The 57,671-nt window shown below is 66.9% G+C and carries 40 protein-coding genes and 1 tRNA gene (2 of these 41 cut by a window edge); 23 read left to right on the top strand and 18 right to left on the bottom strand.

The genetic code is table 11. The annotated features are described in order from the left end of the window. From CH42_RS11850 to CH42_RS11840, 3 genes are all read right to left on the bottom strand, one after another. Positions 1–406, bottom strand: partial view of an ABC transporter ATP-binding protein gene (locus CH42_RS11850; RefSeq protein WP_053353330.1) — the start only. It extends 1,382 nt beyond the left edge of the window; only the first 406 of its 1,788 coding nucleotides appear in the window; its start codon is at positions 404–406; its stop codon lies off the left edge, out of view. Continuing rightward, the gene (locus CH42_RS11845) at positions 403–2,064 is read right to left on the bottom strand and encodes an ABC transporter transmembrane domain-containing protein (RefSeq protein WP_053353329.1); all 1,662 of its coding nucleotides are present in this window, start codon (positions 2,062–2,064) and stop codon (positions 403–405) included. Before CH42_RS11845 ends, CH42_RS11850 begins: the two co-directional genes overlap by 4 nt. Before the next feature lie 136 nt (positions 2,065–2,200). Continuing rightward, positions 2,201–3,802 carry a DEAD/DEAH box helicase gene (locus CH42_RS11840; protein ID WP_053353328.1) on the bottom strand — a complete coding sequence of 534 codons (1,602 nt, stop codon included), beginning with the start codon at positions 3,800–3,802 and terminating at the stop codon, positions 2,201–2,203. Positions 3,803–3,943: 141 nt separating this feature from the next. On the opposite strand from CH42_RS11840, the gene CH42_RS11835 reads away from it, so the two are divergent. From CH42_RS11835 to CH42_RS11825, 3 genes are read left to right on the top strand one after another with little or no spacing between them, the layout of a single operon-like run. After that, positions 3,944–4,663, top strand: coding sequence for a ferritin-like fold-containing protein (locus CH42_RS11835; protein WP_053353327.1), 720 nt, complete (start codon positions 3,944–3,946; stop codon positions 4,661–4,663). Positions 4,664–4,670: 7 nt separating this feature from the next. Next, entirely contained in the window at positions 4,671–5,849 is a 1,179-nt protein-coding gene (locus tag CH42_RS11830; protein ID WP_053353326.1) for a methyltransferase domain-containing protein, read from the top strand. A gap of 50 nt (positions 5,850–5,899) precedes the next feature. Continuing rightward, complete coding sequence (locus CH42_RS11825; protein WP_053353325.1) at positions 5,900–7,288, top strand: bifunctional phosphopantothenoylcysteine decarboxylase/phosphopantothenate synthase; 1,389 nt, start codon at positions 5,900–5,902, stop codon at positions 7,286–7,288. 100 nt (positions 7,289–7,388) lie between these two features. Here the strand turns inward: CH42_RS11825 and CH42_RS11820 are convergent, their stop codons facing one another. After that, a complete protein-coding gene (locus CH42_RS11820; protein WP_053353324.1) occupies positions 7,389–7,613 on the bottom strand; it encodes a DUF3107 domain-containing protein in 225 nt (74 codons plus the stop codon). 205 nt (positions 7,614–7,818) lie between these two features. Between CH42_RS11820 and CH42_RS11815 the strand changes: the two genes are divergently transcribed. Beyond that, positions 7,819–11,079, top strand: a complete 3,261-nt coding sequence (locus CH42_RS11815; protein ID WP_053353323.1) for a PD-(D/E)XK nuclease family protein — start codon at positions 7,819–7,821, stop codon at positions 11,077–11,079. Next, positions 11,076–14,591 (top strand): ATP-dependent DNA helicase, encoded by a 3,516-nt coding sequence (locus CH42_RS11810; RefSeq protein WP_053353322.1) that lies wholly within the window; start codon positions 11,076–11,078, stop codon positions 14,589–14,591. The genes CH42_RS11815 and CH42_RS11810 overlap by 4 nt, the downstream gene beginning before the upstream one ends. Positions 14,592–14,600: 9 nt before the next feature. Here CH42_RS11810 and CH42_RS11805 read toward each other — a convergent pair whose 3' ends face one another. Then, positions 14,601–15,920, bottom strand: coding sequence for a phosphotransferase (locus CH42_RS11805; RefSeq protein WP_053353619.1), 1,320 nt, complete (start codon positions 15,918–15,920; stop codon positions 14,601–14,603). A 126-nt stretch (positions 15,921–16,046) separates the two neighbouring features. Here CH42_RS11805 and nudC point away from each other — a divergent pair, with 126 nt between their 5' ends. Both nudC and CH42_RS11795 read left to right on the top strand, forming a co-directional pair. Next, entirely contained in the window at positions 16,047–17,054 is a 1,008-nt protein-coding gene (gene nudC, locus CH42_RS11800; RefSeq protein ID WP_053353321.1) for an NAD(+) diphosphatase, read from the top strand. Continuing rightward, the gene (locus CH42_RS11795) at positions 17,044–18,744 is read left to right on the top strand and encodes an ATP-dependent helicase (protein ID WP_053353320.1); all 1,701 of its coding nucleotides are present in this window, start codon (positions 17,044–17,046) and stop codon (positions 18,742–18,744) included. Before nudC ends, CH42_RS11795 begins: the two co-directional genes overlap by 11 nt. Positions 18,745–18,747: 3 nt before the next feature. Here the strand turns inward: CH42_RS11795 and CH42_RS11790 are convergent, their stop codons facing one another. Together CH42_RS11790 and CH42_RS11785 are read right to left on the bottom strand one after the other, a co-directional pair. Beyond that, a complete protein-coding gene (locus tag CH42_RS11790; protein WP_053353319.1) occupies positions 18,748–19,770 on the bottom strand; it encodes a hypothetical protein in 1,023 nt (340 codons plus the stop codon). 126 nt (positions 19,771–19,896) lie between these two features. Continuing rightward, on the bottom strand, positions 19,897–21,321 hold the full coding sequence (locus tag CH42_RS11785) for a zinc-dependent metalloprotease (protein WP_053353318.1): 1,425 nt from the start codon (positions 21,319–21,321) through the stop codon (positions 19,897–19,899). Positions 21,322–21,450: 129 nt separating this feature from the next. Between CH42_RS11785 and CH42_RS11780 the strand changes: the two genes are divergently transcribed. After that, positions 21,451–22,584, top strand: coding sequence for a YlbL family protein (locus tag CH42_RS11780; RefSeq protein WP_239684031.1), 1,134 nt, complete (start codon positions 21,451–21,453; stop codon positions 22,582–22,584). A gap of 105 nt (positions 22,585–22,689) precedes the next feature. Next, positions 22,690–25,719 carry a UPF0182 family membrane protein gene (locus CH42_RS11775; protein WP_156322544.1) on the top strand — a complete coding sequence of 1,010 codons (3,030 nt, stop codon included), beginning with the start codon at positions 22,690–22,692 and terminating at the stop codon, positions 25,717–25,719. Between the two features lie 207 nt (positions 25,720–25,926). Here the strand turns inward: CH42_RS11775 and CH42_RS11770 are convergent. Further along, positions 25,927–26,000, bottom strand: a tRNA-Met gene (locus CH42_RS11770). 253 nt (positions 26,001–26,253) lie between these two features. Here CH42_RS11770 and CH42_RS11765 point away from each other — a divergent pair. The 3 genes from CH42_RS11765 (at position 26,254) to CH42_RS11755 (ending at position 34,021) form a co-directional block, all read left to right on the top strand. Continuing rightward, a complete protein-coding gene (locus tag CH42_RS11765; protein ID WP_193392087.1) occupies positions 26,254–29,556 on the top strand; it encodes a hypothetical protein in 3,303 nt (1,100 codons plus the stop codon). Between the two features lie 190 nt (positions 29,557–29,746). Continuing rightward, the gene (locus CH42_RS11760) at positions 29,747–31,507 is read left to right on the top strand and encodes a S1C family serine protease (protein ID WP_075205357.1); all 1,761 of its coding nucleotides are present in this window, start codon (positions 29,747–29,749) and stop codon (positions 31,505–31,507) included. A 126-nt stretch (positions 31,508–31,633) separates the two neighbouring features. Continuing rightward, positions 31,634–34,021: a CDP-glycerol glycerophosphotransferase family protein gene (locus CH42_RS11755; protein ID WP_053353316.1), complete on the top strand. Its 2,388-nt coding sequence runs from the start codon at positions 31,634–31,636 to the stop codon at positions 34,019–34,021. On the opposite strand, the gene CH42_RS11750 is transcribed toward CH42_RS11755, so the two are convergent. After that, positions 34,018–35,073: a glycosyltransferase family 2 protein gene (locus CH42_RS11750; RefSeq protein WP_275575616.1), complete on the bottom strand. Its 1,056-nt coding sequence runs from the start codon at positions 35,071–35,073 to the stop codon at positions 34,018–34,020. The two genes, CH42_RS11755 and CH42_RS11750, sit on opposite strands and share 4 nt — an antisense overlap. Positions 35,074–35,168: 95 nt before the next feature. Here CH42_RS11750 and CH42_RS11745 point away from each other — a divergent pair, with 95 nt between their 5' ends. Beyond that, a complete protein-coding gene (locus tag CH42_RS11745) occupies positions 35,169–36,401 on the top strand; it encodes a CDP-glycerol glycerophosphotransferase family protein (protein ID WP_053353315.1) in 1,233 nt (410 codons plus the stop codon). Here the strand turns inward: CH42_RS11745 and CH42_RS11740 are convergent. Next, positions 36,398–37,168: an ABC transporter ATP-binding protein gene (locus tag CH42_RS11740; protein WP_193392086.1), complete on the bottom strand. Its 771-nt coding sequence runs from the start codon at positions 37,166–37,168 to the stop codon at positions 36,398–36,400. The two genes, CH42_RS11745 and CH42_RS11740, sit on opposite strands and share 4 nt — an antisense overlap. Before the next feature lies 1 nt (position 37,169). After that, entirely contained in the window at positions 37,170–37,997 is an 828-nt protein-coding gene (locus CH42_RS11735; RefSeq protein WP_053353314.1) for an ABC transporter permease, read from the bottom strand. 90 nt (positions 37,998–38,087) lie between these two features. Between CH42_RS11735 and CH42_RS11730 the strand changes: the two genes are divergently transcribed. The 3 genes from CH42_RS11730 to CH42_RS11720 all read left to right on the top strand — a co-directional run bounded on the left by CH42_RS11730 (position 38,088) and on the right by CH42_RS11720 (position 41,073). Continuing rightward, the gene (locus CH42_RS11730; protein ID WP_053353313.1) at positions 38,088–39,197 is read left to right on the top strand and encodes an ABC transporter ATP-binding protein; all 1,110 of its coding nucleotides are present in this window, start codon (positions 38,088–38,090) and stop codon (positions 39,195–39,197) included. After that, positions 39,167–40,738, top strand: coding sequence for a hypothetical protein (locus CH42_RS11725; protein ID WP_053353312.1), 1,572 nt, complete (start codon positions 39,167–39,169; stop codon positions 40,736–40,738). Before CH42_RS11730 ends, CH42_RS11725 begins: the two co-directional genes overlap by 31 nt. Before the next feature lie 62 nt (positions 40,739–40,800). Further along, the gene (locus CH42_RS11720; protein ID WP_053353311.1) at positions 40,801–41,073 is read left to right on the top strand and encodes a DUF3039 domain-containing protein; all 273 of its coding nucleotides are present in this window, start codon (positions 40,801–40,803) and stop codon (positions 41,071–41,073) included. Between the two features lie 75 nt (positions 41,074–41,148). Here the strand turns inward: CH42_RS11720 and CH42_RS11715 are convergent, their stop codons facing one another. Genes CH42_RS11715 through CH42_RS11700 form a run of 4 tightly spaced genes read right to left on the bottom strand, consistent with a single transcriptional unit; the run spans position 41,149 to position 48,334 of the window. Continuing rightward, positions 41,149–42,465, bottom strand: a complete 1,317-nt coding sequence (locus CH42_RS11715; RefSeq protein WP_075205379.1) for a nicotinate phosphoribosyltransferase — start codon at positions 42,463–42,465, stop codon at positions 41,149–41,151. 42 nt (positions 42,466–42,507) lie between these two features. Then, entirely contained in the window at positions 42,508–46,047 is a 3,540-nt protein-coding gene (locus CH42_RS11710) for an error-prone DNA polymerase (RefSeq protein ID WP_053353309.1), read from the bottom strand. 47 nt (positions 46,048–46,094) lie between these two features. Continuing rightward, positions 46,095–47,687, bottom strand: coding sequence for a DNA polymerase Y family protein (locus CH42_RS11705; RefSeq protein WP_053353308.1), 1,593 nt, complete (start codon positions 47,685–47,687; stop codon positions 46,095–46,097). Next, a complete protein-coding gene (locus CH42_RS11700; RefSeq protein ID WP_053353614.1) occupies positions 47,684–48,334 on the bottom strand; it encodes a hypothetical protein in 651 nt (216 codons plus the stop codon). Before CH42_RS11700 ends, CH42_RS11705 begins: the two co-directional genes overlap by 4 nt. A 111-nt stretch (positions 48,335–48,445) precedes the next feature. Between CH42_RS11700 and CH42_RS11695 the strand changes: the two genes are divergently transcribed. The 4 genes from CH42_RS11695 to dprA all read left to right on the top strand — a co-directional run bounded on the left by CH42_RS11695 (position 48,446) and on the right by dprA (position 52,145). Then, positions 48,446–48,769: a DUF2469 domain-containing protein gene (locus CH42_RS11695; protein ID WP_053353613.1), complete on the top strand. Its 324-nt coding sequence runs from the start codon at positions 48,446–48,448 to the stop codon at positions 48,767–48,769. A gap of 132 nt (positions 48,770–48,901) precedes the next feature. Next, entirely contained in the window at positions 48,902–49,318 is a 417-nt protein-coding gene (locus tag CH42_RS11690) for a YraN family protein (protein WP_075205356.1), read from the top strand. Then, positions 49,315–50,862, top strand: coding sequence for a YifB family Mg chelatase-like AAA ATPase (locus CH42_RS11685; RefSeq protein WP_075205355.1), 1,548 nt, complete (start codon positions 49,315–49,317; stop codon positions 50,860–50,862). Before CH42_RS11690 ends, CH42_RS11685 begins: the two co-directional genes overlap by 4 nt. Next, positions 50,859–52,145: a DNA-processing protein DprA gene (dprA, locus tag CH42_RS11680; RefSeq protein WP_053353307.1), complete on the top strand. Its 1,287-nt coding sequence runs from the start codon at positions 50,859–50,861 to the stop codon at positions 52,143–52,145. Before CH42_RS11685 ends, dprA begins: the two co-directional genes overlap by 4 nt. 16 nt (positions 52,146–52,161) lie before the next feature. Here the strand turns inward: dprA and CH42_RS11675 are convergent, their stop codons facing one another. Next, positions 52,162–52,494: a DUF7882 family protein gene (locus CH42_RS11675; protein ID WP_053353306.1), complete on the bottom strand. Its 333-nt coding sequence runs from the start codon at positions 52,492–52,494 to the stop codon at positions 52,162–52,164. Positions 52,495–52,695: 201 nt separating this feature from the next. On the opposite strand from CH42_RS11675, the gene CH42_RS11670 reads away from it, so the two are divergent. Beyond that, positions 52,696–54,498: a putative bifunctional diguanylate cyclase/phosphodiesterase gene (locus CH42_RS11670; RefSeq protein WP_053353305.1), complete on the top strand. Its 1,803-nt coding sequence runs from the start codon at positions 52,696–52,698 to the stop codon at positions 54,496–54,498. Here CH42_RS11670 and CH42_RS11665 read toward each other — a convergent pair. After that, positions 54,492–55,244 carry an SDR family NAD(P)-dependent oxidoreductase gene (locus tag CH42_RS11665; RefSeq protein WP_053353304.1) on the bottom strand — a complete coding sequence of 251 codons (753 nt, stop codon included), beginning with the start codon at positions 55,242–55,244 and terminating at the stop codon, positions 54,492–54,494. The two genes, CH42_RS11670 and CH42_RS11665, sit on opposite strands and share 7 nt — an antisense overlap. Positions 55,245–55,426: 182 nt before the next feature. Between CH42_RS11665 and CH42_RS11660 the strand changes: the two genes are divergently transcribed. After that, positions 55,427–56,380 carry a tyrosine recombinase XerC gene (locus tag CH42_RS11660; protein WP_053353303.1) on the top strand — a complete coding sequence of 318 codons (954 nt, stop codon included), beginning with the start codon at positions 55,427–55,429 and terminating at the stop codon, positions 56,378–56,380. A gap of 8 nt (positions 56,381–56,388) precedes the next feature. On the opposite strand, the gene CH42_RS11655 is transcribed toward CH42_RS11660, so the two are convergent. After that, positions 56,389–56,925: a murein hydrolase activator EnvC family protein gene (locus tag CH42_RS11655; RefSeq protein WP_075205354.1), complete on the bottom strand. Its 537-nt coding sequence runs from the start codon at positions 56,923–56,925 to the stop codon at positions 56,389–56,391. Between the two features lie 305 nt (positions 56,926–57,230). On the opposite strand from CH42_RS11655, the gene rpsB reads away from it, so the two are divergent. Beyond that, a protein-coding gene (gene rpsB / locus CH42_RS11650; RefSeq protein ID WP_053353301.1) for a 30S ribosomal protein S2 crosses the window boundary here: on the top strand, positions 57,231–57,671 show its 5' portion. 429 nt of this gene lie beyond the right edge of the window; only the first 441 of its 870 coding nucleotides appear in the window; it begins with the start codon at positions 57,231–57,233; the stop codon falls past the right edge of the window.

Raw genomic sequence — 57,671 nt, 5'->3', positions numbered from 1 at the left:
CATCGGTGGAGAGGCGAGAGATGAGGTCGCCGGTGCCGGCGGCCTCGATGCGCGCGGCAGGCTGAGCGAACGCCGAAGCGAACGCGGATTCGCGCACGACACGGATCGTGCGTTGCGCCAGACGCGCGAGGAGCACGCGGCCCAACCAGGTGAGTGCGGCGCCGACGGCGAAGGCGACGACGAGCGCGATGACGACGGGCACGAGCACGGACTCGTCGCCGGCGACGACGCCGTCGACCAGACGACCGACGAGCCACGGAGCGACGAGTGCGGCACCGGTGCCCGCGCCAATCGCCAGGAGCGCGGCGATCGGGAGCAGGGGCGTGCGGCCGACGGTGCGTGCTAAGAATCGTGCCGTGTCGCGACCGCTCGCCACCGGCAGCTTGGTCGTCTGGGGATCGCTCATCGGGTCGCCTCCCGGAGGTCGTGCACCCGGTCGCAGGCGGCGAGCAAGCTGGGACGATCGGTGATCAGCAGCATGGTGCGGCCTGCCGCGCCGAGCGCTGCGGCGATGCGCGCTTCGGTCACCGGGTCCATCGCGGTTGTCGGCTCGTGGAGCACGATCACCTCGTGCGGCTGGTGCAGGGCGCGGGCGAGCAGCAGCCGCTGACGCTGGCCGCCCGAAAGTCGCAGCCCCCGCTCGCCGAGCGGCTCGTCGAGCCCGAGCGGCAAGCGCTCGACGACCTCATCGAATCCTGCCGTCGCGAGGTGCGTTTCGTCGGCGGGTGCGCCGAGGTTCTCTGCCGCCGAACCGCTGAAGACGGCGGCGGCGTGCGGGGGCGCGAAGATGGCGGTGCGCAGCGCCCGCGAGTCGAGCGTGCTGGCATCGATGCCACCGATCGAGATCTCACCGGGAAGCGCTCCGCGTCGCGCGCCCAGCAGATCGGCGAGGTCGTTCGCGTGCGCCGGGTCGCACCGCACGCCGACCACCGCGCCCGGGGGCACGACGACGAAGCCCCGCGCAGTGGCGATGGTGAGCGGGGCGGGCGCGCTGCTCGCGGTCGATGCCGTGATCCGCTCGGCCGATTCAGTGCGGGGTGCCGGATCCTCCAGCCCTGCATCGCGTGCCGCGTCGCCCGAGAGGTACTCCGACAGTCTCCGCGCCGAGCCGTGCTTCGCGGCGATCTGTGCCGGCACCGAGCCGAGCGTCTGCAGCGGTTCCTTAATGATCTGCGCCAGCCCCATGGCGGTGACGAAACCGCCGATCGATACGTCTCCGTGCAGCGCGAGCCAGCCGCCGAGGGCGGCGATGCCGGCGAAGACGCAGCCGCTCACCAGCGTTGCGAGTGACGCGAGACCCGCTGATGAGCGCTCGGCGCTGAGGGCGGCCTCGGCGGCGCTGGCGCTTTCCGCGCGGTAGCGTTCACTGGCCCGTTCGGCGCCGCCCAACGAGCTGAGCACGCGGAAGCCGGTCGCGAAGTCGGTTCCCACCGTGTCGAGGCGCGCCGCGCGGTTCTGCGCGGCGAAACCGCGACGACGCAGGGGGCCGCTCACGATGTGCACGAGGGCACCCTGCACCAGGGCGCCGACGATCGCGGCCACCGCCAGCTGCCAGGCGATGCCGAGTAGCACGAACACCGAGAGGCCGACCGCGGCAACGGACGCCGCGATCTCGGCCGCGACCCAGAAGATGCCCGCCGACTGGAACGTGTCTGAAGCTGACAGGGCCAGCACGTCGCCCGTCGGGCGGCGGCGACGCGAACCGTCGAACAGGGCCATCCCGATCACGCGTTGACGCAGGGTGTGCTCGCCACGGGTGTACACCCGAGTGCCGACGCGCACGCCCGTCTGCCAGGCCACGATGAGCAGCAGGAACGCCGTAGCGAGCAACCCGAGCGACCAGACGAGGGCGAGCGGATCCCGAGGTCCGATCGCATGATCGATGACGACGCCGACCGCGACCGGCACGAGCACCTCGCCGAACTGGTGCGCCGCGAACCCCGACAGCGCGAGCGCCGTGCGCCCGGGGCGCCGACCGCCCGAAAGTGCCTCGCCGAAGACCGCTCCCGGCGTCACCCCGGTGCGCTGTGCACGATGTCGGTGTCGACGGGCGAAACGGGACATCAGGGACCTCGGCGAAAAGTAAACGGTGATAATGCCGCAACGGCAGCACCACCAGCCTAAGCCGGGGAGATGTCGCGATACGGACAAACGCAGTCGCGCAGGAGACGGAACGCGCGTCTCCTGCGCGGGCGATCGACTAGCTCTCCGAACTCGGTTCGTGCGACGGGGCAGCGGTCACGGAGGATTCTGAATTCGCAGCGTTTGCCGTGCTCGACCCATTTGCGCCGCCACTGCGACGGCGGCGGCGGCGACGCTTCGGGGCCGCGGTCTCGCCCGAGGCAGCGAGTGCGTCGGCCGGTGTCAACGGGGCACCGGGCTCGCCGCCGCCCTCGGTATCGTGCCCGTGCTGCTCATGGCTGTGGCCCTCGTGACGGCCACGGCCCTGCGGATTCGCGCTGCGGGTGCGGCGGCGCGTGCGAGTGCTCGTGCTGACCCCGTCGCCGTCGGCCGGCAGGCCGTCGGTCGATCCCGAGCCGCCGGTGCGTGCACCGCGCTCACCGCGTCCGCCGCGCCCTCCGGTGCGCTCGCGCGGAGCGCGCTCCTTGACCGGGGTGGCCTTGAGACGGCCCTTCGACCCCTCGGGAATCTTGAGGTCGGCGAAGAGGTGGGGTGACGACGAGTAGGTCTCAACCGGGTCGGGCACGCCGAACTCGAGCGCCTTGTTGATGAGTGCCCACTTGTGCAGGTCGTCCCAGTCCACGAAGGTAACCGCGATGCCGGTGCGGCCCGCGCGGCCGGTGCGGCCAACACGGTGCAGGTAGGTCTTCTCGTCATCGGGCACGGTGTGATTGATCACGTGGGTGACGTCGTCGACGTCGATGCCGCGGGCGGCGACATCGGTGGCGATCAAGATATCTTTCTTGCCCGCCTTGAAGGAGGCCATCGCGCGCTCGCGCTGCTCCTGATTCAGATCTCCGTGCACCGAAGCCGCGGAGAAGCCGCGATCGACAAGCTCCTCCTGAAGCTTCGCCGCCGCGCGCTTCGTGCGCATGAAGATTACGGTCTTACCGCGGCCCTCGGCCTGCAGAATACGGCCGATCACCTCGTCTTTGTCGAGCGAGTGGGCGCGGTAGATGATGTGCTCGATGTTGGCCTGCGCTGCGCCCTCGTCCGGGTCAGAAGCGCGGATGTGAATCGGCTTCGACATGAAACGACGCGCCAGCGTCACGATCGTGCCGGGCATCGTCGCGGAGAAGAGCATCGTGTGACGCGTCGGGGGCGTCAGCGAGAACAGCTTCTCGATGTCGGCGAGGAAACCGAGGTCGAGCATCTTGTCGGCCTCGTCGAGCACCATCTCGCGCACCTTGCCGAGATCGAGCAGGCGCTGGTTCGCGAGATCGAGCAGACGACCTGGGGTACCGACGACGATCTGCGCCCCCGCCTTCAGCTGCTCGATCTGCCCCTCGTAGGCCTTGCCGCCGTAGATCGGCACCACGGTCGCTGCGCGATTCTTCGCGGCGAGCTCGAGATCTTCATAGACCTGCACCGCGAGCTCGCGGGTCGGCACGACGACGAGAGCCTGCACGCCCGGTGCCGGGTCGGTGCCGATGCGCTGCAGCACAGGCAACCCGAAGCCGAAGGTCTTGCCGGTGCCCGTCTTGGCCTGGCCGATGATGTCTTGCCCCGTGATGGCGAGCGGGACCGTCTGCTCCTGGATGGGGAAGGCATCGACGATGCCTTCCGCCGAGAGCGCATCGACAAGATCCTGATCGACGCCGAGTTCGAGGAATGTGGTCATAGTGCGTCCTGTTCGATCGGTGCGGTGCTGCGCGCGCGATTCGATAGAGCGCAGCGGCCGGGGCTCCGGTGGCCCTGGCGTTATGGTCGTTCCCGGTCAGTCTATTCCAGGGCATCCCCATGGCGACGGTAAGCTGACAGGGTGTTCGAGTGGATCAAAGGACTGCGCCGAAAGAGCGCCCCGCAGCGTAAACTGCGCTCGCGCGGTGACGACAGCGACACCGAGCGCGTCGAGCTCGCCGAGTTCGCTCCCGCGATCCTGCCGTTTCTCGGGCTGACCGCCTATCTGCAGCTCGAGCTCTACGAGGCCGCCACGCGTGCGGTTGCAGGAGCACCCTCGCTCAAAGCGAAGGATGTGCTGGCGCGCGTCGCCGGGCAGACACTCGCGAAGCATCAGCAGCTCACGAACGAGATTCGTGAGCGCGGGCACGAGCCTCACATCGTCATGGAACCGTTCTCGACGGTGATCGACTCGTACGTCGAGCGCATCGATGCCGACGACTGGCACCAGCACGTGCTGTCGCTCTACCTCGTCGGCGGGCTGTTCGACGACTTCTTCGCGAGCCTCGCGGGCGGGCTGAGCGACGGGTACCGCACGGAGGCCATCGCGATCCTGAGCAACGACACCGGTCGACCCGAGCTGAAGTCGCTGCTCGAAGAGGCCCTCGCCGCCGATGCAGAGCTCGCGAGCTGGCTCGCGCTCTGGGGGCGCCGCCTGGTGGGCGACACCCTGCTCGTGTCGCGTGCGGTGCTGTCGCTCAGCGACCACCGCCCGTTCGTCGCAAGCGAGGTCGAGCCGGTCTTCACCGAGCTCATCGCCGACCACATCCGCCGCATGGACGGCCTGGGGCTGACCGCCTGAGGCGACGATGCTGACCGTTCCGCACTGCGCCTACTTCGAGGCGGGGCGCTGCCGATCGTGCGCGCTCATCGAAACGCCGTACCTGAAACAGCTCACCGATAAGGAGCGTCGGTGCCGCGAGCTGCTGCCGCGGGTTGCCGAAGCGCAGTGGTTGCCGAGCGTTGCCGGGGGAGTCGCCGACTTCCGCAACAAGGCGAAGCTCGTCGTCGGAGGAAGCGCCGGGCGCGTGACGCTCGGCATCCTCGGGCCAGACGGACGAGGCGTCGACCTGCGCGACTGCCTGATCCAGGAGCCCGGCATCCGCGAGGCGATCCCGCCGCTCGGGGCGTTTCTCGAAGCGACCCGACTCGCGCCCTACGACGTTCCGACGAAGCGCGGCGAACTGAAGTTCGTGCATCTCACGCTGGCGCCCTCGGGCGCGCTGATGCTGCGCTTCGTTGTGCGCACGCAGCAGGCGCTGCAGACGCTACGCAAGGCGCTCCCGGACCTGCTGCGCCGGGTGCCGCGTGCCGCCGTGGTCAGCGTGAATCTGCTGCCCGAGCACAAGGCGGTGCTCGAGGGCGAGCGCGAGGAGCTGCTGCTCGGATCATCGCTCGAGATGGAGCTCGGCGATATCTCGCTGCACCTGCGACCGCAGAGCTTCTTCCAGACGAATACGTCGGTGGCACGCGCACTCTACGCTCAGGCGGCCGAGTGGGTGGTCGCCGAGCGCCCCGTATCGATCTGGGACCTCTACTGCGGCGTCGGCGGGTTCGCGCTCCACTGCGCCATCGCCGCCCGAGACGCGCTCCGATCGTCGCGCACCGAAGCCGCAGCGCCTCGCGTGCAGGGTGTCGAAATCAGTGCGTCGGCGATCGAATCGGCCCGACGCAGCGCTGCAGACGCCGGGATCGCAGCCGACTTCGTCGTCGCCGACGCCACCGCCTACGCGCTCGCCGCACCGGCTGAGCAGATCCCACACACCGTCATCGTGAACCCGCCGCGCCGCGGCATCGGTGCGCAGCTCGCGGAGTGGCTCGAGGCAGCGCCCGTGCAGCGTGTCATCTATTCGAGCTGCAACCCCGAGAGCCTCGCGCGCGATCTCGCGGCCATGCCGTCATGGTCGGTGGGCAGTGCGCGCGTCTTCGACATGTTTCCGCACACGAACCACCTCGAAGTGATGGTGCTGCTCGAGCGGCGAGTCTGATCTCGGTCGCGCCGTATCCCGATTCGGTGCGGGGATGGGAGGATGGCCCCATGAACATCGTGCTCGGAGTCACCGGCGGCATCGCCGCGTACAAGGTTGTGCTGCTCGCCCGGACCCTGGTCGAGGAGGGGCACGAGGTACACGTCGTGCCGACCGAAGACGCCCTGAAGTTCGTCGGAAAGCCAACGTGGGAGGCGATCAGCCGCAATCCGGTCACGACGTCGGTGCACGAGGATGTGCCCGAGGTGCGCCATGTGGCGCTCGGTCAGCACGCCGATCTGATCGTCGTGGCGCCCGCGACCGCGAACACCCTCGCGCGCATGACCGCGGGCCTCGCCGATGACCTGCTCGGCACCACGCTGCTCGCGACGCGTGCACCGGTGCTGGTGGCGCCCGCGATGCACACGGAGATGTGGCAGCACCCGGCGACGCAAGACAACGTGGCGATTCTGCGATCGCGCGGCGTGCACTTCGTGGGGCCGGAGTCGGGGCGGCTGACCGGCGCCGATACCGGGCCGGGGCGCATGAGCGAGCCCGACACCATTGCCGCTCGCGTGCGCGAACTCTTGTCGGGTGCGATCGAGGTCGAAGATGCGGCTGAGGCGACCGATGCGCCGGATCACCCGGACCTCGTCGACGCGCCGCCGACGGTTGCCGCACCGACGATCGCGACGGAAGCGCCCCTCGAGACCACCGCTGCCGAGGCGTTCGACTCGGCGCGCATCGATACGTCGGGCGCGGTCCATACTCCAGACCTGGCGGGGCTGCGCATTCTCGTGACCGCCGGCGGAACCCGTGAGCCCATCGACCCGGTGCGCTACCTGGGCAACCGTTCGAGCGGCCGGCAGGGGGTCGCCGTTGCCGCTGCCGCAGCGGATCGCGGAGCGAAGGTGGTGCTCCTCGCCGCCAACATCGACAACGCCGTGCTCGACGAGGTGCGAGATCGGGCCGCCGTGCGCGTGGTGCCGGTCGGCACGACCGCCGAACTTGAGACCGCCGCTCGCGCCGCCGCCGCGGGTGCCGAAGCCATCATCATGGCCGCGGCCGTCGCCGATTACCGTGTCGCGAACGTCGCCGAACATAAGATCCGCAAGGAAGACGCGCCCGGCTCGGCTCCCGTGCTCGAACTCGTCGAAAACCCCGACATCCTCGTCGGGCTGGTGCACGAGCGCCGGCCCGGGCAGATCATCGTCGGGTTTGCCGCCGAAACGGCGGAGAGCGAAGACGAACTGCTCGAGCGAGGTCGTCGTAAGCTCGCGCGCAAGGGTGTCGACCTGCTCGCCGTCAACGCGGTCGGTTGGGACGCCGGATTCGAATCCACCGAGAACACGCTGCATCTGCTCGCCGACGACGGCGAGCGCGCCGCGGTGGCTTCGGGCAGCAAGCGAGACGTCGCCGACGAACTGCTCGATGCGGTGCGAGACGCACTGCGCGGGTAGGCGGCCCCGTCCACGAAACGACGCTGCCCGGTGAACCTCAGGGGTTCACCGGGCAGCGTCGTGACGAGACGTCAGGTCTCGGGCGATCGTGACGAGCGCGTCAGCTGATGAAGCCGACCTTGCGGCCGCCTTCGCCGCCGAGCTCGACGTAGGTGATCGACTCCGTGTTCACCAGGTACTGATGGCCCTTGACGTCCGAGAACGACACGAGCGCGTCGCCCTTCGACGCGGCGTCTTCGATGCTGCTGCGCACCTGATCCGCGCTCGCGTCGGTGTCGAACGCGAGTTCACGGGGAGAGTGCTTGATACCGATGCGGATTTCCACGGGGCCTCCTGAAAGTGCGGTGGCGGGATCGCCACATGCGTCTGAAATCGAGTCTACGGGCGGTGCGCACCGAGCCGGCCCGGTGAAGCGGTGCGTTCGCCAGCAGCGCACCGATGCACCCGGCGATAGCCGCCCGCCGCACGCTGGTCGGCCGCCTCAGAACGGGTGCACCGAGATTGTCGGCGGCGCTCAGTAGGCTGACGATATGACCGAATTCGACCCGTCGCAGGTGCACGCACGCGATCTCGTGACGCTCCTCGAACCCGGGCAGCACGCCCGCGTACTCGGTGCTCCCGGCAGCGGCAAGACGCTGGTGCTCGTCGAGGCGTTCTGTCAGGCACACGAGCGTGAAGGGTGGGGCGAAGGCGATGTGTTGGCGATCGCCCCGAACCGCCTGGTGGCCGCCGATCTGCGCGCCCGGGTCGAGCGTCGCATCGGTCGCGCCCTCGGCGGCACCCCGGTGCGTACCGCGGCGTCATTCGGGTTCGCCGTGCTTGCGCGTGAACACGCGATTGCCGGCACCGAGGCCCCGCGTCTCTTGACCGGCACCGTGCACGACGAGGTGATCGCCGAGGTGATCGCTGAGATCGATGCCCCTGCCGCAGCAGCGGCCGCTGGTCTCATTCCGGAGGTGCTCGCGACCGCTCCGTTTCGTGCCGAGCTGCGCGACCTGGGGCGCGTGCTCGACGACTACGGGCTGCAGGCATCGGAGCTGCTCGCAACGCTCGACGGTGCCGCTGCGAGCGACTCCGCGTACTCGCTTGCCCCCGACGCCGATCTCGCATCGCGGTGGCGGGTCGCCGCGCAGCTCATCGACGCGGTCGAGCGCCGACTTCTTGCCACGCGCGCGGGGGAGTCGAGCGCCAGCGCCTTGCTCCGTGCTGCGGGAGCGGCGATTCGCGCACACGGGGTGCGGTCTGACGCACACGCTTCGGGGCAGGCGTTCGCGGTGCCGCGCCTGATCCTCGTCGATGACGCGCAAGAACTCGGCGAAGGGCCACTCGCCTTGCTCGCGGCGTGCGCCGAAGCCGGCAGCAGCATCGTCGTGTTCGGCGACCCTGACATCGCGACAGGGGCATTCCAGGGCGAGCGCGCAGGCGTACTCGCGGGCGTCGACGCAGCTCTGGCTCGACGCGTCCCTCCCGAGCAACTGCGATCACGTGCCGCGGCCGGCGTGCCTGATGAAGCGTGCGTGACGCTCGATCGGGTGCATCGGCAGCACGCAACACTGCGCAGGTTCGTTCGCTCGCTCACCGATCGCATCGGTACAGCCGGTGCCGGCGCGCAGCGGGCCGCTGAGGCGGCATCGCCCGAAACGACTCCGTCCGCAGCGTCTCCTGACGCAGCGGGCGCCGCGTCGGCGGCGGCGAATGCGGTGCAGTTCGCCCGTGCCGAGTCGCCGGCTGAGCAACTCGGCATCATCGCGCACCGATTGCGCGCGCGGCATCTCGGCCTCGACGGTGGGCCAGCCGTCGACTGGAACGATATGGCGGTGATCTGTCGCAGCCGTGGCGAGGCGATGCGCGTTGCTCGCGCGCTCGCGGTGCACCAAGTGCCCACCGGCATCGCATCCGGGGGGTTGGTACTGCGCGAGCATCGGATCGTCCGAGAACTCGTGGAGTTGCTGCAGCACGCACTGGGCTTTCGAACGCTGACAGCAGACGAGATCATGCGGCTGGCGGGCGGGGTCATCGGCGGCCTCGATCCGGTCGCCGTGCGTCGACTGCGCGGCGCTCTGCTGCTCCAAGAACGCCGAGACGCTGCTGCTGCATCGCGGGCGACCGAGCCCATTGACGCGCTCGTGCTCGATGCGTTCGCGTTTCCCGGTGCGACACCCCTCGTCGACAGCGCCGGCGGTCGCACACTGCGCCGTCTCGGTCTGATCGCCCAGGCGGCTACACGCGTGCGTGAGGCCGGAGGCACGGCTCGCGAAACGCTCTGGGCGGTGTGGGACGGCACGCGACTCGCGCCCACATGGCAGGCCGACGCGTTAGACGCGCGAGGCGCACGGGCCGACGACGCCCACCGCTCGCTCGATGCGGTGATGGGCCTCTTCTACGCCCTGCAGCGACACGAGGAATCGGCGAGTGCTCAGCCGATCGACGCGCTGCTGAGCGATGTGCTCGAAAGCACGGTGCCCGAAGATTCGCTGGCGCAGCGCAGCCAGCGCGCCGCAGTCACCGTCACGACCCCGCAGGGAGCGATCGGGCGCGAATTCTCGATCGTTGCGGTGGTCGGGGTGCAAGACGGTGCCTGGCCCAATTTGCGCTCGCGCGGCTCGCTGCTGGGCACGGCAGCCCTCGAACGCTGGCTGCGCGGTGCGGCTGCGACCGCGCCTTCCCGACGCGACACGATGCATGACGAGCTGCGCCTGTTCGCCCACAGCTGTGCGCGGGCTCGCGGTGAACTGCTGGTGGTCGCGATCGGCGACGAGCAGCAGCATCCCAGCGCATTCTTCGGGCTCGGTCGTGAGCACGTGGTCGTCGGTTTGCCCAGCACGCGCCTGACGCTGCGTGGGCAGGTGGCGGCCATGCGACGCCGCGTGGTCACGGATGCAGATGATACCGAGGCGCAGTCAACGCTCGTCGCGCTGGCGCGCGCGGAGGTGCCGGGGGCGCACCCCGATGACTGGTACGGAGTCCGCCCCCCGAGCACCAGCGCGCCGCTCACCGACCTCGAAGCCGACCCTGACGCGACGGTCGGTGTCAGCCCATCGCAGCTCGAACGTGCCGAGACGTGCCCACTCGATTGGGCAGTCTCCAGTCTGGGCGGCGGATCGGGCAGCGTCCAGGCGAGCCTCGGCACACTGCTGCACCATGCATTCGAAACGGCGACCGAGCCCGACCCCGATGCGCTCCTGAAAATCGTGCAGCAGGAGTGGGCGAAGTTGCCGTTCGTCGCCCCCTGGGAAGCCGAACGCACCGAGCGTCTCGCGCGCGCGATGACCGCCGGGCTCGCCGCCTACCTCCAGGAGTTCACGACGTCAGATCGCGAGCTCATCGGAACCGAGGCGGCATTCAAGGTGCGCATCGACCGCGCTGAATTGCGTGGCATCGCCGACCGTTTGGAACGACGGGAGACCGCTGATGGTGCAGAAGAAGTGACCGTCCTCGACCTGAAAACCGGGCGCACGCCACCGAGTGGTCCAGCTTCAGAACAGCACGCGCAGTTGCAGGCCTATCAGCTCGGGGTGCTGCTCGGTGCATTCGAGACCGGGGCAGCGCGCAGCGGTGGCGCGCGTCTGCTCTACGTGCACCCGGACGCGGCGAAACAGAAAGGGTTCATCGAGCGTGTGCAGCAGCCGCTCACCGACGAAGCCCGCGACGCCTTTGCGGAACGGGTGTCGGCGGTCGCCCGTGTGATGGCGGGCGGGAGCTTCACCGCACGGGTCGAACACCACTGCTCAGACCCGCACCAGCCGGGCAACTGCCGCCTGCATGTGATCCCGGCGGTGAGCCGCGCATGACCGCTGATGCACAACGCGAACCGGTGTTCTCCGCGACCCGCATCGCTGAAATTCTCGCGGTACCGCCGTCGACTCCACTGGTGCCGACGGCCGAGCAACGCGGCGTGATCGAGCACCCGCTCGGCAGTTCGACGCTGGTCGTCGCGGGCGCCGGCAGCGGCAAGACCGAGACGATGGCCAATCGCGTCGTCTGGCTCGTGGCGAATGGCCTCGCCGCCCCCGACGAGGTGCTGGGCCTCACGTTCACCCGGAAGGCCGCCGGTGAGCTGCGCGAGCGCATTTCACTGCGCCTGGCGGTGTTTGCGGAGCGATTGCGCGACTCCGAGGAACGCGGAACCCTCGAACCCGGTGAAATCGAGCGGGCCGGTGAACTCCAAGCACTGCTCGCCGACGGGCTCGAGATTCCAGAGGTCAGCACCTACAACGCGTTCGCAGCCGGGGTGCTGCAAGAATTCGGCATCGCTGCCGGAGTAGCTCCGGGAGCATCGGTGATCGATGAAGCGACGGCCTGGCGCATCGCACGCGAGGTCGTGCTCACGAGTCACGACCCTGCGCTCATCGACAGCGAGTTGCGGGTGCCTGAACTGGTTCGCCACTTGCTCGCACTCGACCACGCGGTCGCGGACAACCTCACCTCGCTTGACCGTGTCGACCGAGTGGTCGAAGAATTCAGGCGGGTCATTCACCTCCCGTACAACGAGAACGAGATCGGGCGCGAGCCGAGCGGCAAGCAGTACGCACCGGTGCGAGACGCCGTGGCGAGCCTTGCCGAAACCCCGCTCATCACACGCCTGGCTCGAGCGTATGCCGCTGAGAAACAACAGCGCGGGGTCATCGAGTTCCCCGACCAGTTGGCGCTTGCCACCGAGGCGATCGAGCAGTCGCGAGAGGCACGGCGAGTGCTTCGCCGTCGGCACCGCGTGGTGCTGCTCGATGAAGTGCAAGACACGTCGGTCGGCCAGACGCGCTTCCTCTCACGAATTTTTTCGGGAGGGTCGGTCATGGCCGTCGGTGACCCGCATCAGTCCATCTACGGATGGCGCGGCGCCTCCGCTGAGGGTCTGCAATCATTCCATGCCGATTTTGCTCCGCGGAAGGTCGACGGGGCAGACCGCCACGAACCGGAGAGGGCTTTGCGGTCGGAACCGGCGACCCTGACGCTCTCCACAAGCTGGCGCAACCCGAAAACTGTGCTCGATATCGCGAACGCCATTGCGCGGCCGCTCGCTGCCGAATCGCTCATTGACGTCCCGGTGCTGGCGCCTCGGCCCGGAGCCGGAAGCGGCGGCGTGGAATGGCGATATCCCGAGACCGTGCACGAGGAACGTGTTGCGGTCGCCGAATGGATGCGCGACGCACGGTTGCAGCACGTCGAAGCGCACGGCGAACTTCCCACAGCCGCGGTGATCTTCCGCACGCGCGGGTCGATGGCGGCGTTCGCCGCCGCACTCGCGGAGGTCGGCGTGCCGGCGCGCATCGTCGGTCTCGGCGGCCTGCTATCGACCCCCGAGGTCACCGACGTGGTCAGTGCGCTGCGATGCCTCTGGTATGCAGACGCCGGTGGCGAGCTCATCCGGTTGCTGACCGGCCCCCGCTTTCGCATCGGAGTTGCCGACATCGCCGGGCTTCGGGAAGCCGCGCGATGGTTCGGGGAGCGTGACGTGACGCAGCGCCCCTTGACTCCCGAAGAGCGTGCGCCCGACCAGGTGCTCCCTGACCCCGACCGCACGTACACCCTCATCGACGCGCTCGACCAGATCGCCGGCATGCGTGGACTCGATCACCGCGCGCTGTCGAACATCAGCGCAGTCGGTCGAGAGCGCATGCGCGATGCTGGGCGCATGCTCGCCGCGTTGCGTCAGAGCGTCGGCGGCAGTATTGCTGAACTGATCGGCGCGACCGTGCACGCGTTGCGCATTGATATCGAACTCGACGCCAATGAAGCCGGCCCGCATGCCGGCAGCTCAGCGGCGCACGCCAACCTCGATGCGTTCACCGCGCTGGTCGAGGGTTACCTTGCGATCGACACGATCGGCACGCTGCCATCGCTGCTCGAATGGATCGAACGCGCTACAGAGAACGACGACGCTGCCGAGCACGTTGCCGCTCCCGCTCCAGGCACCGTGCAGCTCATCACCGCGCACGGGTCCAAAGGGCTGGAGTGGGATTTGGTCGCTGTTCCCCGGTTCGTCACCGGAGAGTTTCCAGGCTCCGCGCGCACGGGTGCCGGGTGGCTGCGCACGGGCCAGATTCCTGACGAGTTGCGAGGTGATGCGTCGGCGCGACCCTCGCTGAACTGGCGCATCTCGGAGACGCAGCAGGAGCTCCGCGACCGCATCGCGGAGTATCGCGAGGCGTTGAAAGTGCGTCACCTCGATGAGGAGCGGAGGCTGGCCTACGTCGCCGTCACGCGCGCCGCCGATCGATTGCTGCTCACCGGTTCGTTCTGGGGCGGTCAGATCCGGCCGCGCACCCCGTCACCGTTCATGGTCGAGCTCGTCGATGCCGGCCTGCTGGCCGGGCTTCCCGTGGAATCCCAACACGACGCGGATCCGAGCGAACGCGAGGAGCTCACGCTGCAGTGGCCGCTCGACCCGCTCGGAACGCGAACGCCGGCCGTGCTCGCCGCTGCTGACCGAGTGCGTGCGGCGCTCGACGCTGCAGATACGCGCGATGCGAGCGGTGCGCGCGACGTGAACGATGCGAATACGCGTGGCACGTCAGCGGGAACGGTTGCGGGGAGCCCGGAAGACGCCGACGACATCGACCCCGCAGTTCGTCTGCTGCTCGCCGAACGTGCAGCGACCGAACGGGGGATGGCCGCGGTGGCGCCACCCGCAGAACGACTGACCGCGTCGACATTCCACGAATTCGTCGAAGATCCGCGGGCCGCAGAACGCGCGAGACTGCGTCCGATTCCGCAGCGCCCGTATCGCCGCACCCGAGTGGGCAACCGATTCCACGAGTGGGTCGAGCGACGCGCCACCACGGCGCGCGGCACCGAACTGGCACTCGTCGGGCTCGATGACCTCGTCTGGGACCAGGGTCGCTCGCTCGACGCCGACCCGCAAGAGACCGATCCAGACGCGGCCGAGCTCGCACCACTCATCGAGCGCTTCGAGCAGTCGCGGTGGGCGCCGCTCACCCCGATCGCCGTCGAACAGGAGGTGACGCTGCCGTTCGCCGGGCGCACACTCGTGTGCAAACTGGATGCCGTGTATGCGCACGATGACGGCCGGGTCGAGGTCGTCGACTGGAAGTCTGGTCGCTCACCACGCACGGAAGCCGAACGCGCATCGCGGTTCTTCCAGCTCGACCTGTATCGGCACGCGTATGCGCAGTGGGCAGGCATCGAACCCGATCAGATCGATGTCGCACTGTTCTACGTCGCCGAGGGAGTCGAACTCACCGGCGGCGCGCTTCGCAGTCTGCCGGAACTCGAGCAGATCTGGCTCGACGCCGCAGCGCGGCTTCACGCCGGCGACGTCGCGGAGGCGCCGTCGCCAGTGTGAAACGTCTCGCTACCGCGGCGGGCCCGCAGGGAGATCGTCGTCGTCAATCGGGGCCGTGAGCTGCGCGTCATGATCACTATCGGCTGCGGCCCACCCGCTCGCGGGGAGAGGATCGATCACGTCGGTGATGCCCTTGATCACGTCAGTCGCGTTCGCATCGGTGCCCGTTGCTGCGGTGTCGGTGCCGAATTCGGTGTCGGTCGCGGTGCCATCCGTCGTGTTCGAATCCCTTGAGTCGGCGGCGTCGCCGGGTTCGGTGAGCGGCTCGATGAAGTCGGTGTCGACGCCGAACATGCGATCCTCATCGAGACCCTCGAACGCCGCAGTATCGGAGTGCGCCTCGTCGATGATCGGCGTCTGCGAGAGCAGTGCGATGACCTCGGCGGCGTCGAGCGGTGCCGCCGCAACCGCCGCGGTGAACGCGGCGCCGAGCGCGCCGCCCGTGCCCACCAGACGGTCAAGCATCGTCACGGCATCATCGATGACGGCCTGATCATGCGATTCGGTGCCGTGGAGCAGCCATCGCGCGACCTCAAGCTCGTGGTAGAGCGCCGCTCGGGCCCGCAGGTGGGCCAGCGACTCGCTGTTTCGCGCGCGCGCATAGCGTGCGATGACCGCATCGAGCACGTCGGAGCTTCCCTCGAGCAACCAGGCGAGATCTGACGCGGGATCGCCGACGGCCAACTCCGACCACCCCAGCACGGCGGTGATCCGGTCGTCGTCCACGCGCATGAGCTCGGCATCGAGTGAACCGTGCACCATCGTCGGAGTGAAGTCCCAGAGGTCCGCCGTCTCGAGCACGTGCGTCCACCGGCGACGCACGGTCTCCGGCAGCAATCGCGTGGCGTCGGCGCGATCGACGAGGCGCGTCGCGAGCAGGCGCAGATCGGTTGCGGTGCGCACCGGCAGGCCCCCGTTCTGTGCCACCGTGATCGGAAGTTCATGGATGGCAGCGATGGCCTCGGCGATCGGGCCGAGCAAAATCGCGTCGTCGGTGAGATCACCGGTCGAGAACCGCGCACCATCGAGGTGCGTGGTCACGACCGCGCGAGAATCGCCGGCTCGGGTCAACCCCATCGTGGTCGGCACAGCGAACGGCAGGCGACTGCGCGGCCCGTCGGTGAGCGCCGCGAGTCCCAGCAGCTCAGCAGACTGTTGCACCTCCGCGTGCTGAGTGCGCGGCACCCGCACGAGCAACTCGGCATCCTCCGTGACGACCACCGCTGCGACGAACGTATCGTCGTTTTCATACTCGCGGACGCCGAACACCGTGAGTCCCGGCACCGCTGAGGTCGACAGCGCGGCTAGAGTGAAAGGGATGCTGGCCATGTACTCAGGGTATGCACGCGCGACGGTCATGCCGCTGCGCCACGCGCACCGAGTCGCAGCCCGCTGGCAACTCTAAGCAGCGACGCGATCCCCGGTCGCCGGGGGCCGCGCACGAGAGGGGAACTCATGACCTCGGATCGGCCACCACTGGCGAGCGGAGCGCTCGATCGTGACGCTGCCACGCGTCTCGACCCGGAACTGCTGCGCTCCGCGATGTCGGATCCATCCGCACGACTCCTGATGATGCGCGGTGTCGAGATTCCGGTCATCGACACGAACGAGTCGGTTGCAATCGCGTGGTCCGTGCCGAGCGCACTCGATGTTCCCGGGGCGGCGGAGAACGAGACCCACACCCGGGCCCCTGAATCGACTCCCGACGTCTATGTCGGGCGAATCGACGGAGCTCCGGTATTCGCGCGGGCGATTCCTGCGCAGGGCTCGGGGGAGACGGTGGAGGCGGGCGAAGCTGCTCCCGAGTCGCCGACCGGTCACCCCGAGGCGCAGTGGGTACACCCATTCCTTATCGGGGCTCGATTGTCCGATGCCGAACGTGAGGCGATCGGGGTCGCGTCGGCGCTGCTCCGCTGGCATGAATCCGGGCGTTTCTCTCCGCGCGACGGTTCACTGACCGCGCCGGTGCAAGGCGGCTGGGCCCGGCTCGACGCGCGTGGCGGGGAGCACTTTCCGCGTACCGACCCCGCGGTCATTGTGTTGATCGAGCACGAAGACCGAATCCTGCTGGGCTCGAATGCGCTCTGGGAAACCGGACGCTTCTCACTGCTCGCCGGTTTCGTCGAAGCCGGCGAATCACTTGAACAAGCCGTCGCCCGCGAAGTATTCGAGGAGTCGGGCGTGCGGCTCGACGACATCACGTACGTGACCTCGCAGCCATGGCCTTTCCCGCGCTCACTCATGCTGGGATTCCGAGCGCGGCTCGCCTCCGGGGCCGACCCGCAGCACTTGGTCGCCGACCCGGCCGAAATCTCCGAGCTGCGGTGGTTCACCCGCGCGGAGTTGCAGCATCCCGCTCCCGATCTGACGCTGCCGATGCCGCTGTCCATCGCCCGCTGGATGATCGATCGATGGGTGGCCGAGGGCGACGACCGCACCCCACAGGACATCCGTGAGCACTGACGCTGACGCGATCCTCGATGCGCTCGACCCAGAGCAGCGAGAGATCGCCGAGAGCCTGCGCGGGCCGGTCGCTGTGCTCGCCGGTGCGGGCACAGGTAAGACGCGCGCGATTACGCATCGCATCGCCTACGGCGTGCGGACGGGCGCGTACGACCCGGAACGGGTGCTCGCGGTGACGTTCACCCGCAAGGCCGCGGGGGAGTTGCAGGGGCGACTTCGCGGCTTGGGTGCCGAAGGCGTGCGCGCGCAGACCTTTCACGGCGCCGCACTCGCGCAATTGAACCATTTCTGGCCGCAACTGGTCGGCGGCGCGGCACCGCAGATGCTGCCCGGCAAAGTGGCGGCGCTGTCGCAGACCGTCGAATCGCTCGGCTTCCGACTCGGGGGTGAGGCGCTTCGCGACGTGGCCTCCGAGATCGAGTGGCGCAAGACCAGCATGTTGAGCATCGATGCCTATGCCGAGCGCCTCGATCGCAGACCCGTGCCGCAAGGCTTGACCGCCGAACAGCTTCTCGACGTGCACCGGGGCTACACGTCGCTGCTCGAACAACGACGGCAGATCGACTTCGAAGACGTGCTGGTGCTCATGACCGGCATGCTGGAAGCTGAGCCGCGGGCCGCGCTCCAGGTGCGCGAGCGCTACCGGTTCTTCACCGTCGACGAATACCAGGACGTCTCGCCGCTGCAGCACGCGCTCCTCAAAGTGTGGCTCGGCGACCGTGACGATCTGTGCGTCGTGGGCGATGCGAGCCAGACGATCTACTCGTTCGCCGGGGCGTCGAGCGGGTACCTGCTGCGATTCCGCAGCGAGTACCCTCGGGCGCGCGAGATCCGCCTGGAACGAAACTATCGATCCACGGAGCCGGTGGTGCGTATTGCCAACCGCTTGATGCGCGATCGCCCCGGGGCGCTCACCCTGCGAGCCGCTCGTGACGATGCAGCGGGTCGCGGCGTGGCCGCGCCGACATTCGAATGGTTTGCCACCGAACACGACGAGGCCGCGGCCGTTGCCGGGTCGATCGCCGCAGCAATTCGTTCGGGGACGCCGGCCTCAGAGATCGCCGTGCTGTATCGCACGAATGCGCAATCGGCGCGGATCGAGGAGGCACTGCGCCAGTTCGAGATCAGCTCCCGCGTGCACGGTGCCCAGCGGTTTTTCGAACGCGCCGACGTGCGGCAGGCCGTCATGCTCATTCGCGGCGAGGCGAAAGTGGCTGATGACCGGCCGCTCTTCCAGATCGTCAGCGACGTGCTGCGCTCGGGTGGGTGGAGCGCCAAAGCACCGGAGGGTGCTGCGCAACGGGAGAAGTGGGAGGCGCTCGGAGCCCTGCTCGGCCTGGTCGACGAAATGCCCCCGGGCACGAGTATTCGCGAGTTCAGCGAGGAGTTGCTCGCGCGCCAGCGGATGCAGCACGAACCCACCGTCGAAGCGGTCACCCTGAGCGCGATCCACGCGGCAAAGGGTCTGGAATGGTCGCTCGTGCACGTGGTCGGGCTGAGCGAGGGATTGCTGCCGATCGCGCACTCGGACACCGAAGACGCCATCGATGAGGAACGTCGACTTTGCTATGTCGCCTTTACCCGAGCGCGCGACCTGTTGAGGCTCTCGGGCGTTGCGGGCGGTGCGCGATCGAGACGCCAGCCCTCACGATTCATCGCTGAAGCCGGAATGGTCGCCGCAGGGGGTTAGGCGTTATTCGCTGATGGCCTCTCGCGGTGCATCACGACCCCGCGAAGCGGTTGCCGAGATCGGCGACGTCGTGCAGAGGCACTCGGGATGGGCGGAAACCGTTTCGATATCGATGCTGGCCTGGTGCAGGGCCTCGGGGCTGGTGATACGCGTCTGGGTCAGATGCACTGACGGGTCGTGCGCGAGCCAACGGCGCACGTAGTCGGCAATGTGCGCGGCCGCCAGCACTGCGGCGTCGCCGCGCTCGCTCGCAACTGCAGACGCGGAAAGCTGGGCGGCTAAGGCGGCAGTGGCGCCGTCGGCTGCGACGCGGTGCAGCGTCAAACACGTATGGCAGGGCCCGCGGCCAGCAACGATGAGCGGGCCGACGACGACAGCGCGATCAGTAAAGCGAACCAGCAAATGCGGAATGCCGCGCATCGCCCATCGATCGGCGCGCGCGAGTGGATCCCAGTATCGTTCGACGATAACGGCGAGGTCTGCCTCCCTTGCCGTGTCGGCGTGCGCGATTGCGGTCTTCCGGTCAGATGCCCCACCGACTCCGGCGTAGGGGTTTCTGAGCCAGTTCGAATCGTCGATTCCTTCGGATTCTGCGATCATGCGCACCCCACACGCGAGCAACCCGAACTTCAGTGCAGGTGAGGGGCGGGCGCCCTGGCACACGACAGCTCTGAGGGCGCTCGGTTGGAGCTTGCGTGCGTCAGCGCTCGGGGTCTGCACCTCTGCCCCGTCTGTGACGGGTTCGACAGCGACGGTCTCGACAGCGACGGTCACCGGTGCAAGCGCGTCGATCACGGCGCGCGCATCTGTGAGGGTGGCCCCGACCATCATCGCCTCGATGTTGAGCCGGTCCGCATCCACTCCGCGACGGAGCGCACTTACGAACCGCTGCTGGCCGGCGCTGGGGGAGTGGAGTCGGGCGACAGCGCGTTCGAACCCCCAGCGCAAGGTGTGCGGATCTTCCCAGCACACGGGAACATCGGTGATGAGCTGGATGCGCTGCGGAGTTCGCTGTGATGCCTGCATATGAGCAGTGTGGGTGCTCCAACAGCGCGAAACTCAGTTATGCACAGGTCGCGCGGCCCGACGCGCGGTTACGCCCTCATCCGCTGGAGTGTGAGCGCATCACGGATGCGCCGCACGAGCCGAACCTCAGTGGCGCGGCTCGTCGCCGTCGCGGTGATCCTCCCCGTCTTCGCCACCGGCATGCGGCGGCAGCGACCCATCGAGCAGCTGAGCCAGCGCAACATCGAAGTCATCGACGGCGGCATCCGCAGTCGCTCCCGCGAGTCCGAGGCGTTCGAGCAGTTGCGCCGGGTGATCCAGTTCCACAGACGTCGGCAGCAGGTCAGGGTGCGCCCACAGGCCGTCGCGAGTGGCAATGCTGCTGCGCTCGCCGACCAGTCGCCACAGAGCCGCAGCCTCGCGCAACCGCCTCGGCCGCAGTTCGAGACCAGCCAGGGCGGCGAAAGCGTGCTCGGCCGGGCCACCCGTCGCACGGCGTCGACGCACCATCTCCGCGACCGCTTCAGCCCCCGGAATGCGCTTCGCCGCATCGGCAGTGACGACGTCGACCCATCCCTCGATCAAGGCGAGCATCGTTTCCAAACGTTCGTGGGCTGCCTCCTGCGACTCAGATTTCGGAGGGATCAGGGCACCATTCGAAATCAACTCTTGGATCTGCTCGGGGTGCGACGGATCGATATCGCGCGCGATCTCCTCGATGCGGTCGGTATCGATGCGGATGCCGCGCGCATAGTCGCCGATCGCGCTCAGGAGATGCAGGCGCAGCCACTTCGAATGCCGGAAGAGCCGGGCATGGGCGAGCTCGCGAATGGCGAGATAGAGCGTGACGGTCTCGGGATCCTGATCGAGCCCCTCCGCGAATGCCGCGACGTTTGCCGGCAGCAGTGCGCCGCCCTCGCGTCCATCGCCGGAGAGCAGCGGAATACCGATGTCGCCCGCAGAAACCACCTCGCCCGATAGTCGACCGACGATCGTGCCCAACTGCACGGCGAACAACGCGCCTCCCACGCTGCGGAGCACCGGCGTCGCGCCCTGCAGTGCCGCACTGAGTTCCTCGGGCATCTGGCTTTCGAGCGCGTTCACCAGAGCGGCCGTGATCGACTCGGCGACGGGCTCGGCAAGCCCGACCCAGGTGTCGATCGACTGCTGCACCCACTCGATACGGGAAAGCGTGCGCTGGGCGTCGGGCGTGGGGCCGAGATCGGTTGCCTCGTCGAGCCAGAGTGCTGCGACCGGAAAAGCGCGAAGCGCAGCGGCCGGATCGCCGGCACCGGCACCGTCGCTTGCCACCTCGATCGCCGTCTTCCGAGCGACCGACCAGTCGATCTCTTCGGACGGATGCTGCATGGCGCCCTGCAGGGTACTGAAGAGCCCTTGGAGCGTCTGCGGATCGATGGGGATGCCGGCTGCTTTGGCGAATTGCTCGGGATCGAACCCGTTGGGAGGCGTCGCCCCGGTGCCCGAGAGCATGTCGCGCAGAATGCGCTGCAGCTCTTCGTAATCGCCTCCGGAATCCGGTCGTTCGACGCCGTCGTGGTCGTTCGCGCTCATGGCCGCCCCTCCGTTGTTGCTTCCTGAATAACGCTACGGCACCGTGCTCAGATGCGCCTGCTAGATTGACCGTCGCACGGCGATTTCCATTGCGCCGAGTGCGAACAGCACGGGGCATCAAGGAGTGAGTTGGGCAAGCAGGATGTGGGCGCGAACCCCGGATCGCAGGTTGGTCAGACGCGCGCTGCGCGGGGCAACCGGCGGCTGTGGGTGGCTCTTGCCATCGCGATCCCGGTGCTGCTCGCCGGAGCGATTCCGTCTCCCTACGCCATCGAGCGTCCCGGTCCGGTCGTGAACACCCTCGGCGAAGTCGAGATCGATGGCTCCGCATCACCGGTACTGAACTTTGGCGACGCCCAGACGTATCCGACGACTGGCACGCTGAACCTGCTTACGGTGCAGATCCTGGGGAGCCCGGAGCAGCATCGCAGTTGGCTCTCCCTGCTTCCCGCGGTCTTCGATCCATCCCAGCGGATTGCGCCGCTCACTGACTTCTACGCGACCGGCGAGACCTCGGAAGATCGTCAGGCGCAGAACACGGTGCTCATGTCGAGTTCGCAGGCGACCGCAGCCGCCGCGGCATTTCGGGAGCTCGGCGAACCAGTAGGCGTCGAACTCACCGTGGCGAATGTCGCGGAGGGGAGCGCCGCCGATGGCGTGCTTCGCGAGGGCGACCGCATCACCGAGGTCGACGGCGACGCGGTCGTCGATTTCGCAATGCTGCGGCAGCGCACCGCCGATACTGGGGCCGGCGGCACCATGCGCATCAGCATCGAACGCGAGGGGAAATCGCAGACCGTTGATCTCTCGCCCACCGTACCGAGCGGGGGTTCGGAACCGTTGATCGGCGCGACCATTTCCATCTCGTACGATCTGCCCAGTCCCGTCGACATCGAGCTCGAAGACATCGGCGGGCCGAGCGCCGGAATGGTCTTCGCGATCGCGATGGTTGACCGACTGACGCCGGGTGATCTGCTGAACGGTATGACCGTGAGCGGCACGGGAACAATGGCCGACACCGGAGAGGTCGGTGCGATCGGGAGCCTCGAGCAGAAGATGTGGGCGGCTTCGAGGGCCGAGAGCGATCTGTTCCTCATGCCGATCGGCAATTGCAGCGACGTGCCCGAGCACGTTCCGGACGGCTTGAACGTCGCACCGGTCGCCACGCTCTCCGAGGCGATCGACGCGGTGCAGCTCGCTGCCGACGGCGGAACCCCCGCCGGGCTTGAGCGCTGCAACGCGGCGACGGCGATCGCGCAGTAGTCGCGCGTCGCCAGAGATACTGACCTCGGGTTTTGTCAGCCCCGCCCGATAGGGTGAAGTGATCCACCCCGCCCGGCACCCCTCGGGTGCGCTCAGGACAGGAAAGTGAACGAAGACGTGACCGACCCGAATAGATCGGCCGAGGCGACCAGCCAGCGCCGACTCTCGCCGCTCGCCATCACCATCATGCTGGTGGTGGCTCTCATCCTTGGCTTCCTCGCCGTCGCCGCAGTGATGGCCGAAGTGATGTGGTATCGCCAAGTGGGGTACTTGCCCGTGCTCACGACCCAGTGGGTCGCGGCGGGCGTCATGTTTGTCATCGGGTTCCTCGGCATCGCCGTGCCCGTGTTCCTCGCGATCGACATCGCCTATCGACGCCGTCCGGTGTATGCACGCCTCACCGCGCAACTCGATCGGTATCAGGAGCTCTTCGAGCCGCTGAGGCGTCTGGTGAAGTGGGCGCTCCCGGCAGTCGTCGGCCTGTTCGGCGGGTTCAGCACCGCCACGCAGTGGCAGAGCGCGCTGCTCTGGATCAACGGTGAGGCAACCGGCGAGAAAGACGCACAATTCGGCCTCGACATCTCTTTCTACCTCTTCAATCTGCCGATGCTGCAGGGCATTGTGGCGTTCGCGTCAGCCGCGACACTGCTCGCGCTGATCGCCGGCGTCGCGACCAGCTACCTGTATGGAGGCATCGCGTTCGCCGGTCGCGATGTGCGTGTATCGAAGGCGACGCGCATTCAAGCCGCGGTGCTCGCCACCCTCTACCTGCTGCTGCAGGCGGTGAGCCTCTGGCTCGATCAGTACCGCACCCTGACCGGCTCGAGCGGCATCCGCACCGGTGCGCTCTTCCAAGATGTGCACGCGGTGATTCCGGGCAAGCAGATTCTCGCGGGCATTGCGATCATCGTCGCGATCCTGTTCCTCGTCACCGCCTTCACCGGCAAGTGGCGACTCCCGGTGATCGGTACCGCACTCTTCCTCGCATCGAGCATCGTGCTCGGCATCGGCTACCCCTGGGGTGTGCAGCAGTTCCAGGTGGGCCCCGACGAGAAGAGCCTCGAAGCCGACTATATCGAACGCAATATTGCGGCCACGCGCACGGCGTACGGTATCGATGACGTGCAGGTGGAGCGTTACGACGCATCGACAGATGCCGAGTCCGGTGCGTTGCGCGACGACGCGACGACGACGGCGAACATTCGCATCATCGACCCCGAGGTCGTCTCGCCGACGTTCTCCCAGCTCGAGCAGATTCGCCAGTACTACCAGTTCCCGACGTCACTGAACGTCGACCGCTACGAGATTGACGGCCAGGTCGAAGACACCGTGTCCGCGATCCGCGACATCAATATCGAGGATCAGACCGGCTGGTACAACCGTACGCTCGTGTACACCCACGGGTATGGGCTCGTCGCGGCATTCGGCAATCAGCGCTCGCCGGGCGGTGAACCCGTGTTCCTCGAAAACGGCATCCCGACGAGCGGCAAGCTCGGCAAGTTCGAACCTCGCGTGTACTTCGGCATGGACTCTCCCGAGTATTCCATCGTCGGCGGGGAGCGGTCGAAGGCAATCGAGCTTGACTTCCCCGCTGACGCGGAGAGCACGGCCGAGGCCTCAGCAGAAGACGCGACCCCGGCTGAGCCCGATGCCGCCGAGTCTGAGCAATCTACCGAGGAGCAAACCACCGAGGTCGCGCCCGATGGTGAAGAAATCGCCGAGGAAGGCGGGCGTCAGAACATGACGACGTTCTCCGGCGACGGCGGTCCGGTGCTCGATAACATCTTCACCAAGCTCATTTACGCCCTGAAATTCCAGGACATGGAGGTGCTCCTCTCGGGCGCTGTCGTTGACGGCTCCCAGATCCTCTACGACCGCAACCCGGTCGACCGCGTGCAGAAGGTGGCGCCGTATCTGACGATCGACAAGGCACCGTACGCTTCAGTGGTCGATGGGCGGATCGTGTGGATCGTCGATGGCTACACGACCTCTGACAATTACCCGTACTCAGAGAAATCGGACATGAACGCGTTGACGGTCGACGCCGACAACAAGGAGCGCGATCCGCTCGGCAAGCCGATCAATTACATTCGCAACTCGGTCAAGGCGACGGTCGACGCGTATGACGGCACCGTCTCGCTCTACGCTTGGGATACCGAAGATCCCATCCTGAAGTCGTGGGGCAAGATCTTCCCGGGCACGCTCAAGAACGTGTCTGAGATGAGCGGTGATCTGCTCAGCCACGTGCGCTACCCGAGCGACTTGTTCAAGGTGCAGCGCGCCATGCTCGGCGAGTACCACGTCACCGACTCTGATGCCTTCTACTCGGCAGAAGACAAGTGGCGCACTCCCGATGACCCGGTATCGAGTGCGTCCGCCGGCGCGCAGAAATTCGCTCAGCCGCCGTATTACCTGACGCTCGCGGCAGGCGCGGATGCGGAGCCGAACTACTCGATCTACTCGACGTACATCCCATCGCAAACGGGCGAGGGTTCGCGAGACATCCTCACGGGCTATCTGGCTGCCAACTCCAATGCCGGATCGAGCGACGGAGAAGTGTCGAAGGACTACGGAACGCTGAAACTCCTGCAGCTTCCGAAGGGCGACCCGATTCCAGGCCCCGGCCAGGTGCAGAACAGCTTTACGACCGATTCGAACGTGTCGAACCTGCTGAACATCCTGCGACAGGGCGAGAGCGAAGTGATCAGTGGAAATCTGCTGACCTTGCCGGTCGGCGGGGGGCTGCTCTATGTGCAACCGGTCTACGTGCAAGCGAAGTCGGGCACGAGCTTCCCGATTCTGCAGAAGGTGCTCGTATCGTTCGGTGATCAGATCGCCTTCGAGGACACGCTCGATGAGGCGCTCGACGCACTCTTCGGCGGCAACTCGGGCGCGGATGCCGGTGACACGGGAACCACACCGACCACGGAAGATCCTGAGACGCCGAGTACCGGTGACACCGGCAGCAGCAACTCGGGTGGAGATTCCAAGCCTTCATTGGACGCGTCGTTGAAGGACCTGCAGGAGGCCTTCGCTGCCCGCGATGAAGCCATGAAGTCGGGCGATTGGGCCGCGTACGGCGAAGCTGACAAGCGCGCCAAGCAGGCGCTCGAGGACGCGCTCGCGGCGGAGTAGCGGGCGTCTGATCCGACAGCTGGAGCCCCAACGATGGCATTCGTTCGGGGCTCCAGCTGTCTCTGCGCGGTCGAATCTGCGGACGACAAGTGGTCCGCTCACACTGGCGCTGTCGAGAGCACAACGAATGCGAGTGAGTGACTGCATCCGTTCGTAAACAGCGAAAGGCCCCTGATCTGAATCCCAGATCAGGGGCCTTTCTCATCGTTGCGGGGGCAGGATTTGAACCTACGACCTCCGGGTTATGAGCCCGGCGAGCTACCGAACTGCTCCACCCCGCGGCACAAAAATCTATGATAGCACGCCCGCACATGGTGCGCAAGCATGCGGTGCCGTCGGGGTGTGGATAGCTCCTGCACGCAGCTCGAGTGCTCGGCGAAGATCGCTCCACGCCATCCGTCACGCCGCCCGGATGGTGCGGTGTTGTCGCGGCCTCGAGAGGAGCATCACATGTTGCATCGCCCACGATTCGTTGGGAAGGGGCGCCGATCGTTCGTGCGCAGGAAAGGGCGGAGGTCGAGTGGCGGTGCCCGGATGCTGGGCGCTCTGCTCGTGACGGTGATGATGATCACTGTGGGCGTTGCCGGAACTCCTGCGGTGGCAGAAGCCGTGCCCCGAGGGGAGCAGGTCACGTTTCCCGGGGGAGTGACGATCAGCAATTTCGTGATGCCGAACGGCACGCGGGCGTACTGCGTCGAAGTCTCCATGGGGGAACCATCGGGCGTGATCTCCGAAGCCGGGAGGCTGTCGTATTTGCTCGGCCGAGAGGGCAGGTTTCCGGCATTCATGGAAACTAGCGGAATCCGGCAGATGAATTACCTGATCGATCAGCACGGCCAGACGCGCGATGCGTGGACCGCGGCCGCAGTGCAACTGACGATCTGGCGAATGCGTGAGCGCTTTCAACCGGGCAATGCCACGCTCGACCGTCTGATCGGCGTGCTGCAGAGCTCGACTCGTGGGCAAGATCTGATCCAGGCATCCGATCGACTGTATGCGGAAGCACGTGACGCGGCCGTGCCGCCGGCGAAGCCACGGCCGGTCACCGGGACGCTAGGTCTCACACGGGTCGGCGGGGCAGAAAGCCTCGAATTCCGATTGACGTATCCCGCAGGTACCACTTCAGTGTCGGTCACCGGGGGCACCTTTGATCGCAACGGAGCAGCGAGACTCGCCGTTTCAGGCCGAGGAGGTGGCACCGAACGGGTGACCGCCAGCGCCGATGCCGGCGAACTTCGCGCCTCGGGTTCGTGGGTTGCCCAGGGCGCTCGCGGCTGGGATGCGCTGCTCGATGTGTACAACACCTCTACGAGTTCAGGTGGGGTGGGGCAGCGCATCGTGGTCGCCACCGGGAGCTCGACACAATCGGACCTGACCGGACGCTTCGCCGAGGCTGCTCACGATGTCCCGCCGCCGCTCGCACCGCCGACTGCGGCCTCCCATGCGCTTGCTGCTGCAACGGTCGGTGGGGTCATGTACGACGAACTGATCGTCACGCAGCAGCCGGGAACACGCTTGCGCATGTGGCCGGAGGCCACAGCAGAATTTGTGGCGTACCTCGAGCCGGAGGTCGGTGCGGTGAAATACGATGCATCGTGGAAGCCGAGACTCGGTGCGGCCTACGAAGCGCAAGCGGAAGATCCGGAGTCGGGAGTGCCGCTCTGGCACGAATGGTGGGCGGATGCCGATGGGAAGCCCCTTCGAGATGCTGCGGGCGAACCAATTCCCACAACGGATGCTGCTGGTGCCCCGACCACGGGGGTTGCCGCAAACGGCACCCCGTATCCTCAGCAAGCGGTCACTGCGAATGGCATCCCTCGGACGGATGCCGAGGGAAACCCTGTGCTGATGCAGGGGCGAGACGCAGTCATGGAGCAGCGGCAAGATCCGGAGCGTTGGAGCGCTGAAGAACTCGCGGCGCTCTCGACCGAGCAGCGCTGTCTGGCTCAGCCGGTGTTTACGTCTGCGAACATCGACGTGCCCGGTGCCGGGACGGTGCGGTCTGAGGAGACTCCGGTGCGATCCTCGGGAACCATTCACTGGGTGGAACGCGTGAGCTCATCCGGAACATTGGTGCACGAGGGCGAATGCGGAGTCGCGAACGAGACGACGAAAATCGACCAACCAGGAATCGAGACGCAGGCGCTCAGCGATGCCGTGCTCGGTGACGAAATCTACGACGTCGCAATCGTCTCAGGGGCACTCGCGGAAGGCGCGGAATACTCCGTGCAGTTCGACGCGTACCGGGCTCCGGAGACCGAATCCGGCGAATGGGCAGCTGAGGCAACCTGCACCGCCGCGAATATCGTGTTTCGTTCGGCGGCTGTGCCGGTGACCGACGTCGGCGAGGTGCGCTCTCCGAGCGTCGTCGCGACGCCCGAACTGGGAACACGTATTTGGTGGGTTGAAACGCTCCGTCTCGAAACGTCTGACGGCCCCGAGGTGCTGCATCGCGGAGCGTGCGGTCTTGAGAATGAGACGACGAATGTTGGGATGCCGGTCGTCGAAACCCTTGCGGTCGAAACGTCCCCTGCCGGTGCGGTCATCACCGACACCGCGATCGTTTCGGGCGGCATCGCGGAGAACGCAGGCGCACGCTGGGAGATGACGTTCGCGGGATACCGGGCCTCCAGCGGCTCGGCTGAGTCGAGTGACGATGACGCTGATCGGTCTGGTAAATCCCCGGCGGTCTGCACGGCCGAGAATCTGCTCTTCGAGACCGACCCAGTTCCTGTCTCGGGGCCAGGCGAAGTGCGGTCACCAGAGGTGATCGCGGAGCCCGAATGGGCGGGCGCAATCTGGTGGGTGGAGACGCTGTGGCTGATCCAGGATGATGCACGCACGGCGCTCCACACGGGGGAGTGCGGTCTCGACACCGAGACGACCGTCGTCACGAAACCGGAGGTCACGACGCACGCAAACGCAGCCGTCGCAATGGGAGATCGCATCTCTGACACGGCGACCGTCACCGGGGAGCTCGCTGCCCGTGACGGGGCCGAGCACCAGATCGTCTTTCGCGGATATCGGGGAGAGGCGTCGCTGACGGGTACTCCCGCAGCAGTCTGCACCGACGAGAACCTCCTGTTCACGACGGATGCGGTTGCGGTCACTGAAACGGGCGATGTGCAATCTCCCGAAATCACGGCTCTGCCGGACTTCGGTGACACCGTGTGGTGGGTCGAAGAGCTCTCGCAGCGGGACGAACACGGCGAACGGGTGCTGCACACCGGAGAGTGCGGGTTGCCCGGCGAAACCAGCACCGTGCAGACTCCGCTGGTGCGTACCGAGTCGGCGGGGTCGGTCGAGGTCGGTCAGCCGATGTTCGATACGGCGATCGTCACCGGCGCGTTTCCCAAGCGCGAAGATGTTACCTTTCTCGTGCGCTTCGCGGCGTTTCAACGAAGCTCGAACGGTGACCTGAGTTGCGCCCCGGAGACAGATATCCCAGACCTGAGTGATCCGGAAGGCGTTGAAGTGACCGGTCCGGGTCGTTTCGCTTCACGTTCGGTCGAGACTCGCCAGGCTCACCTTGGCCTGGGCGGATTTGTCGAGACGCTGGTTATGGTCGTCGACGGCCGAGAGCACGTGGTGGCTCGTGGCGAGTGCGGGGCGAGTGATGAGAATTTTGAGGTGCGTCTACCAGGGGTCCCGCCAACCGAGCTTCTAGCGCAGACCGGCGAAGCTCGCGGCCCCCTCCTCTGGTGGATCGCTGGCGGCGGCATCGCCCTCGTCGGCGCCGCGTTGCTGGTGCTCCGCGTCGTGCGTCACCGTCGCGAGCCACTCGTGCACGAGTGCCCGGACCTGAGCGAGGGAGGATGTATGCCGACGCGTGACTGACGCGTTCTCGACGGCGCCGTGCAGGTGCGGACTCGATCCTTGCGGTCAGCCGAACCCGCATCTGCACGGCGCATCGGGCTCCCGGGTGCCGGATCGGACCACTGTGCGGAAGATGCAGTCGCTCTGCAGGTCTCCCAAACGTAATTCATAGATTCGCTGTCCATGCTGTACGTAAGAGAAGGGAGCCCCCATGAGCACCACACCCGAGAACGACCCATACGGTCGCCCGATCACCCCCGAGGGCCGCGTCGCAGGTGACGCCCCCGCAGAAGCCCATGCGGCACCGGTCGTCCCCACCCAGGCGACGTCGCCGCTGCCCGAGACGCCTGTGGAGAGTTCCGCGGCCGATGCAACGGAGACCTCGCGGCTCCCCGAGACCGCGCAGCCCGCGTACGCCCCGCAGCCGCCCGCAGCGACGAACCCCCCGGCCCCGCCATTCCAGCCCGAGACGCAAGTGCAGCCTGCGGTCCAGCAAGCACACGTTGCGCAACAGCCGCTCGCGCCACAGGGGGCATTCCCCGCTCCCGCCGGCGCGGTGCCGCAGCCGGCGCACCAGCACGCAGGTGCCGAGACGCCGCAGGCCCCGGCTGGAGTCGCCGTTGGCACGCCGGTGCATGAGCACCAGCACCCGCAGGCCGGAGGTGGAGCCGGCGTTCCCGTGTACCCAGCGGCAGCACCCGCGGGCGGAAACAGCGGCGGCAAGAATCGCACCGGGGCGCTCCTCGCCGGGCTCGCAATCGGAGCGCTGCTCGGCGGGGTCGTCGGCGGCGGAGTCGCTGCCGTCGTGTCGGCGAACGCGAACCACAGCAGCACTGCCACCGCGAGCGGCAACAGTGCGATCACGCTGAACAACGCCGAGAATGCCACAGCGATCTCGGGGGTTGCGGCAGTCGCGACCCCGAGCGTCGTGACCCTCGAAGTGTCCGGTGCCAGCGCGAGCGGCTCGGGCTCGGGTGTCATTTATCAGAAAGACGGATACATCATCACGAACGCCCACGTCGTCACGCTCGACGGAGCTGCGATGAGTGATGCGAAGATTCGGGTGAAGCTCAGTGATGGGCGCATCTTCGACGGCAGCGTCGTGGGCGTCGATCCCTACGCTGATCTCGCGGTCGTGAAGGTCGATGCGACTGATCTCCCCGCGATTACCGTGGCGGATTCCGACAAGATCGATGTCGGAGACCTCACGGTCGCCATCGGCGCCCCACTCAACCTCGCGAACACCGTGACCAGCGGCGTCGTGAGCGCTCTGAATCGCGGCATTTCAGTGGGCAGCCCGCTGATCGGCGACGACCAGGGCCAGCAAGATGACGGCAGCGGTGATACCGGCAGCGAAGGCAATGGCGACAGCGGAAACGGCTTCCCGTGGGACTTCCGCTTCGGTCTTCCCGATGAACAGAACGGTGACAGCGGTCAACAGCAGCAGTCGTCGTCATCGGGAAGCGTGACCCTGCCCGTCATTCAGACCGATGCATCGATCAACCCCGGAAACTCGGGCGGCGCGCTGTTGAACGGTAACGGCGAGCTCATCGGCATCAACGTGGCGATCGCCTCGACGTCGACCACCGGCGACACTGCCGGCAGCGTCGGGCTGGGTTTCGCGATCCCGGCGAATCTCGCGACCCGGGTTGCCGACGCGATCATCGCCGGCGAGCAGCCGTCGCACGGATTGCTCGGCGCTTCGGTCGCGGACTCCTCGCAAGACACGGACGCAGATGCGAATCACGCGGGCGGCCTGCTCGTCGACGTGTCGAGCGGCGGCGCGGCCGACAAGGCCGGGCTGAAGTCGGGCGACGTCATCACCGCGGTCGACGGTGTCTCTGCCGTCGATGGGACCTCGGTATCCGCACTGATCCGCGAGCACGCCGGGGGCAGCACCGTCAAGATCGAGTACACGCGGGGCGGTGAACCCGGCGAGACCGAGGCAACGCTCGGCACGCTCGAATACTGATTTCGACGCTCCCACGGTTCCCTCTGAACGCCGCGAACGACATCCTCTCGATGTGGTTCGCGGCGTTCGCGCGCGTGTGGGCCGGTACCAATCTCTACGGCAACGGCATGCCCTACAGTTGTGGGAATGAGTACCGCAGGAACCCCCGCATCGAGCGGTGCTATCTCTCGACTGCTCGCAATGGCGGCCTTCGCGATCTCACTCCTCGTCTCCTGGTTCGTGCCGCGACGCCCGGATCAGTGGATGTTCGGCAGCTGGATCGGGGTCGGTGAGGGCGCACTCGCCGTCGCGCGCGAACTGCGTGACACCGATCCGAATGCCCGCATTTTTTGGGCCATCGCAGACGAGGCCGAAGCGGCGCGAGCGACCGCCGAGGGCTTCACCCCGGTTCCCCGTGACAGTTGGGCGGGGTTCACCGCCACGCTCACGGCGCGGCAAATCGTGATCACTCACGGCTACCGCGATGTCAATCGATTCGGGATCGCCGGAGCCTCGATCACTCACCTCGGGCACGGTGTGCCGCTGAAACGCTTGCATCACCACCTCGCGCGCTCGACAGATGGGCCGGGATTCGCACGGGCGATCCTGCGTCGCGTGTATCGCCTCGGTGCCGAACGCGTGCAGCTGTACGTTGCGGCATCGGTGACGAGTGCGCGGCGGTTGCGGCAGGCGAACCGTGTGGCCCCCGGACGCGTGCGCGCCCTCGGGGACGCGCGCGATGATGTTCTCGTCGCGCAAGCGTCGGATCCCGTGCTTGCCGCGAGTGCCCGCGCGGAGGTGCGCCGACTGCTCGGGCTCGATGCAGACGCATCGACAGCGGCCGAGGCCCTGATCTTCTACGCGCCCACCTGGCGTGACGGGGCGCCAGACCCCGCCGTGCCGACGCCCGAAGAAGCTGCTGCGATCACGACGTGGCTGTCAGCGCACGGCGCACGATTGGTCATCCGATCGCACCCCATGGGGAGTGGCGCGTACGATGCGGCGTTCGGCTCGGCCGGTGTTGACGCGGTAAACGCACGCGTGCTCGCGCTCCCGGCAACGATCGCCCCAGACATCACCCCGCTGCTCGGAGCATTCGATGTCGTGATCACCGATTACTCGTCGATCGCGATCGATTTCGCGCTGCTGGAGCGCCCGATCGTGTGGTTCGCGCCCGATGTAGTGCACTATTCGGCGACGCGAGGGCTGTACGAGCCCCTCGAGATCACGGCATCGGGTCACGTGCAGCTCACGTGGGAGGCGACGATTCGGCGCCTGAGCACGGTCATGGATGCCGGCCCGGGCAGGCGGCAGGCCGAAGTCGACGCTCGCGACCTCGCACGTCGTTTCCACGACGCGCCTCAGGGCGGCGCGGCTGCGAAAGTACTCGCCGAGATTCGGAGACTCGCGCTGCCGGCGGCCGAGCGGGTCGAATCCGGTGTCTTCTTCGAGAGTTTCGAAGGGTGCCAGGTGAGCTGCAATCCACTCGCGATCGACCGCGAACTGGCTCAGCGCTTTCCTGAACAGACCCGGTATTGGAGCGTGGTCGACGAAACCATCGCGGTGCCCGAAGGCGCGATTCCGGTGCTCGTCGGTGGTGCAGACTGGTTCGCCGCGCGTGCGCGGGCACGACTGCTGGTGGTCAACGATTGGCTCCGATACGGGTTTCGGCGCGGTCGGGATCAGTTCGTGCTGCAGACGTGGCACGGCACCATGCTCAAGCACCTGGCCCTCACCCGGCCGAACACGGGGCTGCAGACACGCATCGCGACGCGGCGTGAGAGTCGTCGATGGAGCCTCCTGCTTTCCCAGAACCCGCACTCGACGTCGCAGTTCCGTGAGAGCTACGCGTATCAGGGCCCGATGCTCGAAACCGGGTACCCGCGCGACGATCGCTTGGCGCGCGCGGTGGTGCAGTCTGATCGCGGCCCGGAGCGCATACGCATTCTGCAAGACGGAGCGAGGCGTGCTCTCGGAATCGCCGATGGCCCCCGCGTGCTCGTCTACGCGCCGACATGGCGCGAGAGCCGTCGCGGGCAGGCGGCAGATCCACGAGTGCTCGATATCGCTGCGCTGATATCTGCGCTCGACGAACCAGACGATCCCTGGGTGATCGTGACTCGCGGGCACGTGCGAGTGCAGGGGCTGATCGGGGGAGCGATGGAGGCGCACGACCCGCGAATCATCGATGCCTCGACACACCCCGATGTCAATGACGTGATCCTGGCCGCTGATCTGTTCGTCACCGACTATTCGTCGACGATGTTCGATGCCGCTGCAGCTGCGGTGCCGATGGCGTTCTACGTGCCTGATCTTGCCGACTATCGCGATCGTGAGCGCGGGTTTACGTTCGACTTCGAGGCGTCAGCCCCCGGCCCACTGCTCACGACTCCGGAACAGTTGATCGACACGGCCCGAGCGGGGGTGCCGTACTCCGACGCGTACGCGGCATGGCGACACAGGTTCACCCCGCATGACGACGGTGGTGCGGCCAGCAGGGTCGTCGACGAACTCGTCGATCGAGGCGTCTGTTAGACCCGCGAGCGATCGACCACGCGTCCACCGCCGAAGGCGATACCGCGGAGAAACCCGGTTCCCCAGCTCAGATGCATCGTGATGAGTGTCACGGCGGTGAGCGCGCGGTCGCGGAGGCCGCGCTGATCCGGGATGCGCCAGGTTGCGAACAGGATCGCCCCGAGGTAGAGCACGGCCGGCAGCAGGAGTGCCGGTGCCAGTGACGCCCACGAGACGAGTCCGCTCAGCAGCAGCGCGAGCGTCACGAGACTCAGGGCGAGACCGAGCACCAGAACTCCCGGCATGAAGAACCGCCAGGGGTTCGCGCGGCCGTAGCGCCGTACGAGTACTGCGCGCCAGGTGCCCGTGGCGAAGAACTGGCGTGCGAGATCGCCGAGGCTCGCGCGCGGCCAGTACGTGACGCCCAATGCGGGCTCGAACCAGACCGTGTAGCCGGTTCGGCGCAGTCTGAGGTTGAGCTCCCAGTCTTCGCCGCGCAGGATCGCGGGGTCGTACCCGCCCACGGCCTCGAGGGCGGTACGACGGAAGATTCCCAGATAGGCCGACTCGGCCGGGCCGGGGGTGCCGTCTCCGTGATAGGCGCCGCCGCCGAGACCGAAGGGGCTGTTGTACCCGCGCGCGATGGCGCGCTGCACGGCACCGGCTCCGGCAGCGCGCATGACGCCGCCAACGTTTGCGGCGTCGATCTGCCGGAGTGCGGCGACGCCACGGCGCGTGTAATCGGGGGTCAACTCGGAGTGGGCGTCGACTCGAACGATGACCTCGTGCGTGCCCGCGGCAATGGCGTGATTGAGGCCGGCCGGGATATCGCGTTCGGGGTTATCGACGAGCACGACTCGCGGATCCTCATCTGCGAGTCGCGCGGCAATCGCGTTGCTTCCGTCACGAGACGGGCCGAGGGCGAGCACAATCTCTTTTTCGCCGGCGTAATCCTGAGCCAAGATGGTGCGAACGGCCTGCTCCAGAAACCCCTCTTCGTTGAGCACCGGCATGACATACGTCACCGCGGGAAGCGCATCGAGCGCAGGAAGCCGAGGAATCGGTGAGGTCACTCGATGATCCTCCCATACTGGCTGCCGGGTGATCCTCCATGCCGTGTGGCGCACGTGGCCAGAAGCTCCGCAGGCCCGCCCAGTAAGCTGTTTGGATGCAATTGGCGAAAGATGCGAAACGCGCGCTCCGGCTCGGCAAACGAGTGCTGAAGGGTCGTCAGTCGTACTTTCAGGTGCGTCAGCTCATCACCGAACGGGGCGACCTCCCCACGCAGCACTATCGTGTGGGGGTCTACTTCGCCGATAGCGACGTCAATATCTACCAGATGCGCCAGTGGTATGCGCCGCTCCGCCGCCTGTCTGAAGAATGGCCGGTGCTGGTGCTCGCGCGCAATGCGGCGGGTGCCCGTCAGCTGATGCAAGAGAGCGGGCTCGACGTCGAGTTCGTGCCGAAAGTCACTCATCTCGAAAACATCGTCGTCGAGCAGCGCCTCGATGTGGTGCTGTACGTGAATCAGAACACCCGTAACTTCCAGATGATGCGCTACGGGCGTCGCTGGCACGTGTTCGTCAATCACGGCGAAAGCGACAAAATGTACATGACGAGCAACCAGCACAAGTCGTACGACTTCGCGTTCGTTGCCGGAGATGCGGCACGGGAGCGACTGTCGGCGGCGCTGTGGGGGTACGACGTCGCCACGCGCACGTTTGCGATCGGCAGGCCACAGGCCGATCACCTCTCGGGTGAGCCGCCGTTCGCCGCAGACGACCGCACCGTCGTGCTCTACGCGCCGACGTGGGAGGGAGACAGGCCGGCTGCAGCCTACGGATCGGTGGCGACGCACGGCGAAACGCTCGTGCGGCAACTTCTCGCAACCGGGAGGCACCGCGTCGTCTATCGGCCGCATCCCCGCAGCGGCGTCGTCGACAGCGACTTCGGCGCGGCGAATCGGCGCATCATCGCGATGCTCGAAACGGCGAACCGTGAGGACGCGTCGGCTCAGCACGTCTACGACACGAGCCCGGCCCTGAATTGGCAGCTCAGCCTGCCCGATGTGGCGATCTGCGACATTTCGGCGATGGTCTACGATCGGCTGGCAACGGGAAAGCCGCTGATGGTGACCCGGCCGCTCTCATCTGACGCCGCAGTCGACAGTGGCGGGTACTTGAGTGTCTGCGAGTGGCTCGACGTCGCGCACACACCGGATATCGTCGCGGTGCTCGACCGGGTGATCGGTGACACTGCGGCTCGCGAACGGCTCGGCACCTGGTCTCAGCGGTACTTCGGCGATACGACTCCCGGTTCGCCGACGCGGCGATTCCACGCCGCGATCCGTGAGCTGATCGAGCGGGCCGATGTCGAGCGTAGGGCCGAGCTGCCCGACTAGGCCGGATGATCGGTGTTGTAGCGATCCAGCACCGCGTCGATTGAGCCGTCGAGCACGAGCGCGCCGCGATCGAGATAGAGTCCGCGCGTGCAGAACCGCCGCAGGTCGCGTTCGTTGTGCGACACGAGGAAGAGTGTCTTGCCCTCGGCCAGTATCTCTTCGATGCGGCGATAGCACTTCGCGCGAAAGGTCTTGTCGCCCACTGCAAGCACTTCGTCGACGAGCAGCACGGGCTCGTCGAGCTGCGAGATGACTGAGAACGCCACGCGCACTTTCATGCCGCTTGAGAGGTGCTTGAAGGGGGTGTCGGTGACATCCTCTGCGCCGGCGAATTCGATAATCGAGGCGAAACGTTCGGCGATCTCCGCACGCTTCAGGCCATGTAGGCCCGCCGTGAGCCACACGTTGTCTCGCACGGTGAGGTCCCCGACGAACCCGCCCGTGATCTCGATCAGTGGCGCGACCCCTGCGTGCACCTGCACCTGGCCTTCATCGGGGAACAGCACCCCGGCGACCAGCTTGAGCAGGGTCGACTTCCCCTGACCGTTTCTGCCGACGACACCGATGGCCTCACCGGGGCGCACATCGAACGACACGTCGCGCAATGCCCAGAACTCACCGGGCCGACCGCGTCGTGCGCGGCTGGCGAAGAGATCCTTGAAACTGCGTCGCGAGCCTCGGTTGCGACGAAAACGAACCCCAAGCCCGGTAGCCGAGATGATCTGATCGGTCGTCGCGGCAGACGACGACGCGGATGATGCGGTCACGTCACAGCTCCTTCAACACGCCGCCGATGGTGCGGCGGAAGACGATGATGCCGATGCCCAGAAACACGAACGTGAGCACGGTGGAGACCGCCATGAGCGGCCAGTTGATCTGATCGGGGAAAAATCCGGCCCGGAACATCGCGAAGATGCCCGAGAGTGGGTTGATCCAGGCGAGCGGCTGCGCGAAGTGCGGCAGATCCGAAGCGCCGTAAATGATCGGTGATGCGTAGAAGAGGACGCGCAGCACGAGCTTCGTGGCGCGCTCGAGGTCACGGAAGAAGACGACGAGCGGGGCGATGATCAAGCCGACGCCGAGGGTGAGTACTGCGAGCAGGATCACCGCGACCGGCAGGAGCACAATCTCCCAGGTGACCTGGGCGCCCGTAAAGATCGCGAACGCGGCCAGCACGGGGAGACTGAGGAGAAACTCGATGCCCTTCGAACACACGATGCGTCCCACCCAGATCCACCGGGGGAGTGCAACCGAGCGCACGAGTTTCACGTCGCGCAGGAATGCCTTCGTGGAATCGGTGATCGCACCGTTGACCCACACCCAGGGCAGCATCGCCGTGAGTAGGAAGACGATGTAGGGCTGTTCGCCGACCGTGCGATTGAAGACCTGCGTGAATACGAACCAGTAGATCAGGCTCATGAGTAGCGGATCGAGAATCGACCACAGGTACCCGAGCAGTGAAGTGGAATAGCGCACCTTCAAGTCGCGCCGGGTGAGGAGCCACAGCGACGACCACGCGCTGGCGCGCGAGGGGCGATGGTGGGGTGCAGAAGTCACACCGCTATTCTGCCGCTTCTCGAGCTTCGGCGAGGCCATCACGGGCGGGCCAGATGTTTTGCTAAATTAGATCCCGTGCCGCCCGTAACTCCGTCAGCCATGCCCGTGCCCGAACCGCAAGGGGGGTCGATGCCCGGCGAAGAGACGGCAATCGGCGATTCCGTCAACCCCGGAGCGGGGGGCTCGCGCGTGCGACCGAGCCGCGCTTCCGGCGGAATGCACCCGGTGAGTCAGGCGCCGTACCCGGGCGTCGGAACCTCCGGTGATGCCCCGAATGCGGGCTTCGACGATGCTTCCGCGCCCACCGAAGCTGTGAATGTGCAGGCAACGCGGCCCGAAAGCGCCCCCGCGGCGCCGACGGAAACGACGCAGGCTGCAGCAGAAGAACCCCGTGCACCGCGCACCGGGCGCATTCAGGTGCCCGTGCCTTCGGTCGTTCGGGCGCGCGAGCGCGGTCGGATTGCCGAGCAGAACCCGGTAGTACTGCGCACCGAGATGCTGACGAAGACTTACGGCTCCTTGGTGGCCGCGGGTGACGTCTCGATCGACGTGCACGCAGGCTCGTTCACGGGCTTCGTCGGCCCGAACGGTGCCGGAAAGACCACGACGCTATCGATGATCAGCGGACTGCTGCGACCGACCTCCGGCCGCGTCACGGTGGGCGGCGTCGATGTCTGGACCGATGGCCCCGCCGCGAAACGCCTCATCGGAACGCTGCCCGACCGCCTGCGGCTCTTCGACCGACTCACGGGTGCCCAGCTGCTTTACTACAGCGGCGTGTTGCACGGCGTCCCCGAGGCCGCCGTCGCGCAACGCTCGGCTGAGCTCGCGGAAGCCTTCGGCCTGGAGAGCGCGCTCGGTCGACTGGTCTCCGATTACTCGGCTGGCATGCAGAAGAAGATCGCGCTTGCCTGCTCGATGATTCATGCGCCCGAGGTGCTGGTGCTCGATGAGCCGTTCGAAGCGATCGACCCGGTTTCTGCCGCCAATGTGACCGAGATTCTCGAGAAGTACGTTTCCGGCGGTGGCAGCGTGGTCATGTCGAGCCACAGCCTCGATCTCATCCAGCGCGTCTGCGACCACGTGTCGATCATCGTGGATGGCAGCGTCATTGCTCAGGGCACCGTCGACGCGGTGCGCGACGGTCTCAGCTTGGAAGAGCGCTTCGTGCAGCTCACCGGAATCAGCGATGCGAAGAAGGGGCTCGAATGGCTCTCCGGCTCTTCCGACTCCGAGTAGCACTGCTGGGTGGCAGCTTCCGCGGAGGGTTCGGGGCTGCGTTCCGCACGTTCGCGATCTTCCTGCTCCTGGCACTGGGAGCGGTCGCGCTCGCAGTGCTGCCGCGTCTGCTCGCGAACTCGTCGAGCGAGCTCGATCGCATTGATCTCCTCGTGGGCTCCATCGTGCTTGCGGCCGTATTCCTGGTGCCGTTCTTCGAGAATCGCCGGGCGCTCGATCCGCGTCAGCTCGCCCAGTTCCCTGCAGGGTCGGGCGCCATCGCCAATGGGCTGCTGGTCTCTACCGTGCTCACGTGGCCGTTTTTCCTGCTCGTGATCTGGATGACGGCGCTCGGCGTGCTGCGCCCCGAGTGGAACGCTGCCGGTTGGGTCGCTCCGGCCGCACTCATTCTCATCGCCGTATTCGCCCTGTGCAGCGTGCGCGTCGTCTCGCTGATATCTCGCCTCATCGCCGGAGAGCGATTTGCGGGGGCGCTGCGCACGGCGGGGTCTGTGCTGCTCGTCGCGTTGCTGCCGCTGGCGGTGTTCGCGGGCGCCACACTGTTCGGTGCAGGGGGAATCGCCACGGCCGAACAAGCCGGCCGGGTACTGACCTGGACTCCGTTTGGGGCGCCGTTCGCGGCGATAGATGCTGCCGCGAGCGGTGATCAGTCGGCTGCGCTCACGCTGCTCGGCGTCAGCGCCGCCGCATCCGTGGTGCTACTCGCGATCTGGTTCCCGCTCGTCGCACTTGCCGTGCAGCGAATCGAACGACCGCTGGCTCCGGGAGTCGCCCGCAGCGGCCTGGGGTGGTTCGAACGCTTCGCCGCTCGTCCTGCCCAGGTGATTGCCGCTCGACAGCTGACCTACTGGTCGCGCGACCCCCGCTATCGGGTCGCGCTCTTCGCGATCCCCCTCGCTCCCGTGCTGATGCTGGTCGCCTTCGCGGTCGCAGGCGCCGACCTGCGGATGCTGGCGCTCATTCCGCTGCCCGTGGTGCTCCTGCTGCTGGGGTGGTCGCAGCATAACGACGTCGCCATGGATTCCACGGCGATCTGGGAGCACGTGGCCAGCGGCACACGCGGCCGTGCTGACCGAGCCGGGAGACTCGCCCCCGTGCTCATGATCGGGGTGCCCACCGCGGTCATCGGCTCGAGCATTACGGTCACGGTGTTCGGCGACTGGCGAGTGCTGCCGGCGGTCGTCGGTATGAACCTCGGTGTGCTGTTCGCCGCGGCCGCGATCTCCAGCGTCTTCTCGGTGCTCTCTCCGTACCCGGCGACGCGGCCCGGCGACAGCCCGTTCGTGCAGCCGCAGTGGTCGGGCTCAGGCTCGGGCCTCGCGCAAACGCTCTCGATGGTGCTCGCTCTGGCGTTCTCAGTGCCTCCGGTCTGGTTCGCGGTGCAGGCGATCATCGACGTCGAGTTCTTCACGAACATATGGGCGCTCGGGTTCGGCATCGTCTACGGCATCATCGTGCTCGTGCTCGGTGTCGTAATCGGCGGCTGGCTCTTCGACCGCAGCGGCCCTGAGCTCATCGCGGTCACGCAAGTCTTCGACTGAACGCGAGTACGGCCAGCTTCAGGGCCGTTCGCGCGGGCAGTTCGGCGGAGTACACTGAGCGCATGGGTATCTTCACGCGTAACGACTCATCCCCGGCAGGCGGCACTGATGTGCTCGATCGCGAGCTCGAGAAGCTGCTCGAAGACGCGCAGATCGAAGACGGCGATCACGAGCGGTTCTCGCATTATGTCCCCAAAGACAAGATCCTCGAATCAGCGGTGACCGGCAAAGCGGTGCGTGCCCTCTGCGGCAAGAAGTGGACCCCCTCGCGCGACCCCGAGAAGTTCCCCGTCTGCCCCGACTGCAAGAAAGTCTTCGAACGCATGAAGAAGTAGCGTCGATGCACAGATGAGTGTGGCCTCCGCTTCCCGGTTTCGGGGAACGGAGGCCACACTCATCTGCGGTGCCGACTAGCGGTACTCGGTCGGAATTGCGGGATCGCCCCGCGTGAGGCTCATGGCCACCGGGGGCAGCTCGGCGAGTCGCGCCTGGTGCCGTTCGCGCGCGGCAACGATGCCGGCGTGGCCGGTATGTCCCGGGGCCAGTTCACCGGCGATGACGAGAGGTTCGAGCACGGCGCGGCCATCGGCGTCAGTGCCTTCCACGACACCTCCCGGCCCGTCGCCGAGCAGGATGCGCTCGGCGGTTGCGATTCCCGCCGCGTTGTGCGCGCGTCGAACGCTCTTGCGGCCCCCGACAGATGCCTTATCGGCCGATTTCTTCGCAACCGCGACCCACTCACCCGAGGCGTCCTCATGCGCGACGAGCTTGTACACCATGCCCATGGTCGGCGTGCCGGAGCCGACGACGACAGAGGTGCCGACGCCGAAACTGTCGACGGGGGAGGCAGCGAGTGCCGCGACGGTGTGCTCGTCGAGATCGTTCGTGACGGTGATGCGGGTGCGCGTCGCGCCGAGCTCGTCGAGCAGGCGGCGGACGTGAGCGACGACGATCGGCAGATCCCCGGAGTCGATGCGTACGGCCCCCAGCTCGGTGCCCGCGACCTCGATTGCGGTGCGCACCCCTTGATCGATGTCGTAGGTGTCGACGAGCAGTGTCGTGCCGACGCCGAGCGCATCGACCTGAGCTTGGAAGGCGTCGCGTTCGCTCTCGTGCAGCAGGGTGAAGCTGTGCGCGGCGGTGCCCATCGTCGGAATTCCGTAGGTGCGCCCGGCCTCGAGATTCGATGTCGCGGTGAAGCCGGCGATGTAGGCGGCGCGGGCTGCGGCAACGGCACTGCGCTCGCCGGTGCGTCGGGAGCCCATCTCGGCGAGCGGTTTGCCGCCTGCCGCGTGGCTCATTCGTGACGCTGCGGTTGCGACGGCCGAGTCAGAGTTGAGCATGCTGAGCGCGAGAGTTTCGAGCAGCACTCCCTCGGCGAATGTGGATTCGACGGTGATGAGCGGAGACCCCGGGAAGAACACTTCGCCCTCGGGGTACCCCCAGATGTTGCCGCTGAAGCGGAAATTAGCGAGCCAGTCCAGCGTCGGCGCGCTGACGACGTTCTGCTCGCGCAGGAAGTCGAGTTCGGCATCGGTGAACCTGAACTGTTCGATGGCTTCGAGCAGCCGGCCGGTGCCGGCGACGACGCCGTAGCGCCGCGCGCCCGAGAGCCGCCTTGCGAACAGTTCGAAGACGCTGCGTCGATGCGCGGTGCCCGCTTGCAGGGCGGCATCGACCATAGTCAATTCGTAGTGGTCAGTGAGCAGAGCCGTCGAGGTGTGCACGTCGCCAGCATACCGGTGCCCACCCGGGGCGGTGGAGCGCACTCACCGGAAATCCCGGGAGGCTACGCCGACCGGTGCGGCGAGCGGCTCGAACGTCTGCGCGATCACGTTCACCACGCCCTCGGGCGAGCGCTCGAGCACCCCGCGGATGATGAGTGCGGGGGAGGAACGCGCGACTAGCCGGTTGCGCGCCCAGACCTGGGCCCACGTCACGATGTTCACGGTGCCCGATTCGTCTTCGAGCGTCAAAAACGTAATACCGCTCGCTGTACCCGGGCGCTGCCGGTGCGTGACGAGGCCGGCGACTTCGACGAGGCTGCCGGGAGGTGCGTGTTTGGTGCGGTCGGATCGGGTGACTCCGCGGGCGTCGAGGCCGTCGCGCAGCAGTGCGAGCGGGTGGGTGCCGGTGGCGACTCCGGTGGTCCACAGGTCGAGTGCGGTCTGCTCCGCCGTGCTGAGCACCGGCAGCAGCGGCGGCTGCACGTGTACGGCGATGCCCGGGAGAAAGCGCTCGCGGTTGTCGGCTGCGGGGGCTGCGGCCCAGAGCGCCTCGCGGCGGTCGAGCCCCAGCCCGTCGCACGCTCCGGCGGCGGCGAGTGCTTCGAGACGCGTGCGGTCGAGGTCTGCGCGGCGGGCGAGGTCGGCGAGATCGGTGAAGGGAGCGCGGGCGCGTGCGCGCGCGATGCGCTCAGCCGTTTCGAGTTCGATGCCGCGGATCTCGGTGAGGCCGAGACGCACGGCGAACGCCCCGTCGCGGCGATGCAGTGCGCTGGTATCGGGCGCATCGCGGTCGAATGGGCCGGGAGCAGGGTGGTGCGCTGCCACGCACTCGTCAGACCCGGTCGGCGCACGGCGATCCTGCTCATCGTTGATGGCCGACCCGCGCGGCGCGATCGGGTGAAGCGGTTCGAGACCCGAGAGCGCCCCCGAGTGCTGCACGTCGGGCGGGCGCACTTCGACGCCGTGCCTGCGGGCGTCTTCGACGAGTGAGCGTGTCGAGTAGAACCCCATGGGTTGCGCCCGCAGCAGGCCCGCGAGAAACGCGCCCGGGTAGTGCAGTTTGCACCAGGAGCTCACGTAGACGATCAGCGCGAAGCTGATGGAATGGCTCTCTGCGAAACCGAAGCCCGCGAAGGCTTCGATCTGCTCGTACATGCGCGTCGCTTCATCGCCCACGATGCCATTGCGTGCCATGCCCTCGAACAGTTTCGTCTTGAGGCTGTCGATGCGTTCGAGCCCGCGCTTGGAACCCATGGAGCGGCGCAGCAGATCGGCGTCTTCGCCGCTGCATCCACCGACGTTCATTGCCATCTGCATGAGCTGCTCCTGGAAGAGCGGCACCCCGAGCGTGCGCTTGAGCACCGGAACGAGTTTCGGGTGGGGGTAGGTGACCTCTTCTTGTCCGTTCTTGCGGCGCAGATAGGGGTGCACCGCCCCGCCTTGGATCGGCCCGGGGCGGATGAGCGCGATCTCGATGACGAGGTCGTAGAACTTGCGGGGCAGCAGACGCGGCAGCGTGTTCAGCTGTGCGCGGCTCTCGACTTGGAAGACCCCGATCGCGTCGGCGCGGCACAGCATGTCGTACACGCCGGTCTCTTCTCTCGGTACGGTGTCGAACGTCCACTGCTCGCCGGTCGAGGCGGCGATGAGATCGAAGGTGTGGCGCAGTGCACTGAGGATGCCGAGGCCGAGCATGTCGAACTTGACGAGCCCCATGGTCTCGCAGCCCTCTTTGTCCCATTGCAGCACGGTGCGATGCTCCATGCGCGCGTGCTCGATGGGGCAGACCTCGCCCACGGGGCGCTCGGTGAGCACCATGCCGCCGGAGTGGATGCCGAGGTGGCGCGGAGCTTTTTGGAAAGCCTGCGCGAGGCGTTGCACAGCGAGAGGAATCGGGCTCTCGGGGTCTTCGGTGATGGTGCGACTGCGCTCGAGCCCGCGCGTCCAGGCGCGCTGCTGGCCCGCGCTGTATCCGAGGGCTTTCGCCGCATCGCGGATCGCCGCCTTCGGCTGGTAGGTGATGACGTTCGCCACCTGGGCGGCGTTGCGTCTGCCGTATCGCTCGTACACGTACTGGATGATCTCTTCGCGACGTTCGGAATCGAAGTCGACGTCGATGTCGGGCTCTTCGTCACGCAGACTCGAGAGGAAGCGTTCGAACGGAAGATTGTAGAAGATCGAATCGACCGAGGTGATGCCGAGCACGTAGCAGACAGCGGAGTTCGCGGCCGAGCCACGGCCCTGGCAGAGAATGTCGCGATCGCGCGCCTCGCGCACGAGGTCGTGAACGATGAGGAAGTACCCGGGAAAGTCTTTCTGCTCGATGACTTCGAGCTCGCGTTCGATGCGTGTGCGGTGGTCGTGCGGCATGTCGGTGCCGTAGCGTTGCGCGGCGCCTGCCCATACGAGTGCGCGCAGCCAGGACATCTGGGTCTGGCCCTCGGGGACGTCGAGCTTCGGGAGCTTCGGTTTCGCGGCGCGCAGGGGGAACGCGAGTTCGCGCGCGAGCGGCACTGTGCGCGCGACGGCATCTGGGAAGCGCGAGAACCTTCGCAGCATCGCGGCTCCGCTGCGGAGATGTGCGGTGCCCGACGCGGGGAGGTGCGAGTCGAGCTCTGCGAGGCTGCGGCGTGCGCGCACCGCGGCCATGGATTCGGCGAGCGGCGCGTGTGCAGCCGTCGCGTAGTGGACGTTGCCCGTGACGAGCGTGGGGAGTCCGTGCTCGGTCGCGAGCGCTGTAAGGCGCTCGTTGCGCAGGTCGTCTTCGGGGCGGCCGTGGTGGGAGATCTCCACGTGCACGTTTTCGTGCCCGAACAAGGCGGTCAGGCGGTCGAGTTCCGCGCGAGCGCGCGCCTCGGCGTCGGATCGGTTCGCAGCGGTGCTGAGTGCGCGACGCACGGCTCCTTTGCGGCAGCCGGTCAGGATCGCCCATTCTCCGCCTCCCGCGGCGCCGAGGGCTTCGAGGTCGTAGACCGGGCGCCCCTTCTCGCCTCCGCCCAGCTGCGCCTCGGTGATCGCTGCGGCGAGCCGGTGATATCCGGCTGCGCCTCGCGCAAGCACGAGGAGATGCGTGCCCTGAGGGTCCGCTGCGCCGAGTTGCGGCGCGTCGAGGTCGAGCGAGAGTTCTGCGCCGTAGACGGTGAGCGGTGATGTCGAAGTCGATGCTGAGGGTGCGTTCGCGTCGCCGGAATCTGAGGCTGCGGCCTCGGCCGATGTCGTGCGGCGCCGAGCGGCGAGTTCTGCCGCTTCCGCGAATGCGGCGGCACCGTAGAAGCCATCGTGGTCGGTGAGCGCGATCGCCTCCAACCCGAGGCGGGCGGCCTCGCTCATGAGCGCTTCAGGTGAAGAGGAGCCGTCGAGAAAGCTGAAGTGGGAATGGACGTGCAGCTCGGCGTACGGGACGTGCGGTGCGGGCGCTGGCGCAGTGGGGTCATGCGGGTGGGGTGTCGCAGCGCGGTGACGGGCCGGGCCGATGCGGTCGGATGCTTCCGACGTTTCGGATATGGGGGGAGTCTCGGGAGCTCGCCCGGAAAGCCGCCGTTCGAATTCGCTCCAGGGGAGTTCTGAGTTGTTCCAACGCACGGGATTCTCCGATCTGCGAGTGCGCGCACCGGTCGATGCGCTGGGGTTCAGTCGTAGCGGCCCTCGGCAGTCCACCTCCCGTGGGCGAAGAGCAGGAGCCAGGCGTCTCCGGTGACGAGCTGCACTTGGAGTCGAAAACGTTCGGGGACGCCATCCCACCACCGTTCCCGAATCACCCAGGGCGGCGACCACCCCGAGATATCCACGTCGTGCACCGACCCGTCAACATGCAACCGTGCGGGAGATGCGGTGAGGAGCTCATCGGCATCGACCGCGACTGTTTTCCCATCGGTGTCGCGGAGTTCTGCCGTGGGAGGAGTCGGAAACACGCGACTGGGGGTGGGGCCGAGGAGTGCGCCGGGCCAGGGGCCCGATGTGAGTGCGCGAGCCCGTCGCGACTCGACTCGCGCCGTGCTCCACGGCACGAACCGTTGTCGATCGCTGAGCAGCCGTCCGCCGGTGAGCGCGACCGTGCCGACCCCGGTATGCCCGAGGCGGCTTTGCGCGCGGCTCAGATGATGGTGCACACGCTCATCGGGTTCGGTGCTCCACAGGGCCGGCTCGTGTGCGGCGATGCGATCGGTGTGCACCGGGGTGATGCGCACCTGCACCACGCCGGCTCCGCTGCGTTCGGTCTCTCGGGCAGTAGAGGCGGCTTGCCAGCGGATGCGACCGAGCGCGTCGACCGCGGTGAAGTGGCGCGGATGCGTCCATTCCCGTTCATGCCGGGCGCCGACATCGTCGGTGAGCTCGATGCGCAGGGCGGTGCATACGAGGCGCTCGGCCGTCAGCCCGCTGATGAAGCGCTCCGCCAGAGCACTGCACGCGAACGCGAGTTGCTCGGCGGTGTCGATCGGGGTGTCGAATTCGAGCGCGACCGCCAGTTCACGCACCGGGGCTCGCGGGAGCACTTCGGCGCCCCTGGTGACCCCGGCTGCGGTGGCGCGGCGATGGGCAGCGAGTCCGTTGGGGCCGAAGCGCTGCCGCACGGCTTCCTCAGGAAGCGCCGCAAGTGCGCCGAGCGTGCGAATGCCGAGGCCGTGCATCGTCTCTGCGAGCGCGGCATCCATCGCGCGTGCGACGGGGAGCGGCGAGACGAATGCCGCCGATGCTCCCGGCGCGACGATGCGCAGCCCGACAGCCGGCGCGGCGACACCGTGGTCTGATGCCGCTGCGCGCGCCACCTGTTCGGCAGCGAATCGTCCGTCGGCGATTCCGACCCTCGCCTCGCCGAGACCCAGTCGCGCGGCGAGCGCCAACACCGCGAGCCCTGCCGGCTCCTCGCCGCCGTAGTACCGGGCGGGCCCTCGTGCGCGTATCGCGCAGAGCCCGGGGCGCACGACTTCGATGCCGGGAATCAGCTGTTCGAGCTGAGCGGCGACGGGGGCGAACCGTCGTTCGTCCGTGGCAGGATCATGCGGGTAGACGGCGAGATCCGGGCAGTGGCTCTGCGCCTCGCGCTCCCGCAACCCGACGCGTACTCCCTCTCTGCGTGCCGCCTGCGTGCACGCGACCACGATGCGATTGGCGATCAACGCGAGTGGCTCGGTGAGGGAGAGATCGTCTGCGCCGTCATCGCGCAGCAGTGCGTGCACGGGCCAATCCGGTACCCAGAACATGAGGGTGCGATCCGCGTTCATGATGCGACCAGGTGCCTGAGCGGGGCGACACCGGGGTCTGCGATGGCGCCATCTTGGAATCTGAGCGTGTGGCTGCGCGTGCCGCGGCGATCCTGCGTCTGCACGGTCAGCTCGCGGTCCGTGAGCATGCCGTACCCGTGCCCCAGCCCGTCCCAGCGGGAATGGGATACGCGCAACGTGGACTCGGGGCGTGGCCAGTCACCGGTCACGACCAATGCGGCGTCGTGCTCTCTCAGGCGTGCAGCGATGCGTTCCGACTCGCTGGCGCTCGGCGGCGTGGTCGGTGCCAGCAGCACCACGGTCAGCACTTCGGCCAGGGCTCCGGTGAGCCCGATTGCATCGGTGCCCGGCTCCGGGATGATGACGCACCGATCGAGTGCGATTCCCAGGGCAACTGCCGCCTCGGCGCCGAATGCCGTGTCGCCGATGATGCCGCACCACGCACCCGAAGCGGAAGCCTCTGCGAGCAGCGCCAGTGCGAGCTGCCGAGACCCGTGCACCGCATAGCTCGCCCCCATGCGCAGCGACCCACCGGGCAGTAGCGGCCGTAATCCGGCCGCAGTCGGAATCGTGCGCGCGTCGAGTCGCATCGGCTGCATCTCGGAGATGCGCTGCTGCAGCGAGCGGACGGTCACGGGGGAGTTCATGCAGGTATATTCGAACATATGTTCGAATAAGTCAATCTCGACTGCCTGGGCGCGTCGCGGCCCGCTGGTTGTTCAGGGCCCTGCCTCCGAGACGGCGGTAGGATGGGGTCGATGAACGAAGACGAGCTAGACGATTACGAGCGCGAAGCCGAGCTGTCGCTGTTCCGCGAGTACCGCGATATCGCGAGCCAGTTCCGCTACGTCGTCGAGACCGAGCGGCGGTTCTACCTCGCCAACGAGGTCGACCTCAAGCGGCAAGATGCGGGGAACGACTTCTACTTCGAACTAGCCATGACTGACGTGTGGGTCTGGGATGTGTACCGTGCCGACCGGTTCGTGAAATCGGTGCGTGTGCTGACCTTCAAAGACGTGAATGTCGAAGAGCTTTCGGCGCGTGAGTTCTCCCTGCCGCAGGAGCTCGCGCTCGACGAGTAATCGCATATCTGCTCCGGTGACTCGTCCCCGGTGCAGGCAGCGCATGTGAACCGGGGTCTTCTCCACAGATCCGACTGATCCCTCCGTGCGGCGTCGCTCCAGCGAGCATGCTGGTGCGCCAGGAGGTGCATCATGACGCACACGGCAGCAACGCACACAGCCCAGGAAGACGATCGGGCGCCCGGAGCTCAGCAACCGCACAACCAGGCGCTCGGCGCGCACGGCGAATCGCTCGCGGCGGCGTACCTGGAAGCGCTCGGGTATCGAATCCTCGCACGCAATTGGCGCAACCGGTCGGGTGAACTCGACCTCGTCGCGCGAGACGGCGAAACGGTGGTCGCGATTGAGGTGAAAACCCGCAGCGGCACCGGGTACGGCAGCCCCTTTGCGGCGATCACGGCGCGGAAGGCATCACGCATTCGACGACTCCTGCTCGATTGGGTGCGCGGCTACGCCCTTCGTGGTGCCGATCTGCGCATCGACGCGATTGCCATCACGATGCGTGCGAATGCGGAGCCGCGCATCGAACACCTGCGGGGAATCGCGTGAGCGGCGTGGTGTGCCGGGCGGCCTCCATTGCGCTGACCGGACTGCAGGGCACCGCGGTGATGGTCGAATCGGCTGTCTCGCAGCAGTTGCCCGGAATCGCCATCATCGGTCTTCCCGATGCGGCGCTCGCCGAAGCGAAACTGCGGGTGCGCACCGCCACCGCTCAGGTGGGCCTTCCGCTCTCGGATCGATTTCACACCATCAATCTGAGCCCGGCATCTCTGCCCAAACACGGCTCTGGATTCGACCTGGCCATCGCGCTCGCCGCGCTCGCCGCCTCGCGACACCTGCCCGCTGAGGGGTTGGCGACCACGGCTCACCTGGGCGAGCTGGCGCTCGATGGGGAGCTGCGTCGGCCAGCCGGCCTCCTGTCGCTCGTCGCGGCTGCGCGGACTCTGGGATTCGTTCGGGTCATGGTTCCCGAGGCCTGCGGCGATGAGGCTGCGCTGGTTCCCGGCATCGAAGTGATCGCGGTTCCTGACCTCTCCAGCGCGGTCGCGTGGTATCGCGGCGAACGCAACCGAGGTCGCATCGTGCAGCCCGGCCTGGGCCGCGATGCGGTGCAGGCTCGCGTTCCTGAGGCGGACATGGTCGACGTGGTCGGTCAGCCCGAAGCTGTTGAAGCGATGGTCATTGCTGCAGCGGGAAAGCACCATGTGTCGTTGCTCGGCCCCCCGGGAGCGGGGAAGACGCTGCTCGCCACTCGACTGCCGTCGTTGCTACCGGAGCTCGACGATGACTCGGCGCTCGAAGCCAGCAGCATCGCCTCGCTCGGCGGAAACGCGTTGGCCGGGCTCGTGCGCCGCCCACCGTTCGAGAGCCCGCACCACACGGCCTCCGCGGCGTCGATCATCGGCGGCGGCCAAGGGATCGAGGTGCGCCCGGGCGCAATCACTCGCGCCTGCCACGGGGTTCTCTTCCTTGACGAAGCTCCCGAATTCCCCCGCACGGTGCTCGACGCCCTCAGGCAGCCGTTGGAAACCGGGCGCATCGAGATCCACCGTTCCCGCATTCGCACCGAGCTGCCCGCGCGAGTGCAACTCGTCATCGCAGCGAATCCCTGCCCCTGTGGAAATGCCGGCTCGGCGGAAACCGCGTTGAGCTGCCGGTGCAGCCCACGCGTCAGGGTCGCGTATCAGCAGCGCATCTCGGGTCCGCTCAGCGACCGCATCGATCTGCGGCTCACACTGCACCGCGTGTCGAAAGTGCTGCTCGACGACACCGAGACGGTGCGGCCCACGAGCGCGCGATTGCGCGAGCGCGTCATCGCGGCGCGCGCTGCTGCAGCGGAACGCTGGCGGGGGTCTCCGTGGACGGTGAATGCCGAGATCCCCGGGAACTGGCTGCGCAGCGAGCGGTTTCGGCTTCCGCGGGCCGACACGGCGGTGCTCGACCATGCGCTCGCCCGTGGTGGGCTCACGCTTCGGGGATACGATCGGGCGCTGCGAGTCGCCTGGACGATTGCCGATCTGGCCGGGAAAGATCGGCCTCGGCGCCCCGAAGTCGCTCAGGCGCTCGTGTTGCGCGGGGGTGACCTCGGATGACGGGGGCGCAGCTTGACCTGGGAATCGATGCGTCGATCGCCTCGATGCTCGATGCGATGGCCCCGCCGGGCGATGCACGCCCGGAATCGCACGCCACACTGTTCGCCCGTACCGTGTGGGCGCGCGTGATCGAGCCCGGTGACGCGGTAGCGGGGGCGTTGATCGGGAGCCTCGGGGCGGCTCCAGCTCTCGCGCGGCTTATCAGCGGAGCGTCGCCCACCGAGCTTGCCGCAGAAGCCGCCGCGAGCGGAGCGCAGATCGATCGCCGTTCGATTGCAGCCGCGGTCAAACGGTGGGTGCCGAGGCTCGACCGCGGTGAGAGCATCCGCGATCTCGAGCGGGCGCGCGACGCCGGGGTGAGCCTCGTCGCTCCGGAATCGGGTTGCTGGCCAGCGCAGCTCGACGACCTTGGAGCGCACGCGCCGCAGCTGCTCTGGGTGATCGGCGACACCGCGGCCCTCGTGGTGCCGTCGCTTGCGGTGGTGGGTGCCCGCGCCTGCACCGGGTACGGAACCCATGTCACCGCCGAGCTCACCGATGCGGCGTGCGCGGCCGGTGTCGCAATCGTCTCCGGGGCAGCGTACGGTGTCGATGCGATCGCTCATCGCACGGCGCTCGCCGCGGGCGCGCGGACAGTCGCGGTGCTCGCCGGGGGAGTCGACCGCGCATACCCCAGCGCGCACGCCTCGCTGCTCGAACGCATCGCGCAGCAGGGCGCGGTCTGCTCTGAGATGATTCCCGGCGCGGCTCCGACGCGTTGGCGCTTTCTGCAACGGAACCGGTCGATTGCCGCGCTCGCCGGCGCGACACTCGTGACCGAAGCCGGAATTCGCTCCGGGTCATTGAACACAGCGGGTCATGCGGCGGAGATCGGACGCAACCTCGGAGCTGTTCCCGGCCCGGTGACCAGTGCGACCTCAGCCGGATGCCACCGATTGATTCGCGAATACGGTGCGCTGCTCGTGAGCAACGCAGAAGAACTCAGGGAGTGCATCGGCGTCACTGATGCGGCATCGCAGCTCATCGATGTTTCGCGCGGCTCACCTTCGGGGTCGGGGAGTGGCGACGAACCGTCGGATCGCCAACCCGCTCTGCACCGTCGTCTCCTCGATGCGCTTCCGCTTCAGGGGCAGCGAACCGAAGAGGCGGTCGCGCTCGCCGCAGGTCTTGCGCTGGGAGAATGCCGTGCCCTCCTCGCGGAACTCGAAATTCTCGGCTTCGTGCGCCGGTCTTCGGAAGACGGCAGTCACGGGCCGCGATGGCGACTGGTGCGACGCGAGTGATCTCCCGGTGCGTGAGTCAGGCCGCGAGGAGCGGGTTGCGCTGCACCCACTTCGAAGCATCCTGCTCCGACAGCACGACCAGCCCCCGAGACGTGTGAGAGACGGCGAGGAGCGCTTTGATCCACTCGGGGTTCAGTTGCGGGAGCTTGCTCCCGCTGAAACGGAACGCAATCGGGGCGTATTCCGAGATCCACACCTCGTGCCGACCGCTTCCCTGATGCATTCCGAGTGACCAGCTCAGGAAGAAGCTGTCCCCCTTCGCGAGCTTCATCCCAATGACTGTCTTGAGATGCGCGAGCGTGCGATCCTCGAACTCGTATTCACGTCCACCGTGCAACATGTACCCCATACAGGAAGTATGACATAAATTAAGTAATTATGAGAGTGAAGCGTTCTGGCGTGTTTCGCCCCGAGAGATACCGTCTCTCCGGGCACCGATGCGAGAGGTTGGGGAAATGCGTCTTAGAATCGCACGGGGGAGTCGAGAGTCCATGATTGGGTTCGCTGTATCTGGGGCGTTCGTGACCTTCCGGTCGCTGGAGAGGTCGTAATGCAAGGCGACGCTGAGATGTTCCGTTTTCTCGTGGAGGCAGTGCAGGATTATTCCATTTACTTGCTCTCGACGGAGGGAGTGGTGACGAGCTGGAATACCGGCGCCGAGCGCATCAAGGGGTATCGACCTGATGAGATCATCGGGAAGTCGTTCGAGGCGTTCTTCACCGGCGAAGATCGCGCCGATGGGCTTCCCGATCGCATCCTGAGCGAAGCGATTCGTGAGGGGAGATTCGAGACCGAGGGGTGGCGGGTACGCAAAGACGGCTCGCGATTCTGGGCCCACGTCACGGTGAACGCGGTGCGTGATGACGCAGATACCGTCATCGGCTTCGCGAAGATCACGCGCGACGTCACGGTCGCCCGCGAGGCGTCGAACGCGCTGCGTCGCGCTGCGTCCACTGATCCACTCACCGGCATGTGGAACCGGTCGGCTTTCCTTGCGGAGCTCACGCGCTGGGCGGGCGACTCCGCACCCTTCGCGGTGAGTATCATCGATCTCAACGGATTCAAGCAGATCAACGACACGCTCGGTCACGCGACCGGAGACGAGTTGCTCCGCGCGACGGCCGACAATTTGCACCGCCGGACGCATCTGGGCATCGTGACGGCTCGGCTGGGTGGCGACGAGTTCGCTGCCGCGGCGCTTGCTCCGGACGAGCAAGCGGTCGAGGAATTCGCGCAAGGGGTCAGTGCGGCCATGCGGGAACCGGTGCGCTTCGACGGGAGAACCCGGGTGATTCCGGCAAGCATCGGTATTGCGCGCTTCCCACGAGACGCGAGCGACATCTCTGAACTGCTCGTGCGTGCGGACGCGGCCATGTACGACGCCAAAGAGCGCAGCGACGATCGTGCAATGCTCTACCGTGACGGGTTGCTTGAGCATTCGGCGTCACGCCGTTTCCTCGGCAGACAGATACTCGGCGCCATCGCGCGTGGAGAATTCACGCTGCAGTACCAGCCGCAATCGTCGCTCAAAGATGAGGCCGTGGTGGGCTGGGAAGCGTTGATCCGCTGGGAGCATCCGATTCTGGGGCTGCTCAACCCCGGAGAGTTCATTCCGCTCGCCGAGGCGAATGGAACGATCGTGCAACTCGGCGAATGGGTGGTGAGACGCGCCTGTCAAGATGCTGCGCGATGGCGCGATGACGCGCGGGTGGCGGTGAACGTCTCGGCGTCGCAGCTGACGGATCGCACGTTCGTCGACGTGGTCACGCGCGCGCTTGCCGAGAGCGGCTTGGAGCCGCGCAATCTGGAGCTCGAGATCACCGAATCGACGATGATCTCGCACCGTCGCGAAGTCATCGAGACGTTTGCCGAACTGCAGCAGTTGGGCGTGCTCATCGCGCTCGACGACTTCGGTACCGGTTTCTCGTCGCTCGATACGCTGCTCTCGTTCGGCTTCGACCGGGTCAAGATCGATCGGTCAGTGCTGTACGAGAGCCTGCAGCCGTCGCGCACCCGCGACGTGCTGCGCGCAATTCTGGCGCTGGGGCACGCATTGACCGCGACCGTTCTTGTGGAGGGTGTCGAGACGGAGCAGCAGCGGGAGATACTGCGACACGAAGGTTTCGACGAGATTCAAGGCTTTCTCACGGGGCGCCCCGGCGCCGGCCCCGTGGTGGTCTCGCGGGAGCTCCCGGGGCACTCCGGGGGTGCGGGGGGTGGGCTCGACGACGGAACCGATTCTGCTGCCACTCCTCTGAATCGATGTGATCGATACGGCTGCGCGGCACTGGTGGGCGCTCACGGGTGCCTCTCGGAGATCGCCCGCCAGTGCATCGGCGAGGTCGCTCAGTGAGCGGAGTAGCCACCGTCGACGAGGTGGTAGCTGCCTGAGATGAACGACGCATCGTCGCTCAGCAGGAACAGGGTCAACGCGGCGACCTCGCGGTCGGTTCCGAGTCGCTTCGTGGCGTGCTCCGCCTCGAGTGCGGTGAGGGCTTCGGGGGAGAGCGATGCGCGCACCAGCGGCGTATCGATGAACCCGGGGCCGACGGCGTTCGTGCGCACACCCTGCTCGGAGTACTCCAGCGCCGCCACCTTGGTGAGGCCGATGAGTGCGTGCTTGCTGGCGACATACGCCGCATTTTGAGCGATGCCGACCGACCCCAGCACGGATGCCATGTTCACCACAGCGCCTCCACCCGCCGCGACGATCGCCGGCAACTGGAACCGCAGGCCGTAGAAGACTCCATCGAGGTCGACCGCGCGTACTCGATCCCAGGCGTCGATGTCGTACTCGCCGATGTTCGCGGGAGCCGCGCCGATGCCGGCGTTGTTGACGGCAAGGTGCAATGCGCCGTACGTCTCTTGAGCGAATCGGACCGCCGCCTCTGAGTCTTCCCACTTGGCAGTGTTCTGGGCGAAGGCCGCGGCCGTGCCGCCTGCCGCGACGATCTCATTGACGACCGTCTGAGCGGACTCGAGCTTGATATCGGTGACCACCACGGAAGCGCCTTCACGAGCGAGCTCGCGAGAGATCTCTGCACCGATTCCGCTGCCGCCACCGGTGACGATCGCTACCCGATTCTCGAACTTCGACATGTACGCCCTGCTTTCCTGTCTGCTTCGGTGCGATTCCGCATCGACGGGTTATATGCCCGCGCATATATGCAACGACGCAGGGCTGCGGAATATTTCCCCATTCGGAATCTTTCGCTCCGATCGGGCAGAGGGGTTTCGTGGGATGTTCGCACTCGGGCGTCGCTTGGCGCGAGAATATGGATATGAGCGCGTCTGAATCGATTGCCGCCGCTGTCGGGGGCTTTCTCGATGCCGTGCGCCTCGAATACGGCTACTCGGAGCACACGATTCGTGCGTACCGACGTGATCTCGACGCGTTCGTGGCCTTCGCCGACGCGCACCATGCGAGCACGCTTTCGGAGTGCGATATCGAGCTGATGCGCGCCTGGCTGTGGGATCGCCAGCAGAGGGGGCTCGCGTCGGCGACTCTGGCGAGAAACGTAGCGACGCTGAAATCGTTCGGCACCTGGCTCGAGCGTGCGCGCTTGGTTCCGGGCAATCCGGCTTCGCGACTCCGGGCTCCGAAAGCGCCGAGAAATCTTCCGCGGGTGCTGACTGACGAACGCGTGGAGCGGCTCATCGACCGTGTCGCGCATCGGAGCGATGCGGAGCATCCTGAAGCGATGCGCGATCTCGCCGTACTGGAGCTGCTCTACGCCTCTGCACTGCGGGTCTCCGAACTGTGCGCGCTCGTGCTCGATGGCGTCGATCTGCGTGAGCGAACGGTGCGGGTCATCGGCAAGGGCAACAAGGAGCGCGTGGTGCCGTTCGGGGCGCCCGCGGCTCGGGCGCTCGACGTCTACCTCCGCACCGGGCGACCCCAGCTCGCCTCTCGCGCTGCGGTGAGTGGTGATGCCGCGGCCTCAATGCGCTCGATTTCTAACGCGGTCTTCCTCGGGAACCGGGGGGCCGCGATGTCGGGCAACTCGGTGTACCGCATGGTTGCCCGGGAGCTCGAGTCGGAGCCCGGAAGCGGTCCGCGCGGTCCGCACACGCTGCGGCACTCGGCGGCCACGCATCTTCTGAACGGTGGAGCCGACCTGCGCGTGGTGCAGGAGATGCTCGGGCACTCCAGTCTCGCGAGCACTCAGGTCTATACGCATGTGTCGACCGAGCGGCTCGCCCAGACCTACCGGCAGGCGCATCCGCGCGCCTAAGTTGGCGATCACCAGGGGAGCAGTACGGGGCGATCGAAGAAGTATCTGGCAGGGTCGACGTATATGTCGTCGACTCTGACCCCGAGATGCACGCACTCCGCATTGCAGTGCCCGCCTTCGCTCACGGTGCCGAGGAGCGCACCGAGACCGACGGTGTCGCCGACGCTGAGGGCAGCGGCGATCGGCTCGATGGAGTACAGCGTGGAGTGATCCACCCGGATGGTGACGACACCCCGATCGACCACGGTTCCTGCATATGTGACGGTTCCGGGCGCGGGTGCCCTGACCTCCGATCCCGGACGCGCGCTGAGGTCGACGCCGCGGTGCCCCGGTCCGTAGTCGTGCTCCGGTGCGCGGAACGGCTCCGATATCTCGAGCGGAATACCGAGCGGAGGGATCCAGCGCGGCACCGCGCTCTCTGCAGGTGCGCCGTTCGCGGACGTCGATGCGCCCGCTGCTGAGTATGCGGTGACGCTGATCATTACAGTGCACATGATGAGGCGGGCTGCCAGGGCAGGCCGATGCGCGCGTGCCGGAGGTGTCATGACGACAGCCTGTCGGGGCGCGAGACGTGCGGTGGGTGTCCGCGCAGGAATTGTGGAGCGATCGTGATTGTGCCCAGAATCGCCGGGGTGAGGACGAGTGATGGATGGCTTGGGCTGGTGTATGCTGGTTCAGCACCTTGTATGAGGTGACTTCGCGTGCCCACGCATCGGAGAGACGTCACCGGTCCTTGCTCATCACGAGTGGGGCGGCGGATCCCGAGGGCACCAGGATCGGGCCGCATTCCGCGGCCGATGATAACCGCAATCGGTGCGTCCATATGGGCGCCCAGAACAGGAGGACGGCAATGGCCGTCGTTACCATGCGCCAGCTGCTCGACAGCGGCGTCCACTTCGGACACCAGACTCGTCGCTGGAACCCGAAGATGAAGCGCTTCATCTTCACCGAGCGCTCAGGCATCTACATCATCGATCTGCAGCAGTCGCTCGGCTACATCGACGCCGCATACGACTTCGTGAAGCAGACCGTTGCCCGTGGCGGCAACATCCTCTTCGTCGGCACGAAGAAGCAGGCTCAGGAGGCCATCTCCGAGCAGGCTACCCGCGTGAACCAGCCCTACGTGAACCAGCGCTGGCTCGGCGGCCTCCTCACGAACTTCCAGACCGTCACCGGTCGTCTGGAGCGCATGAAGGAGCTCGAACAGCTCGACTTCGAAGGCACCACCAGCGGCTTCACGAAGAAGGAGCTCCTCCTCAAGAAGCGCGAGCTCGAGAAGCTGCAGAAGTCG

Source organism: Leucobacter musarum subsp. musarum (assembly GCF_001273845.1).
GTDB lineage: Bacteria > Actinomycetota > Actinomycetes > Actinomycetales > Microbacteriaceae > Leucobacter > Leucobacter musarum.
Note: the sequence above shows the minus strand (reverse complement) of the source record. Positions and strands in the feature narration are given on the sequence as shown.

Bases quoted from the DNA above. Each gene is read 5' to 3' on its own strand.
- CH42_RS11705 (WP_053353308.1), bottom strand. From the start codon at position 47,687: ATGAACGCGGATCGCACCCTCATGTTCTGGGTACCGGATTGGCCCGTG.
- CH42_RS11725 (WP_053353312.1), top strand. From the start codon at position 39,167: ATGGCTCTCCGGCTCTTCCGACTCCGAGTAGCACTGCTGGGTGGCAGC.
- CH42_RS11745 (WP_053353315.1), top strand. From the start codon at position 35,169: ATGCAATTGGCGAAAGATGCGAAACGCGCGCTCCGGCTCGGCAAACGA.
- CH42_RS11765 (WP_193392087.1), top strand. From the start codon at position 26,254: ATGCTGGGCGCTCTGCTCGTGACGGTGATGATGATCACTGTGGGCGTT.
- CH42_RS11690 (WP_075205356.1), top strand. From the start codon at position 48,902: ATGACGCACACGGCAGCAACGCACACAGCCCAGGAAGACGATCGGGCG.
- CH42_RS11670 (WP_053353305.1), top strand. From the start codon at position 52,696: ATGCAAGGCGACGCTGAGATGTTCCGTTTTCTCGTGGAGGCAGTGCAG.
- CH42_RS11815 (WP_053353323.1), top strand. From the start codon at position 7,819: ATGACCGAATTCGACCCGTCGCAGGTGCACGCACGCGATCTCGTGACG.
- CH42_RS11830 (WP_053353326.1), top strand. From the start codon at position 4,671: ATGCTGACCGTTCCGCACTGCGCCTACTTCGAGGCGGGGCGCTGCCGA.
- CH42_RS11660 (WP_053353303.1), top strand. From the start codon at position 55,427: ATGAGCGCGTCTGAATCGATTGCCGCCGCTGTCGGGGGCTTTCTCGAT.
- nudC (WP_053353321.1), top strand. From the start codon at position 16,047: ATGACCTCGGATCGGCCACCACTGGCGAGCGGAGCGCTCGATCGTGAC.
- CH42_RS11735 (WP_053353314.1), bottom strand. From the start codon at position 37,997: ATGGCCTCGCCGAAGCTCGAGAAGCGGCAGAATAGCGGTGTGACTTCT.
- CH42_RS11655 (WP_075205354.1), bottom strand. From the start codon at position 56,925: ATGACACCTCCGGCACGCGCGCATCGGCCTGCCCTGGCAGCCCGCCTC.
- CH42_RS11730 (WP_053353313.1), top strand. From the start codon at position 38,088: ATGCCCGGCGAAGAGACGGCAATCGGCGATTCCGTCAACCCCGGAGCG.
- CH42_RS11760 (WP_075205357.1), top strand. From the start codon at position 29,747: ATGAGCACCACACCCGAGAACGACCCATACGGTCGCCCGATCACCCCC.
- CH42_RS11840 (WP_053353328.1), bottom strand. From the start codon at position 3,802: ATGACCACATTCCTCGAACTCGGCGTCGATCAGGATCTTGTCGATGCG.
- CH42_RS11755 (WP_053353316.1), top strand. From the start codon at position 31,634: ATGAGTACCGCAGGAACCCCCGCATCGAGCGGTGCTATCTCTCGACTG.
- CH42_RS11665 (WP_053353304.1), bottom strand. From the start codon at position 55,244: ATGTCGAAGTTCGAGAATCGGGTAGCGATCGTCACCGGTGGCGGCAGC.
- CH42_RS11805 (WP_053353619.1), bottom strand. From the start codon at position 15,920: ATGGCCAGCATCCCTTTCACTCTAGCCGCGCTGTCGACCTCAGCGGTG.
- CH42_RS11785 (WP_053353318.1), bottom strand. From the start codon at position 21,321: ATGAGCGCGAACGACCACGACGGCGTCGAACGACCGGATTCCGGAGGC.
- CH42_RS11790 (WP_053353319.1), bottom strand. From the start codon at position 19,770: ATGCAGGCATCACAGCGAACTCCGCAGCGCATCCAGCTCATCACCGAT.
- CH42_RS11845 (WP_053353329.1), bottom strand. From the start codon at position 2,064: ATGTCCCGTTTCGCCCGTCGACACCGACATCGTGCACAGCGCACCGGG.
- CH42_RS11700 (WP_053353614.1), bottom strand. From the start codon at position 48,334: ATGAACTCCCCCGTGACCGTCCGCTCGCTGCAGCAGCGCATCTCCGAG.
- CH42_RS11720 (WP_053353311.1), top strand. From the start codon at position 40,801: ATGGGTATCTTCACGCGTAACGACTCATCCCCGGCAGGCGGCACTGAT.
- CH42_RS11675 (WP_053353306.1), bottom strand. From the start codon at position 52,494: ATGGGGTACATGTTGCACGGTGGACGTGAATACGAGTTCGAGGATCGC.
- CH42_RS11810 (WP_053353322.1), top strand. From the start codon at position 11,076: ATGACCGCTGATGCACAACGCGAACCGGTGTTCTCCGCGACCCGCATC.
- CH42_RS11695 (WP_053353613.1), top strand. From the start codon at position 48,446: ATGAACGAAGACGAGCTAGACGATTACGAGCGCGAAGCCGAGCTGTCG.
- CH42_RS11825 (WP_053353325.1), top strand. From the start codon at position 5,900: ATGAACATCGTGCTCGGAGTCACCGGCGGCATCGCCGCGTACAAGGTT.
- dprA (WP_053353307.1), top strand. From the start codon at position 50,859: ATGACGGGGGCGCAGCTTGACCTGGGAATCGATGCGTCGATCGCCTCG.